Origin of the sequence: Amycolatopsis echigonensis (assembly GCF_002846615.1) — a bacterium.
Lineage (GTDB): Bacteria > Actinomycetota > Actinomycetes > Mycobacteriales > Pseudonocardiaceae > Amycolatopsis > Amycolatopsis echigonensis.
Genome location: NZ_PJMY01000003.1, coordinates 1,306,039 through 1,361,630 on the forward strand (window position 1 = coordinate 1,306,039; position 55,592 = coordinate 1,361,630).

Annotated in this window: 58 protein-coding genes, 1 tRNA gene and 2 pseudogenes (2 of these 61 only partly in view); 18 read left to right on the forward strand and 43 right to left on the reverse strand. The window is 67.6% G+C overall.

Annotated elements, in window-relative coordinates; genetic code table 11:
• Positions 1-617, reverse strand: partial view of an IniB N-terminal domain-containing protein gene (locus tag ATK30_RS10595; RefSeq protein ID WP_101435451.1) — the 5' end (the start) only. 724 nt of this gene lie to the left of the window's left edge; only the first 617 of its 1,341 coding nucleotides appear in the window; it begins with the start codon at positions 615-617; its stop codon lies off the left edge, out of view.
• A 304-nt stretch (positions 618-921) separates the two neighbouring features.
• Here ATK30_RS10595 and ATK30_RS10600 point away from each other — a divergent pair, with 304 nt between their 5' ends.
• Entirely contained in the window at positions 922-2,064 is a 1,143-nt protein-coding gene (locus tag ATK30_RS10600; RefSeq protein WP_101435452.1) for an Hsp70 family protein, read from the forward strand.
• Positions 2,061-4,709, forward strand: coding sequence for a helix-turn-helix transcriptional regulator (locus tag ATK30_RS10605; protein WP_208637316.1), 2,649 nt, complete (start codon positions 2,061-2,063; stop codon positions 4,707-4,709). The genes ATK30_RS10600 and ATK30_RS10605 overlap by 4 nt, the downstream gene beginning before the upstream one ends.
• A gap of 13 nt (positions 4,710-4,722) precedes the next feature.
• Here ATK30_RS10605 and ATK30_RS10610 read toward each other — a convergent pair whose 3' ends face one another.
• From ATK30_RS10610 to ATK30_RS10620, 3 genes are read right to left on the reverse strand one after another with little or no spacing between them, the layout of a single operon-like run.
• The gene (locus ATK30_RS10610) at positions 4,723-5,466 is read right to left on the reverse strand and encodes a ferredoxin reductase (RefSeq protein ID WP_101435453.1); all 744 of its coding nucleotides are present in this window, start codon (positions 5,464-5,466) and stop codon (positions 4,723-4,725) included.
• Entirely contained in the window at positions 5,436-6,035 is a 600-nt protein-coding gene (locus ATK30_RS10615) for a sulfite oxidase-like oxidoreductase (RefSeq protein WP_101435454.1), read from the reverse strand. The genes ATK30_RS10610 and ATK30_RS10615 overlap by 31 nt, the downstream gene beginning before the upstream one ends.
• Positions 6,036-6,083: 48 nt before the next feature.
• Positions 6,084-6,707, reverse strand: a complete 624-nt coding sequence (locus ATK30_RS10620) for a pentapeptide repeat-containing protein (protein WP_101435455.1) — start codon at positions 6,705-6,707, stop codon at positions 6,084-6,086.
• 224 nt (positions 6,708-6,931) lie between these two features.
• Here ATK30_RS10620 and ATK30_RS46080 point away from each other — a divergent pair, with 224 nt between their 5' ends.
• Positions 6,932-8,251 carry a hypothetical protein gene (locus ATK30_RS46080; RefSeq protein WP_244194576.1) on the forward strand — a complete coding sequence of 440 codons (1,320 nt, stop codon included), beginning with the start codon at positions 6,932-6,934 and terminating at the stop codon, positions 8,249-8,251.
• Between the two features lie 299 nt (positions 8,252-8,550).
• Here the strand turns inward: ATK30_RS46080 and ATK30_RS10635 are convergent, their stop codons facing one another.
• The 3 genes from ATK30_RS10635 to ATK30_RS10645 form a co-directional block, all read right to left on the reverse strand.
• Positions 8,551-9,978 carry an ATP-binding protein gene (locus tag ATK30_RS10635; protein WP_101435456.1) on the reverse strand — a complete coding sequence of 476 codons (1,428 nt, stop codon included), beginning with the start codon at positions 9,976-9,978 and terminating at the stop codon, positions 8,551-8,553.
• Complete coding sequence (locus tag ATK30_RS10640) at positions 9,975-11,627, reverse strand: NAD(P)/FAD-dependent oxidoreductase (protein WP_101435457.1); 1,653 nt, start codon at positions 11,625-11,627, stop codon at positions 9,975-9,977. The genes ATK30_RS10635 and ATK30_RS10640 overlap by 4 nt, the downstream gene beginning before the upstream one ends.
• 108 nt (positions 11,628-11,735) lie before the next feature.
• The gene (locus ATK30_RS10645) at positions 11,736-13,847 is read right to left on the reverse strand and encodes a hypothetical protein (protein WP_416332644.1); all 2,112 of its coding nucleotides are present in this window, start codon (positions 13,845-13,847) and stop codon (positions 11,736-11,738) included.
• A 408-nt stretch (positions 13,848-14,255) separates the two neighbouring features.
• Between ATK30_RS10645 and ATK30_RS10650 the strand changes: the two genes are divergently transcribed.
• Positions 14,256-14,328 (forward strand) — tRNA-Ala (locus tag ATK30_RS10650).
• A gap of 22 nt (positions 14,329-14,350) precedes the next feature.
• On the opposite strand, the gene ATK30_RS47260 is transcribed toward ATK30_RS10650, so the two are convergent.
• The 5 genes and pseudogenes from ATK30_RS47260 to ATK30_RS10670 all read right to left on the reverse strand — a co-directional run bounded on the left by ATK30_RS47260 (position 14,351) and on the right by ATK30_RS10670 (position 17,479).
• Entirely contained in the window at positions 14,351-15,142 is a 792-nt protein-coding gene (locus tag ATK30_RS47260; protein ID WP_101435459.1) for a tyrosine-type recombinase/integrase, read from the reverse strand.
• A gap of 364 nt (positions 15,143-15,506) precedes the next feature.
• Positions 15,507-15,560: pseudogene (locus ATK30_RS47690) on the reverse strand (hypothetical protein); the annotation flags it as partial.
• Positions 15,561-16,027: 467 nt separating this feature from the next.
• Complete coding sequence (locus ATK30_RS10660) at positions 16,028-16,546, reverse strand: hypothetical protein (protein WP_101435460.1); 519 nt, start codon at positions 16,544-16,546, stop codon at positions 16,028-16,030.
• Positions 16,546-17,148, reverse strand: coding sequence for a hypothetical protein (locus ATK30_RS10665; RefSeq protein WP_101435461.1), 603 nt, complete (start codon positions 17,146-17,148; stop codon positions 16,546-16,548). Before ATK30_RS10665 ends, ATK30_RS10660 begins: the two co-directional genes overlap by 1 nt.
• A gap of 4 nt (positions 17,149-17,152) precedes the next feature.
• Positions 17,153-17,479: a hypothetical protein gene (locus tag ATK30_RS10670; protein ID WP_101435462.1), complete on the reverse strand. Its 327-nt coding sequence runs from the start codon at positions 17,477-17,479 to the stop codon at positions 17,153-17,155.
• Between the two features lie 838 nt (positions 17,480-18,317).
• Here ATK30_RS10670 and ATK30_RS10675 point away from each other — a divergent pair.
• Positions 18,318-18,626, forward strand: a complete 309-nt coding sequence (locus ATK30_RS10675; RefSeq protein WP_101435463.1) for a hypothetical protein — start codon at positions 18,318-18,320, stop codon at positions 18,624-18,626.
• Between the two features lie 454 nt (positions 18,627-19,080).
• The gene (locus tag ATK30_RS44660) at positions 19,081-19,515 is read left to right on the forward strand and encodes a hypothetical protein (protein WP_143271366.1); all 435 of its coding nucleotides are present in this window, start codon (positions 19,081-19,083) and stop codon (positions 19,513-19,515) included.
• A 324-nt stretch (positions 19,516-19,839) separates the two neighbouring features.
• Here the strand turns inward: ATK30_RS44660 and ATK30_RS10680 are convergent, their stop codons facing one another.
• The 8 genes from ATK30_RS10680 to ATK30_RS10715 are packed head-to-tail and all read right to left on the reverse strand — an operon-like array spanning position 19,840 to position 24,913.
• Entirely contained in the window at positions 19,840-20,562 is a 723-nt protein-coding gene (locus ATK30_RS10680) for a hypothetical protein (RefSeq protein ID WP_143271367.1), read from the reverse strand.
• A gap of 26 nt (positions 20,563-20,588) precedes the next feature.
• On the reverse strand, positions 20,589-20,957 hold the full coding sequence (locus ATK30_RS10685) for a hypothetical protein (protein ID WP_101435465.1): 369 nt from the start codon (positions 20,955-20,957) through the stop codon (positions 20,589-20,591).
• Positions 20,954-21,280: a YbaB/EbfC family nucleoid-associated protein gene (locus ATK30_RS10690; protein WP_208637317.1), complete on the reverse strand. Its 327-nt coding sequence runs from the start codon at positions 21,278-21,280 to the stop codon at positions 20,954-20,956. Before ATK30_RS10690 ends, ATK30_RS10685 begins: the two co-directional genes overlap by 4 nt.
• Before the next feature lie 5 nt (positions 21,281-21,285).
• Positions 21,286-21,750 (reverse strand): YbaB/EbfC family nucleoid-associated protein, encoded by a 465-nt coding sequence (locus ATK30_RS10695; protein ID WP_167441878.1) that lies wholly within the window; start codon positions 21,748-21,750, stop codon positions 21,286-21,288.
• A 15-nt stretch (positions 21,751-21,765) separates the two neighbouring features.
• The gene (locus ATK30_RS10700) at positions 21,766-22,488 is read right to left on the reverse strand and encodes an ESX secretion-associated protein EspG (protein WP_101435468.1); all 723 of its coding nucleotides are present in this window, start codon (positions 22,486-22,488) and stop codon (positions 21,766-21,768) included.
• 5 nt (positions 22,489-22,493) lie between these two features.
• On the reverse strand, positions 22,494-23,765 hold the full coding sequence (locus ATK30_RS10705) for a hypothetical protein (protein WP_101435469.1): 1,272 nt from the start codon (positions 23,763-23,765) through the stop codon (positions 22,494-22,496).
• 1 nt (position 23,766) lies between these two features.
• Complete coding sequence (locus ATK30_RS10710; protein ID WP_101435470.1) at positions 23,767-24,354, reverse strand: DUF3558 domain-containing protein; 588 nt, start codon at positions 24,352-24,354, stop codon at positions 23,767-23,769.
• Positions 24,355-24,385: 31 nt separating this feature from the next.
• Positions 24,386-24,913: a hypothetical protein gene (locus ATK30_RS10715; protein ID WP_244194577.1), complete on the reverse strand. Its 528-nt coding sequence runs from the start codon at positions 24,911-24,913 to the stop codon at positions 24,386-24,388.
• A gap of 531 nt (positions 24,914-25,444) precedes the next feature.
• Here ATK30_RS10715 and ATK30_RS10720 point away from each other — a divergent pair.
• Both ATK30_RS10720 and ATK30_RS10725 read left to right on the forward strand, forming a co-directional pair.
• Entirely contained in the window at positions 25,445-25,666 is a 222-nt protein-coding gene (locus ATK30_RS10720; protein ID WP_244194578.1) for a Rossmann-fold NAD(P)-binding domain-containing protein, read from the forward strand.
• A complete protein-coding gene (locus ATK30_RS10725; protein WP_101435471.1) occupies positions 25,663-26,286 on the forward strand; it encodes a CPBP family intramembrane glutamic endopeptidase in 624 nt (207 codons plus the stop codon). The genes ATK30_RS10720 and ATK30_RS10725 overlap by 4 nt, the downstream gene beginning before the upstream one ends.
• 147 nt (positions 26,287-26,433) lie before the next feature.
• On the opposite strand, the gene ATK30_RS10730 is transcribed toward ATK30_RS10725, so the two are convergent.
• Positions 26,434-27,102 (reverse strand): VC0807 family protein, encoded by a 669-nt coding sequence (locus ATK30_RS10730; RefSeq protein WP_244194579.1) that lies wholly within the window; start codon positions 27,100-27,102, stop codon positions 26,434-26,436.
• 181 nt (positions 27,103-27,283) lie between these two features.
• Here ATK30_RS10730 and ATK30_RS10735 point away from each other — a divergent pair, with 181 nt between their 5' ends.
• The 4 genes from ATK30_RS10735 to ATK30_RS10760 all read left to right on the forward strand — a co-directional run bounded on the left by ATK30_RS10735 (position 27,284) and on the right by ATK30_RS10760 (position 31,126).
• Positions 27,284-27,892: a DUF1453 family protein gene (locus tag ATK30_RS10735; protein ID WP_101435473.1), complete on the forward strand. Its 609-nt coding sequence runs from the start codon at positions 27,284-27,286 to the stop codon at positions 27,890-27,892.
• Complete coding sequence (locus tag ATK30_RS10740; protein ID WP_101435474.1) at positions 27,889-29,040, forward strand: sensor histidine kinase; 1,152 nt, start codon at positions 27,889-27,891, stop codon at positions 29,038-29,040. The genes ATK30_RS10735 and ATK30_RS10740 overlap by 4 nt, the downstream gene beginning before the upstream one ends.
• Positions 29,037-29,693, forward strand: a complete 657-nt coding sequence (locus ATK30_RS10745) for a response regulator (RefSeq protein ID WP_101435475.1) — start codon at positions 29,037-29,039, stop codon at positions 29,691-29,693. Before ATK30_RS10740 ends, ATK30_RS10745 begins: the two co-directional genes overlap by 4 nt.
• A gap of 290 nt (positions 29,694-29,983) precedes the next feature.
• Positions 29,984-31,126, forward strand: a complete 1,143-nt coding sequence (locus ATK30_RS10760) for a GyrI-like domain-containing protein (protein WP_101435476.1) — start codon at positions 29,984-29,986, stop codon at positions 31,124-31,126.
• Between the two features lie 384 nt (positions 31,127-31,510).
• Here the strand turns inward: ATK30_RS10760 and ATK30_RS10765 are convergent, their stop codons facing one another.
• Positions 31,511-31,945 (reverse strand): cupin domain-containing protein, encoded by a 435-nt coding sequence (locus ATK30_RS10765; protein ID WP_101435477.1) that lies wholly within the window; start codon positions 31,943-31,945, stop codon positions 31,511-31,513.
• Between the two features lie 23 nt (positions 31,946-31,968).
• Between ATK30_RS10765 and ATK30_RS10770 the strand changes: the two genes are divergently transcribed.
• Positions 31,969-32,439, forward strand: coding sequence for a MarR family winged helix-turn-helix transcriptional regulator (locus ATK30_RS10770; protein WP_101435478.1), 471 nt, complete (start codon positions 31,969-31,971; stop codon positions 32,437-32,439).
• Here the strand turns inward: ATK30_RS10770 and ATK30_RS10775 are convergent, their stop codons facing one another.
• The 13 genes and pseudogenes from ATK30_RS10775 to ATK30_RS10830 form a co-directional block, all read right to left on the reverse strand.
• The gene (locus tag ATK30_RS10775) at positions 32,440-33,246 is read right to left on the reverse strand and encodes a nucleoside-diphosphate kinase (protein WP_101435479.1); all 807 of its coding nucleotides are present in this window, start codon (positions 33,244-33,246) and stop codon (positions 32,440-32,442) included.
• A complete protein-coding gene (locus ATK30_RS10780) occupies positions 33,243-34,073 on the reverse strand; it encodes a spermidine synthase (RefSeq protein WP_101435480.1) in 831 nt (276 codons plus the stop codon). The genes ATK30_RS10775 and ATK30_RS10780 overlap by 4 nt, the downstream gene beginning before the upstream one ends.
• A complete protein-coding gene (speD, locus tag ATK30_RS47695) occupies positions 34,070-34,441 on the reverse strand; it encodes an adenosylmethionine decarboxylase (RefSeq protein WP_244194926.1) in 372 nt (123 codons plus the stop codon). Before speD ends, ATK30_RS10780 begins: the two co-directional genes overlap by 4 nt.
• Positions 34,442-34,516: 75 nt before the next feature.
• Positions 34,517-35,503: pseudogene (locus ATK30_RS10785) on the reverse strand (type III PLP-dependent enzyme); the annotation flags it as partial.
• A 105-nt stretch (positions 35,504-35,608) separates the two neighbouring features.
• Positions 35,609-36,010 (reverse strand): AAC(3) family N-acetyltransferase, encoded by a 402-nt coding sequence (locus ATK30_RS45585; protein ID WP_208637318.1) that lies wholly within the window; start codon positions 36,008-36,010, stop codon positions 35,609-35,611.
• 93 nt (positions 36,011-36,103) lie between these two features.
• Positions 36,104-37,294 carry a cytochrome P450 gene (locus tag ATK30_RS10795; RefSeq protein WP_101435482.1) on the reverse strand — a complete coding sequence of 397 codons (1,191 nt, stop codon included), beginning with the start codon at positions 37,292-37,294 and terminating at the stop codon, positions 36,104-36,106.
• Between the two features lie 14 nt (positions 37,295-37,308).
• The gene (locus ATK30_RS10800) at positions 37,309-38,127 is read right to left on the reverse strand and encodes an ABC transporter permease (protein ID WP_101435483.1); all 819 of its coding nucleotides are present in this window, start codon (positions 38,125-38,127) and stop codon (positions 37,309-37,311) included.
• Positions 38,124-39,083: an ATP-binding cassette domain-containing protein gene (locus tag ATK30_RS10805; protein WP_101435484.1), complete on the reverse strand. Its 960-nt coding sequence runs from the start codon at positions 39,081-39,083 to the stop codon at positions 38,124-38,126. Before ATK30_RS10805 ends, ATK30_RS10800 begins: the two co-directional genes overlap by 4 nt.
• 20 nt (positions 39,084-39,103) lie before the next feature.
• Positions 39,104-39,949, reverse strand: coding sequence for a DUF4097 family beta strand repeat-containing protein (locus tag ATK30_RS10810; RefSeq protein WP_101435485.1), 846 nt, complete (start codon positions 39,947-39,949; stop codon positions 39,104-39,106).
• 76 nt (positions 39,950-40,025) lie between these two features.
• On the reverse strand, positions 40,026-40,547 hold the full coding sequence (locus ATK30_RS10815) for a YlcI/YnfO family protein (RefSeq protein ID WP_101435486.1): 522 nt from the start codon (positions 40,545-40,547) through the stop codon (positions 40,026-40,028).
• Between the two features lie 230 nt (positions 40,548-40,777).
• Complete coding sequence (gene efeB / locus ATK30_RS10820; RefSeq protein ID WP_167441879.1) at positions 40,778-42,010, reverse strand: iron uptake transporter deferrochelatase/peroxidase subunit; 1,233 nt, start codon at positions 42,008-42,010, stop codon at positions 40,778-40,780.
• Between the two features lie 19 nt (positions 42,011-42,029).
• Positions 42,030-44,051 (reverse strand): iron uptake transporter permease EfeU, encoded by a 2,022-nt coding sequence (efeU, locus tag ATK30_RS10825; RefSeq protein WP_167441880.1) that lies wholly within the window; start codon positions 44,049-44,051, stop codon positions 42,030-42,032.
• Positions 44,052-44,127: 76 nt separating this feature from the next.
• Positions 44,128-44,697, reverse strand: coding sequence for a TetR/AcrR family transcriptional regulator (locus ATK30_RS10830; protein ID WP_101435488.1), 570 nt, complete (start codon positions 44,695-44,697; stop codon positions 44,128-44,130).
• 70 nt (positions 44,698-44,767) lie between these two features.
• Between ATK30_RS10830 and ATK30_RS10835 the strand changes: the two genes are divergently transcribed.
• On the forward strand, positions 44,768-45,352 hold the full coding sequence (locus tag ATK30_RS10835; RefSeq protein ID WP_101435489.1) for a dihydrofolate reductase family protein: 585 nt from the start codon (positions 44,768-44,770) through the stop codon (positions 45,350-45,352).
• Between the two features lie 208 nt (positions 45,353-45,560).
• Here the strand turns inward: ATK30_RS10835 and ATK30_RS10840 are convergent, their stop codons facing one another.
• The 4 genes from ATK30_RS10840 to ATK30_RS10850 all read right to left on the reverse strand — a co-directional run bounded on the left by ATK30_RS10840 (position 45,561) and on the right by ATK30_RS10850 (position 49,885).
• Positions 45,561-46,382: an aldo/keto reductase gene (locus ATK30_RS10840; RefSeq protein ID WP_101435490.1), complete on the reverse strand. Its 822-nt coding sequence runs from the start codon at positions 46,380-46,382 to the stop codon at positions 45,561-45,563.
• 14 nt (positions 46,383-46,396) lie between these two features.
• A complete protein-coding gene (locus tag ATK30_RS10845) occupies positions 46,397-47,575 on the reverse strand; it encodes an MFS transporter (RefSeq protein ID WP_101435491.1) in 1,179 nt (392 codons plus the stop codon).
• 976 nt (positions 47,576-48,551) lie between these two features.
• The gene (locus tag ATK30_RS46090; protein WP_244194580.1) at positions 48,552-48,785 is read right to left on the reverse strand and encodes a hypothetical protein; all 234 of its coding nucleotides are present in this window, start codon (positions 48,783-48,785) and stop codon (positions 48,552-48,554) included.
• The gene (locus ATK30_RS10850) at positions 48,782-49,885 is read right to left on the reverse strand and encodes a pyridoxal phosphate-dependent decarboxylase family protein (RefSeq protein WP_244194581.1); all 1,104 of its coding nucleotides are present in this window, start codon (positions 49,883-49,885) and stop codon (positions 48,782-48,784) included. Before ATK30_RS10850 ends, ATK30_RS46090 begins: the two co-directional genes overlap by 4 nt.
• A 397-nt stretch (positions 49,886-50,282) precedes the next feature.
• Here ATK30_RS10850 and ATK30_RS10855 point away from each other — a divergent pair, with 397 nt between their 5' ends.
• Both ATK30_RS10855 and ATK30_RS10860 read left to right on the forward strand, forming a co-directional pair.
• Positions 50,283-50,525: a hypothetical protein gene (locus tag ATK30_RS10855; RefSeq protein WP_101435492.1), complete on the forward strand. Its 243-nt coding sequence runs from the start codon at positions 50,283-50,285 to the stop codon at positions 50,523-50,525.
• A gap of 47 nt (positions 50,526-50,572) precedes the next feature.
• Positions 50,573-50,920, forward strand: a complete 348-nt coding sequence (locus ATK30_RS10860; protein WP_101435493.1) for a helix-turn-helix domain-containing protein — start codon at positions 50,573-50,575, stop codon at positions 50,918-50,920.
• A 15-nt stretch (positions 50,921-50,935) separates the two neighbouring features.
• Here ATK30_RS10860 and ATK30_RS10865 read toward each other — a convergent pair whose 3' ends face one another.
• Positions 50,936-51,526, reverse strand: coding sequence for a ClpP family protease (locus ATK30_RS10865; protein WP_101440745.1), 591 nt, complete (start codon positions 51,524-51,526; stop codon positions 50,936-50,938).
• 209 nt (positions 51,527-51,735) lie between these two features.
• Here ATK30_RS10865 and ATK30_RS10870 point away from each other — a divergent pair, with 209 nt between their 5' ends.
• Complete coding sequence (locus tag ATK30_RS10870) at positions 51,736-53,010, forward strand: IS110 family transposase (RefSeq protein WP_101434032.1); 1,275 nt, start codon at positions 51,736-51,738, stop codon at positions 53,008-53,010.
• A gap of 17 nt (positions 53,011-53,027) precedes the next feature.
• On the opposite strand, the gene ATK30_RS10875 is transcribed toward ATK30_RS10870, so the two are convergent.
• The 3 genes from ATK30_RS10875 to ATK30_RS10885 form a co-directional block, all read right to left on the reverse strand.
• Entirely contained in the window at positions 53,028-53,642 is a 615-nt protein-coding gene (locus ATK30_RS10875) for a ClpP family protease (protein ID WP_009073576.1), read from the reverse strand.
• Positions 53,643-53,795: 153 nt separating this feature from the next.
• Positions 53,796-54,473, reverse strand: coding sequence for a haloacid dehalogenase type II (locus tag ATK30_RS10880; protein ID WP_101435494.1), 678 nt, complete (start codon positions 54,471-54,473; stop codon positions 53,796-53,798).
• A 9-nt stretch (positions 54,474-54,482) separates the two neighbouring features.
• On the reverse strand, positions 54,483-55,127 hold the full coding sequence (locus ATK30_RS10885; protein ID WP_208637319.1) for a TetR/AcrR family transcriptional regulator: 645 nt from the start codon (positions 55,125-55,127) through the stop codon (positions 54,483-54,485).
• Between the two features lie 51 nt (positions 55,128-55,178).
• Here ATK30_RS10885 and ATK30_RS10890 point away from each other — a divergent pair, with 51 nt between their 5' ends.
• Positions 55,179-55,592 carry the 5' portion of a VOC family protein gene (locus tag ATK30_RS10890; RefSeq protein WP_101435495.1) on the forward strand. The gene runs 66 nt beyond the window's last position, so the window shows 414 of its 480 coding nt (coding positions 1-414); the start codon lies at positions 55,179-55,181; its stop codon lies off the right edge, out of view.

Consider the following 55,592-nt stretch of genomic DNA (forward strand, 5'->3'; position numbering starts at 1 on the left):
CCAAGGCCCGGCAGGTGGCCGGCACCCGGCAGCTCGCCGAGGCCCGGCACCGCCGGAAGCTCGCCGAGACCCGGTGCCGCCGGCAGCTCGCCAAGGCCCGGCAGCTCGCCGGCCGCGGGCAGCGGCGAAGTGCCAGCCACGTCGCTGACGACGGGCAGGTCGCCGATGCCCGGCACCGCACCCGCACCCGGCAGCTCGCCGAGACCGGGCAGCTCGCCCACGCCCGGCACCGCCGGCAGCTCGCCGAGACCCGGCAGCGCCGGGCCACCCGCGGACGCCTCCGCACCGCCAGCGGCCTCGCCGCTCGCCGACGCGCTGCCACCCGAGGCGCCGAGCGAAGCAGTGAGCGCCTGCAGCTGCTCGATCGCGCCCTGCGGGCCCTCGCCGAGCGCAGTGGTCAGGTTGCCCGCATGGGGCAGGTGGCCGAGCGAGGCCAGGTGGTCCACCGGGACGTAGTCGAGCACCAGCGGCGCGACCTCGTTCACGTCGGCGGCGCTGATGTCGCCCAGCCCAGCAGCGGCCAGCGCGGCCTGCGGGTCCTGGCCGAAAGCGGCGAGCGCGGACGGGTCTTGGAGCAAGGTGAGCGTGAAGTCGTGCAGAGTCTGCACCGAATCCATGGGGGGATCTCCACTTGTAGTGATTACGGGGAAAGCCCGGCCCTCCCGGGCCAGGCGTGGCGCTCAACGTAGGGACGGGGCGCCCCCGCTCACATCGGGGTTTACACCCAGTCGCGCCTCGCTCAGCCGTTAGGGGGTCGATATGAGATCGTTAGGGAGTTAGGGGATCGGACACGCGGAACCCGGTTGGGTTAAATCCCACCCCACTCTTGCCCGTCTGACCCGAACGGGTGAGGATGCGTATCCGTTCAGTGAGTTACGCCCCTTGGCCGAACCCGGACTGCGACGAAGGGAGGAAGCGGCGGTGCCCTACGTGCTCGGCATCGACCTCGGAACTGTCCGGACCCACGCCGCGCTCCGCCGCAGGCAAGGTGACCGGTGGGACGATCCCGAGCCGCTGTGGCTGGGCGAGACCTCGCCCGCGACGGCGACCGCACTCTTCCTCGACGACGAGGGCTACCTGCTCACCGGCGATGCGGCCACGCAAGCCGGTGCTGCCGTGCCGTCCCGGCTGGTCACCGGTTTCCACCGCCGCATCGGCGACGACGTGCCGGTGTTCATCGGCAGCGAACCCTTCACCCCGGAATCCCTGACGACCGTCTTCATCGAGGGCATCGCCGACGTCGCGGCCAGCCAGGCCGGCGGACCGCCGCGCCAGCTCGTCATCACCCACCCCGGTGACTGGGGCGGTTACCGACGCGAACTCCTGCGCCAGTCGCTCGCGGAGTCCGGGTTCTCCGCGGTCACTCTCGTTCCCAGCGCGGTCGCCGCCCTGTACGCCCACCTCCCGGAACCCGGTGCGGGCGACCGGACGGCCGCGGTGTGCGAGTTCGGTCCGGATGGCGTCACGGTCACCTTGGCGACCGCCTCGGGAGCCAGCGGCTGGATCGCCCGGAACAGCAGCGAAGGCGTGGCGCCGGGTTCCGCGGTCAGCACCGCGTTCAGTCTCGCGCAGGCAGCCAACGTCGCCCCCGAGTCGCTGGCCGGCATCGTGTTCTGCGGCGAACCCGGCCACGGCGCCCTCCCCGGACGTCTGCCCTGCCCGTTTTTCCTCGGCCCGCAACCCGCGGATACGGCCGCCATCGGCGCCGGGGTCCTCGCCAGCCAACGGACGAGGCCTCTCGCGCGGAGGGAAGCCCCCGCCCCCGAGACCACCTTGCTGCCGCGCGTCGACCGCGAACCCGAGCTTCCGGAAAGACCCGAGCGGCCGCCGGTGGAGATCACTCCATTCACGCTGCCGGAGCCGGAGGGTGCTGCCAAACTGTTGCGTCGATGGCGACCGCTTGCCGCTGCGGCAGCAGTGCTGGCGATCAGCTCCTCGATCTTGATCGCGGTCCTCACGTCACACGAAGCGACCGCCGACAAGGAACCAGTTTCTCCCCGTCCCCCTGTCCTGAGCTCGTGCGCCCACCCAGCCACAGCTCCCTCCGGTGAAGGTCACTGTTGAACGCATTGCTGGCGAAAACCGGCAACGACGCCGTCCACCCCGCAGCCCGCCGCCTCCTCGAAGAACTCGCCGACACCCCCGCGGTCCCAGTTCGGCTCGTGGTCGTCGCACCTGGCGGCTACGGCAAGACTGCCTTGTTGGATGCCCTCGACCGCAGCTACCGCGAAGCGGGCGTCGAGGCCACTGTCATCGACGACGCCGACCAGCTCGACGACGAAGACCTGACCAGACTCACCATGCTCGCGGCCGCCAAGGAGGGGCCGCTCGTGGTGGCACACCGTCCAAACCCTCGCGCGCAAGCATTGCGAGCTCTCGGCGAAACGCTGCTGCTGCCGCCGCTGACTGTCGACGAAGTCGGCAAGCTGGCGAAACAACTCACCGGCCGCACTGCCGACGCCTCCGTCCTGCACGCCAGCACCGGCGGTGTCCCTCGTCTCGTGGAACGGGTCGTAACCGCCCGCCTCGCCGACTTCCGCGCTGAGCTGGCCGCGCTCGACGACGACGTTCTCCGCTACCTCATCGCCGCCGAAGCCGGCGCGGCCCGCAATCTCGACCTGCTCTGCTCGCTGCTGGAGCGCACACCAGACGAACTGCCCGAAGTCGTCGACGGAGCCCGCGCCACCGGCCTCCTCGACGCCGAAGACGTCCTCCTACCTGCCGCCGCCGAAGCAGTCCGCGCATACGGACCGCCCGCCCGCCGCCTAGCGGTGCTGCAGCAACTCGTGGAAGCGCAGCTGACTCGCGGCCTGCCCGTCCTTGACCTCGCGACCTCCCTGCTCGACGCCGGCAGCTCCGGTGCCTCCGCGGCAACCGCATTCGCAACCGCAGCAAACGAAGCCCTCCCCACGGACCCAAAGCACGCCGCGCGCCTCTTCGAAGCCGCAGCCGAGGCCGGTGCCCGCGATGCCGCGACCACCACCGGCTGGGCCCGCGCCGCCGCATTGTCCGGCGATCTGGACACCGCTCTCCGCCTGGGCGACGGCATGTTGTCCGGCGAAGACCCCGAAGCCCGCGCCGCTGGTGCCGAGATCGCCGCGACTGTCCTGGCCCACCGCGGCGAACTGGCCCGAACCGCGGAGCTGTACCGCTGGGCCGCAGCCACGGACAACTGGTCTCGTCAACACACAGCTACTCCGGCCTCCAACTCCGGTGGCCATGACTCCACCGGTCCCGGCAACGAGAGCCTCGCTGCGGCAACGAACCCCCAAGCCACAGACCACTTGACGCCAGCCGACTCGACAAACTCTCAAGGTTCCGCGCTCCCCCACCAGGCGAACGCTGCGGGAGTGCCTACAGATCCCTCTTCCCCACCCCCGTTCCCCACCTCGCCTCAACCAAACGGCGAGAGCTATCGCTGGGTAGGCCCTGGCGCGGTGGACGCGTTCGCCACGATCGCCCTCGTCGGAACTGGCCAGGCCACCGACGGCCAAACTGTCTCCAACGTCCCGATGCCGGGAGTCGCGCCGACGTTGTTCACCGGGGCCGCAGCGCGAACAGCGAGCGGGATCGTCGAATCGGTGTTCGGTTGCGGAACAGAGGCGTTGCCGACGCTCGTAGGCGCCGCAGCAATGCTCGAACCAGCGGTCGGCGGCGCACCCCTTCCGGACAGTCCCGCCGCGCTCGCCGCACTCGCCGGTCTGCACGCGGGCGAGCTGGCGCTCGCAGAATCAGTGCTGGAACGAGCATTAGCCAGCAGTGTCGGCGGCGATCTGCTCGCGACCCGGCACCGGCTGCTGCTGGGCTGGGTCGCGATGACCGGCGGCCATCTCGCCGCCGCGACTGAACACCGAGACGCCGTCGCCGGCACCAAACTCGAAGCCCGCGACGAGTTGTTCTTCGCGACCCTGGAACTCGGCCTCGCCCGGCGAGCGAGTGACCTGGTCGGACTGCAACAGTCGTGGGAGCGGGCATATCAGGCGTCCATGCGACAGCAAGTGGACTTGTTCACGCTGTTGCCGTTGGGCGAACTGGCAATCGCAGCCGCTCGGACCGGCGCGCACGCCAAGCTGTCCCGTCGGCTGGAGCGCGCGCACGCCATGCTCGACCGCCTCGGCAATCCTCCTTTGTGGACGGTCTCGCTGTGCTGGCACGAACTGCACGCCGCGATCACCACGGAAGACCGCGCCACCGCCGAACGGCAACTGGCAGCACTGAACCACTTCGCAGACTGCGGCCGCTACCCAGCCGCGCTCGCCCGCGCCGCCGGGTGCTGGCTCGCGGTGCTCAGCGGCACGTTCGATCCAGGAGAAATCTCCGCAGCAGCCGCGGAACTTCACGAACTGGACCTGCGCTGGGACGCGGCCCGGCTGGCCGGACAAGCCGCGATCCGCACCTCTGACCGCAAGGCGATGGTCCAGCTACTCGAGGCGGCTCGGCAGTTCCAGGGCACGACGGGGCGTCTTGAGTCCACTACCCCGACGCCAGGCGCGGCGACCGGCTTGAGTGCACTCAGCGAACGCGAACTGGAGGTCGCCCGCTTGGTCGTCGACGGTCTGACTTACAAACAAGCGGGCAGCAAACTCTTCATCTCCGGCAAGACTGTCGAACATCACATGGCGCGCATCCGCGGCAAACTCGGTGCCGCAGACCGTCGCGAACTTCTCGCGACCCTGCGCGAACTGCTCGCCAAACCGACCGTGCACTGAGTCGTGGACGGCCTCAGTCCCGGCTGGGGCCGAAACGCTCAGTCCGGATCGACTGCGGCGAGTGTCCCAACGCGAGCATGATGTCCGCGGCGGTCTCTACGAACCCGGTCGGCCCGCAAATGTACGTCGTGGCACCGAAGTCAGCTGGCCACGCGGCGGTGTTCAACGTCGCAACGTCGATGCGCCGCGGAATGCCGGACTGTCCTTCCGGAAGTTCCCGCGTGTAGACGTAAGTGATGTCCAAGCCCGCGTATGGTCGGCGAAGTTCCTCGGCGTAGTACAGCTCCGCTGGGGTACGCAGCGAGTAGACCAGCCGGAACAGTGCTTTGCTGCCAGCTTCGCGCCGAGCCCGGATCATCGCCATCAGCGGGACGATGCCCGCGCCGCCGGCGACGAGCAGGACAGGGGGCGAATCGGTGGGACGCCACACGAACCAGCCGCCGATCGGACCGCGGATTTCGACCGGGTCGCCGACCGCGTACGGGCCGGTGAGATGTTCGGACACTTCGCCGTCGGCTACCCGTTGCACGGTCAGTTCGATTCGATCCCCGTTCGCGGGCGCGGCGAGCGAATAACTGCGTTGTGCCGTGTAGCCGTCAGCTGCGGTGAGGCGAACGTCGACGTGTTGTCCCGCGAGGTGCCCCGGCCATCCTGGGATGTCGAAGACCAGCGTGCGCGCGGTCGGTGTCTCCTGCCGGATCTCGGCGAGCCTGGCGACACGCCACGCTAGTCGCCCTGATACCGCTGTTCCCGCCATGGATCTCCGTAGTCGTGGTAACCGGCCGCTTCCCAGAAGCCCGGGTCGTCCTTCGTCGCGAGTCGCAGCTCACGCACCCATTTCGCGGACTTCCAGAAGTAGAGGTGCGGCACCAGCAGCCGGGCGGGACCGCCGTGTTCCGGGGTGAGCGGCTTGCCGCCGTACTCGTAGGCGATCCAGGCTTGCCCGCCGAGGAGGTCCGCGAGCGGAAGGTTTGTGGTGTAGCCGCCGTAGGAATGCGCCATAACGTAATCAGCGGCCGTATCGAGATCCCCGACGAGCGCGTCCACTGGCACGCCCCGCCAATGAGTGTCCAGTTTGGACCATTGGGTGACACAATGGATGTCGACCGTGATCTTCTCGCTCGGCAGCGCCATCAGTTCCGGCCACGACCATGAGCGACGTTCGCCGCACTCGGTCACGACCGCGAACTCCCATCGCTCTGTGCTCACCCGAGGGGTGGGGCCTGCTGAGAGCACCGGGAAGTCTTCGGCGAGATACTGCCCTGGTGGCAGCCGCGGATTGGCACCGCGGGCGCGTCCAGTGAAGCCTGGTGTGACGACGCCCATCGCGCTCCCTCCGGACATATCCGACAGCTCAGTCCTCCAGACGCGAGACTACCCGCGGACCTGCAGCCCTAGCGACGTGACGAGCACCGCCGCCTGTTCCGGGGACACGATCGCGCCAGTCAACAGCGCACGAGTCAGGTCGAGCGACGACAAATCGCTTCCCCGAAGCTCAGCGCGCGTGAGCTCGATGTCCTGCAGCTCCGCCCCGGACAGATCCACGTCGGTGAACACTGCGCCCGAACATTTCGCCTTGGTCAGGTCCGCTTCCCGCATCCGGACCCCTTGGAACGTGACTCCACGCAGGTCCGCGCCGTTCAAGCCGACGAAAGACCAGTCTCCGCCGGTCACGCGCAGAGGACGCAAGTCGCAGTCCTGGAATCGGCTGCCGACCAGCTTGCACCCGGTGAACTCGGCATCGAACAGGTTGCATCCTTTGAAGACGCAACCGGTGAACGCCGAGTCGGTGTGCCGGGAAGCGTTGAACTGGACGTTTCCGAACACACAGTCCAGGAAGGTGACACCGCGCGTGATCGCCTCGGTGAGGTCGACCTGGTGGAACTCACAGTGCGCGAACCGACGCGCCGCGAACTCCTCCGCGTACCAGTCTTCCCGCCGATAGACGCGGTCCTCGACCGTCTCGACGCCAGACGACTCCTGGTCGTGTTCAGACATTCGCCAAGCCTAGTTCGCCGCCCTGTCGTTGAGGTGCCGGATGCGGAGTCAAGCATCTCGTCGCCACGGGATTCTGGCCGGTGGTGGCCAGAATCACCAGGACCGCAACACTTACCGTGTCGCCTGTAGCTCGGCCGGCTTGCGTGGTCGGTTCCTTTCCCTCCGTTACGCGGCTCATGCCACAGCGAGGAGCGGTCTCCTCAGGACCGCCATACGATGGCCAAATGAGCGAAGGCCGATGGTTCGATGCCTGGGTGCCCTGGCCCGAACTGTCGGGCCTGGCCGCCGCGGGCCGAGCACTGCTGCCCGCAGTGCCCGCGACCCCGGCCGCACTCGCCCGGACCGTCACCGAGCAACTGGTGGGCCGTCGGCTTACGACCACGGTGCAAGGCCACGAAGTAGGCCTGACCCTCACCGAGCTCGATTACCCGGCGGACTCGCTTCGTCTGGCCACCGGTCGGGTGGGGGACGTCCGCGTTGTCGCGGAAGATGTCGACTGGCCCGTTCCGAACAACTCGGCGAGCCCCGTCGAGCCCGGCGCGGGCAGCCTTGCCGGCACTGCTCGCTCGTCTCGAACAGGAGCGGCCGCAGCAACGTCGAACGCGCGTGGCGAAATGACGGACCCGACCACCGCGGACGCGTCCGGTGCGCCTGCTGCACCGGACACTCAGTCCCTCGCCGACGAAACGAGCAAGCAGGACGGCCCGCCGGATGCGGATAGTCTTGCACCTGACCGCGTCGCAAAGTCCACCGACGACCGAACTGCCGCATGCCTGTCCGGTCCACAAGAGAACACGGCATGGTCGGATTCTGTTCAGTCGCACCATGATCGCCGGATCGCGGAAGCCATACCAGGTGCTGTAGCAGGGAACCCCACCGCAGGACCTGACGCACCAAGCGCGGGACGGTCCGAAGTTGAACGACCGACTTCTCGACGCGACTCCGGACGGGCGTCCACCGGTCGCGAAGCCGACCCGGCAACCCGGCCAACTGCTGATACGCCAGAACAGCCAGACGTCGACCGCATTCCGCTGCGTCGGGTAACCGTGCTAGCCAAGGACGTACGGCTTCGAGGATTGCCTTCGCCTGCGGTGATTCCCAGATCTGTCGAGCTCGAGATAGAAGTGAGCGGAACCGTGGTGCGGGATCGGGTCGCCGCGGCACGTCCGGATCTGGTCGCGACGCCGCATGCGGAAGGGTTCCGGGTGCGCTGGCGGAAGCGTCCGCACTGGGGGTTTCTGACTCTCGTCGCAGACATCGAAGACGAAGCGATAGTGCTGACGCCGACCGCGCTCCATGTCGGACGGTGGACGAGGCGTCCGCCGAAGCGGATCCGGCCGATCGTGCTTTCCCTCCCGGATCTGCCGAAAGGGTTGCGCCTGACCGGAATCCGGCCGGACGAAGACGAGCTCGCGCTGACGATCGCAGCCGACGAATGGCCCGGGCGGCTCGCCCGGATTCCGTTGCCGGACCTGCTGACCTGGCTGACGACAGCGGCAATGACACTGACACTTCCCGGATTCGGATCACGGTCCCTCCCCTGAACCGGCGGCGGCACCCACCGGACCCCCTCTGGGCCCGATTACGGATGCAGCACTGCCGCGATCCAGAGTGCTCGAACAACAGTTCTAAATCATCACCCGATCAGGGATAGATCGAAAACCGTTGGCGCACAAGGGAAACTGGAAAACGAGCCGAAATCCTGTCGGTGCGGTCGGTTAACCTCGGAAGCGAGCCGTCAGTTCGCTCCGAGGGGACACCACCGATGACAGCCGCCGCAGAACTGCTCCGAAGAAACCGAAGATCCCGGCCTCGCGCCGGATCTCCACAGACCAGCACGCGTTCAGAGCGACGCTTGTTCCTCGACCGGAAGGCAGACCTCGAATCGCGTGTCGCCCGGTTCCGACGTCACTTTGATGTCGCCCGAGTGCCGTTCCACGACGATCCGCCACGAAATGTCCAACCCGAGGCCGGTGCCTTCGCCGACGTCCTTGGTCGTGAAGAACGGCTCGAAGATGCGCTGGCGCACCTCCTCCGGGATTCCCGGCCCGGTGTCTCCGATCTCGACCCGCACTTGCTTGCCGACCTGCCAGGTGCGCAAGGTCAGCGTTCCCTCGCCGCCCATTGCGCTGACGGCATTGTCGATGATGTTCGTCCACACCTGGTTCAGCTCAGCGGCGTAGGCCGGAATCCGGTCGATCGAGCAGTCGTAGTCCTTGACCACGCGGATTCCCTCACCGAGCTTGCCCGACATCATCACGAGCGTGGAGTTGAGTCCTTCGTGGACGTCGATGAACTGGTGCGGCGCGCGATCCATTTGCGAGTACTGTTTCGCCGCGCCCACGAGCGTGGAAACCCGGCTGGTCGAGTCTTCGATCTCGCCCATGAGCATCTCGGTTTCGAGCGCGTACGCGAGCCAGCGGATCGCACCGTCGAGCAGTCCTTCGCCCACCGACTCGAGAACGCGGTCGAGGTTCTCCGGAGTGAGCCCGGCCGCGACGAAGATGCTGGCGAGGTCCCAGCCCTGATCGATGCCGTGGTCGTCGAACCAATCGCCGATCTCGTCCTCGCGATCGGCCTGCTGCATCGCGGAGAGCTTGGGCGCGTCGCCGACCTGCTTCACCAAGCGTTCCTGCACGTCGAGCAGCAGCTCGAGCAGATCCGGGTCGATGTCTTTCTTCGCCAGGATCGCCAGCTTGTGCCGCATGCCGGCGACGCGCTCGCGCAGTGCGGCAGTCGCCCGCACCGCGGCCGCGGCCGGGTTGTTGAGTTCGTGCATGAGCCCGGCGGACAACTCACCGAGGGCGACGAGCCTGCGGCGCGACGACACCAGCGCATCGGTGTTGCGCCAGCCGAGGTACATCCCCTCCAGCAGGTGCGCCGCCATCGGGAACCACTGCCGGAATTCGACGGCGAACTCGGCGGCGGGAAGCGTGAGGAAAGTCAGGTCGCTGACGGCGTAGATCGTCGCACCGTAGGTGGCTTCGCTGTCCTGGTAGGCCAGAAATTGCGTTGCACCGCAGTAGGAACCGCGCTGGTCGGACCGCTTCATCTCGACCTCGGCTCCGGCCACCACGCGGGTCATCCGCAGCGCGCCGTTGAGCAGGACGTAGAAGCACGTCGCCGGGTCGCCCTCGCGGATCACCACGGAGTCGGCCTTGAACTCCTCGCGCACCGCGTTCTGCTCGATCCAATCGAGCTGCGCGTCGGAGAGATGTTCGAACAAGAACAGGCTGCGCAGTTCCTCGCGCGGCAAGGCGGGCTGAGTCACTGTTCCTCCAAGTAACGGTGGACCAGGGTCACGGCCATGGCGCCCTCGCCGACGGCGGACGCCACGCGTTTCACCGACTGCGAGCGCACGTCTCCGGCCACGAACACGCCGGGCACTGACGATTCCAGGTAATGCGGATCGCGGTCCAGAGTCCATCCCGGCGGCCTGCGCCCGTCTTCCACGAGGTCTGGGCCGGTCCGGACGAATCCGTGGGCGTCCCGGAGGACGCCTTTCCCCAGCCACTCCGTGCGCGGAGCGGCTCCGATGAAGATGAAGAGGTGTTCGGTGTCCAGTTTCTCGGTCACGCCGTCTTTGCAGACCGTGATGGCTTCGAGGTGATCGTCGCCATGAGCTTTGACGACCGTGGTGTGCGTGCGGACGTGGACGTTCTCGATGGCAGCGATCTGCTCGATGAGGTAGTGCGACATCGACGATTCCAGCGACGCGCCGCGCACCAGCAGCGTCACGTCGGTGGCGTGCTGGGCGAAGAACACCGCTGCCTGGCCCGCGGAGTTCGCGCCGCCGACGATGTACACGTGGTCGTTCGAGCACTCAGGTGCTTCCGTCGCGGCAGAGCCGTAGTACACGCCGCGGCCGGTCAGCTCCGCGATTCCCTCGGCTTCCAGCGCTCGGTAATTGACGCCGCTGGAAAGGATCACGGAGTGCGCCGCGATCTCGGATCCGTCTCCGAAGATCACGACCCGGCTCGACCCCCGCGCTTCCAGACCCACGACATCGCGTGCCGTGAGCACTTCGGCGCCAAACTTCTGCGCTTGGCGGCGGGCTCGGTCCGTGAGCTGCGCGCCGGACACTCCGTCCGGGAAGCCCAGGTAGTTCTCGATCCGGGAGCTGGTCCCGGCCTGGCCGCCGGTGGCCTTGCGCTCGACCAGAACGGTTCGCAGTCCCTCGGAAGCGCCGTACACCGCGGCGCCGAGTCCGGCCGGTCCGCCGCCGATCACCACCAGATCGTAAAAGTCCTGCGCGGGCTGGGTAGAAAGGCCCACCGCGTTGGCGATCTCGCTTCCCGATGGTTGTTTCAGCACCGTGCCGTCCGGCGTCACCACGACCGGGATGTCGGTCTCGCACGCCCCAGCGGCTTGGAGGATGCGGCTGCCTTCTTCGTCGTCGACCGAGTACCAGCGGTACGGGACGGCGTTGCGGGCGAGGAAGTCGCGCATCCGGAACGACGGCGCCGAGTACCGGTGCCCGATCAGCTTCGTCTCTTCCACCGGACGATCGCCGACCGCGAGCCAGGTCTCGACGAGAGAGTCGATGACCGGGTACAGCTTCTCCTCGGGCGGGTCCCAGGGCTTGAGCAGGTAGTGGTCGACGTCGACCACGTTGATCGCCTGGATCGCGGCGTCGGTGTCGGCGTAGGCCGTCAGCAGCGCGCGCCGGGCGTTGGGGAACAGATCCATCGCCTTCTCCAGGAAGACGATGCCGTCCATGTGCGGCATACGGTAGTCGGCGAGGATCGCCGCGACGGCGTCGCCGCGGAGCTTGATCTCGCGAAGGGCGTCGAGGGCGTCGGCCCCCGAATCGGCACGGATGACGCGGTAGTCCTTGCCGTAGCGGCGACGCAGGTCGCGCGCCACCGACCGCGAAACGGCGGGGTCGTCGTCGACGGTCATCAGGATCGGCTGGCTCACACGGCACAGCCTACGGTGTCCCGCCGGCTGTCGTGGCAAACAACAGGACCAGGGACCGGTGCCCGTCGCGGCCGCCACCGCGACGGGCACCGGTTGTCCAGGAGGAGGCTACGGGTAGCGCACCAAGTTCACCGGTTTCGTACCCGCCGGGGTGGTTTCGCCGACGTCGTTGATCACGCGAGTGATCGTTCCCTGGTGGTTGAGCGAAACCGTCACCATGTCGTGGAACCGCACATTCGGTGCCGTCGGTGCCTCGAAGGCGTGCGAGCAGGCCACCGACGGGTTCGTGCTGAAGAAGCAGTAACTGCCCAGACCCCAGGCTTGGTGGCTGGTCACTTCCGGGGCGACCTGGTACGCGGCGTAGCCCGCAATCTCGCCGTTCATCCAGGCTGCCTGGTCGGGGACGTCATAGGGCATCTCGTTCTGGAAGAAGTAGGTGCGCCCGCCATTTCCGTTCCAGGCCACCTGCGCCTTCTGGAAGTGTTCGACAAACAACCCGTAGACGGTCACGTCGTTGCCGTTTACCACCAGTCCGGTATCGGCGGTATTAGAGCTCCAGCCGACGTGGCTGTCGTCGGCTGCGTGGTCGGCTCGCCAGAGCCACAGGTGGTCGCCGATCACGTCGTTACTGTTGACGACGAGGCTGGTGCGCGCTTTGCCAGCAGCGGCACCGCCGACACGGAAGAACACGTCGTGCAGCGAGGTCGGGTTCGCCGAATGGTCCGCGCTCGATCCGGGAGCGCCGACCTGCATGAGCATGGCCGACGAGGTCGTTCCGGCGTCGATCAGCAGGCCGGCGACCTTCACCCCGTCCACGTCGTCGACATCGATCGCGGTGATGCCGCCGTCCGGCACCAAGGTCGCGATGCCAAGCCCCACGACAACGGTGTCCGGGCGGGTCACGTGTAGCGGCTGATCAAGGTGGTACACGCCCGGGGTGATCAGCAAGTTCTTGCCCGCCGTCAGCGCCGCGTTCATCTGGTCCGCGGTAGCGCCAGGCTTCGCGATGAAGAACTGGTCGATGGGCAGCGCTGCACCCGGTGCGCTGTCGTGTTCCCAGGTAACCCCGGATGTGTTGCTTCGCAGTGCCGGCACGAACACCCGGTAGTCACCGGACTCATCGACCTGGAGGCACGGCTTCTCGCGGACGACCGGGGTTTGGCCGATCGTCGTGTACGGCGGGTCCGGGAAGGTTCCGGCGGGGGCACCTTCCACTCCGACGAAAACCATGTTCCAGGTGGAACCAGTCCAACTGCCGAACTGCGAATCACGCGAGATCCATTGCTGTTGCGACCCTGAGCGGACCTGGCCGTCGATTTTCGTGTCCGAGATCCAACCGCCGCTCGACCAGCCGCCGCCGTCGTCGAGGCGAAGGTCGCCTCGGACGTGCATGCGCCGGTACGGGCTCGCCTGCGAAACAGCCCACTGATCCGCGCCCCCGACGGGGTTCACTGACAAGTTTTCCGCGCCGCGCCAGAAGTTCTGGGTCGCGTTGTTCGGGGGAAACCAGTCTGCTTCTACGTGAACTGCGCCGTTGATCGTCACGGCGTCGGGCGTGCTCCCCAGTCCTAGGATTTGGGTATAGAAGCCGACGTTCACGTCGTTGAAGTACGTGCCCGGCTTGAACAGCACCGCATAGCGTTGACCGCCGAACTGGTTCTTCTCCTGCTCCGCGAAGATCGCGTCGAGCTTGCGTTGGATGCTCGCGCTCGGCATCGACGGATCGAAAACAACGACGTTCGGCCCCAGGTCCACTTGTCCCGGCGGCGGAGAAGTAGTGCCACCCACAGAGGCCAGTGTGAACGACCGGCCGGTGAGGTCAGGACGGCCGTGCTCCTGCGGCTCCGCACGGTCGGCAGCCAGTCCGGCCAGGCGCGGTTCGCGGCCGCAGCCGGAGCCAAGATCCACAACCTGCGCAGTCGGATGTGCTGGCCATTGCGGGTCAGGCGCGGTGGACGGCGCTCGCTGCGGGACTGCGGTCCAGCGGTTTCCCGAGATGTCCTTGTCCTCTGCCGGGGCAAAGCGGGAGGGCCGGGTGGTCGCCTCGTCGTCGCCCTCAAGGGTGAGGTGGAAGTGCCAATCGTGCGCGTTTGTTCCGGTGCCGGTGTATGAGCGGGCGAGCGAGACTGGTGTGGCGAGCCGACGAGCAGCGGCTTGCTGAGCGTCCGCCGTCGCGGTTTGGCCGGACGATGCGTTCGCACCGATGGGCTGAACGGCCAACGCTCCATCGTTCCGGGCGGGAAAGTAGCCAGCCGAGTTCGGAGGCGTCAGCACTAGAGCGGCCACTCTCCGTGATTCGGGATTCATCGCCACCTCCTCGCTGAGACCGGACCACCAGGCGACCCCGGCCGGAGATGCGGTCCGCCACACGGCTGGGGTTGGCTCGACGTCACGACTGCGGAGGAATGTAACCGCGGACACACTGACACTCAACGGAAACCTGAAGAAAAGTCAGGAAGGGCAGCCGACCTGCACTAATATCCCCGGAGCCGTCGACAGGAAAGTCGATTCGACCAGGTCGGCACACCTCTCCCACGCGCCTGCGGCACGTAACCGACCCCCTGGCGAAGGCGCTGAAGACGGGGTGTACTGTATGTCCATACGAGATGCGGAGTTCACCTCTGCTTCGGGGCTATGGCGCAGCTGGTAGCGCACCTCACTGGCAGTGAGGGGGTCAGGGGTTCGAGTCCCCTTAGCTCCACAAGTTCGATAAACCCCTTTGATCACGCGGTTGGCGCTGGTCGGAGGGGTTTTCTCGTGCCCGCTCGATGATCTCGGGTGATCGTTTCCAGGCTGAACTGAGCGTCCCTGGTGGGGTGTTTCTGGGGTGCTTTGCTCCAGGGACCGACCCTGCCGACGGCGCGGTTCCTTGTCCCCTCACGGATGTCACGCGAGGTGTCCCTCGTTCCAACGGGAATAGGGACAGCCGGTTTCGCCGATTGCCGGCGTGCCCGGGACGGCGGAATAGGTGGCCGCAGCGACGCCGCTGCCCTTTCCTGCCGCGCGGGCCGAGCAGGCCGCTGGCTGCGAGTGGCTTTATGCCAGCGGCGCTGCAAGTCCGCCAGCAGCCGGGTCTCGACCTCCCGCGCCACATGCGAATAGGTCTCCACGACCCGGACCGGCAGATGGTGGCCCAGCCGCCGCGCCTGCACGATCTCCGGAGCCCCGCCCGCGACCAGCCACGTCTTGTGGCTGTGCCGCAGCCCGTGGAACGTCAACCCGGGACACACCGCATACGCCCGAACACCCGGCCTGCGGCGGCCGTCGATCGCCGGCCGCAGAACCCTGCGATCGAACGTGGACCGCCACAACCAGGTCCCGTTCGATGTCGTGAACACGAACTCGAACGGATGGACCTCCAGGTGCCGGCGCAGCAAACCGACCAAAAACGGCGGCAACGCGACCCGCCGCGCCGACGACGGCGTCTTCGGCCGCCCCAGCCACCGCCGACCCCGGCACTCGTGCAACGAACCCCGCTCCGCATCCACGACCAGACGCCCCTTCGAGGTCCACATTGTCGCGATGCAGCGCAACCAGCTCGCCCCACCGGCACCCCGTCCACGCCACCGTGATCACCAGCAGCCGCGCCACGTCGCCGCCCAGGGCCGCGGCCTGATCCGCGATCCGGAGCACCTGCTCCGGCGTCGCCCACACCCGCTCCCGCACCAGAGTCCGACAGCGCCGGCCGCGGCGGCACCGCTGCCGCACCGGATTCACTGCGATCAACCGCTCGTCCACCGCATCAGCCAAGATCATCGACAACAGCTTCGCCCAGCTCGACACCGTCTCCGGCGCATACCCCGCCTCGGCCGCCGCCCTCCGCCACGCATCCACCTCCAGCGCGGTGATCTCCCCGATCGCCGTCGACCCGAACCGCGCCAACACATGACACCGCAGATAACTCTCGTAATTGTCCCGAGTCCGCGGATCCATGTCCTGCGCCGGTAACCACCTACCCACCCAATCCTTCAGCAGAACCCGGCCGTCCGCAGGATCGATTCATACCTTGTGACGCTGATCAGACTCCATGTCCCCGGCATAACCGGCGGCCGCCCTGCGCGTCGCGAACCCCGACACCGAACCAAGACCACCACCCGCCCGGCGATAACGAACCCGCCACGAACACCGCCCCGACTGCTCCACCCACGCCACGACAACCTCCCGACACACGACCCCTACCCGTCATGCGCCCGAACGCACAGCAAGTTAACCCCCTACCGCACGAGAACCGTGAAACACCATGCCAGCCCGACGGCCAGGATCAGTCTCGCGCGGCTCGAACGGCTGCTTGCTCTCCTGCTCCGGTGCCCTGGCCCGGGTACCGTGGAGCACCGCCTCGAACCAGCCCAGCAGGCTCCAGGGAGTGCACTCCGCTCGATACTGGCAAGTACGAGCGAACGTTATGTGGCGGGAAGCATCAGCATCGAACCGTCTTCCCAGTACAAGCTCGCCGGGGCGGGACTCCATTGCGGTCGCTCGGCTCCACGGCCGCTCCACACGACGGTCGGCTGCGCGCCGGGACCGGTGAGTTCGACGATCGCGAGTTGGGTTTTGCCGCGGACGACAGCGACCTCGCCGGGACGCTGCTTGAGGGCTTCGGCGACGCGGTATGCCTCGCCGGTTGCGGGTCCGCTCGGGATGGCGGCATGACGTTTCGGCCCGTCGCGTTTGAAGAGCCGGAACAGGGCCCAGACCGTGACGAACGGCCAGGTGATGGTGGAAGCCACGTCCACCAGGAACTCACCGATCTCCACCAGGCACCCACGCGGACCGTTCTCGCTCGCGGCGCTGCGTTCGCGTTTCCCGCGGCGGTCCCGTCGCGAGCCGACCGTGACCCGGCCCATCCCGGTGACCTGGACCGGTTCGCGCCAGGCCGCTTCGAAGTACTGCTGCGCTTGCGTGATCAGGTGTTCGTCCATCAGCCCACCCAGGAGACGGTGTCGAAAATGTCGAGCGCCAGCACGACGACGTGTTCCCAATCCTGCCAGTTGTTCGAGCACACCCCGACCATCGCGACCGACGTGCCCCGGGGATCCGGTATCCATGCCGCCACTTGCCGTTGCAGGACAGGTATCTCGATGCCGTCCGCGCCGTTGCGCAGGATCGTCTTCTCCTCCTGAACGGTGACGACCGCTTTCCCGGCAGGAAGGTCGAGCAGACGCGCCGTCCGGCCCTCGACCGAGGCATGCACCTCGAGCAGGCCCTCGACGGCGACGTCGACCGAGTCATGGGCGGAGGGAATGCACGAGCTGGCCAGGACCGGCATGATCGGCCGATCGGGGACGTCGGGCGAACGGTAGACCGCGATCGCCGCGTAGCCGATGCCCTGCGAGCCCATGGTTTCGCCGTACAAGGCGTAGGTGTTGGCGAGCATCGCCGCGTTGGGGTCGTCTGCGACCAGCCCGAACGCGCCCGCCACCCGGGCGTCGAGTTCGTGCTTCTCGGCACCGTCTACCTCGATCTCCTCGACCGGCAGTTCGACGAACCCGTCCGGGACGGTGAAGGTGAACTCACGGGTCATCCGGTCACCGTCCCTTCACGACCCGGTCGAAGATCTGGCCGGCGGATTGCGGCGGCCGGCCGGTGACCGTGTCCTTGACGAAGTCTTTCGCGGAGTCCTCGGCCCGTTCCAAGTAAGGCTCGGCGACCCACTTGGCGGCCATGCCACCCGCCTTGGTCGCCGCACCCCAGGCCGCCGCTCCCGCAGCGCCGGCGCTGTGCTCCATCTTGAGGATCGGGCCGCCGACCCACTTGTCGAAGCTCGCTCCCCAGCCGAACGCGGTCTGGACAAGTCCCTCGTCGTGCAGGATGTTGCGCGCCGCACCGGCGCCTTTGGCGACGGCTTGCACCACGCCCTTGGCTTCTTTGGCCGCTCCGACCGCGCCCTTACCGGGATGCCGACGCCTCGTCGAGCGAGCGTGCCGATCGTATGCGCGCCGGTACGGAGTGAACCGTTTGTTGGTGCTGGGTTCGGGCATTCCAATCGGGCAGCCACTGCACCGCCGGGTCTGGCAGTCCTCCGGCATCGGCTACGACGAGGGCCCGGCCGTCTCCGTGGAATCTCATCCGGTGCTGCTGGCGAAGGCTCGCGCGGGGATACACGCTGTCGGCACCTGTGCGCCCAGCACGTCTGTGGTACCCGCTCGGCCCGGAGATCGGCGAGGTCAGCTCTGCCCGCAGCCTGATCGCGGGGATTGCGGCCAGCGCATGATCCAGAATCCGGAGAACGCGATCCTGTCCGGCGACGCCGGAGCGTCGCTCCTCTCGGACGACAGCAAACGAAAACCGACCGATTGTCCAGTGAGTTACCGGGCCAAGAAGTGATCTCTCCGCGCGAGCCTGGGGTCAGTCCCAGGCGCGTTCGGCGTGCAGGCCCTGCCGCGCCAATCGGACCATTCACTGGGCGGACCGACGTGGACGCGGAGTTTTCCTGCCGATTCAGGCGAAGCTCGCGCAACCGCAGCGCTTGAAAACGCCCATTTCCGCACCCTGGAGACCACCGCCTACACACAGGCGAACTGGCACCCCGTCCTCCTCCGATCCTCCCCGCCAGGCGGTGAAGCCGCAGGTCAGGAATTCATTGGGGCATCAGCTACGCGGAAATCGAGGGCGCACTCGCGGTGGACGATACGGGCTGTTGTCGACGAGGAGCTTGGCTCCTCGTCCTAGGCCCGCGAACCAGGGCTTTGCGTGCTGGTAAAAGTTTCCGCCGAGGCGAGTGTCAGCGAAGTCAGGGTCGTCGGCATGTGCGCCGTCGCCGAGGTTCTTCTGCGCTACGTGGGCGTCGGGTTCCAGCTCGCCGTGGTCACGGCTGCCTTGCGCGAGAGCTGGCTGGCACCCATCGTCCCTACGCCGACCAGCACTTCGCCGGCGACTTCCTCAAGCGCGGTCACCGCGGCCGTCGGCCCAGACCATCGTCCGCTCGAACGCACCCGGCCTCCGAAATACGGTGCAAATGCGGCGCAAACGCTGTGGTCGTTCGGATTGGTACCCGGTTGACTGGTTTTACGGCCACAGCGAACAGCCCGGGCCGTCCAGTTATCTCCGGAACCGTACCGACGGAGCACATTCATGAACCGCTGGCGCCCAGCTGAGTACCCGAGCGCCTGTCGACCTTGCCGCGGGCTCACCCGGCGCACGGCTCGGTCAGGGGTTGTTCGCGCGGAGCCGAGTCCGACGCCTTCGCGACGCTCGCGCGCGGGTTGCAAGACGCGGCGGTGGAAGGCGTCCGCAAGCACTCGCCGCAACCGAGAGCGCGCAGGCACCGCCGACCTGCTCGCGACCGCCGTACTACTGAACTTCTGCAGCCAACTTGGCTGAGGAAGCGCCGGACGTCGTCCGCCAAGCCTTCGCGGGGCTGCGTGGATCATTCCGAGATCACGTCCGATCGAAGTATCTCTGCCGAACCCGCAGCACCTTGAAACGACAGTGACCACAAAGGAAGGCCGCAAAGTTGGGAACTGATAACGACAGGGTATTCGATATTGAATTCATGGTGCGCGATCTAGAAGGGAAAATTTCCGAATATCCCGAGGAGCACCTCAATTCGCTTCCAACCTGGAAGACATTTGAACTGTCCGAAACACTTGCCGAACTTGGCGACAAACTGAAAATGCTTACACGGCGTGCCAGCATCCCGCACAGCGGATGGATGCCAGAGATAGGGCAATCCAATCAAAGCGGGTGCCGAGTGGCGCATCGAGCAGAAGAGAAGGCTGTTCGCCGCGGACTGGCTCTTGTTTCACTTTGCGGCGCGGACTGCTATCCATTCTATGGACGTGACAGTGAGAAAAAGATCCTGACCCACCCGAAGTGCGGCACCTGCGAACGGCTGCTCGACGATCAGCTAACAGGCACGACCCACGCCCCGACCAGCGCAGCGGGATAACCCGATTGCCCACTCTGCATGCTTGCCCGAATCTCGTCAGCAGGAGCCGGCAATCTCATGCAACCCAGGACCGAACCCGGGAAGCTCTCACTGCGGCCCGGGCCCCGGCGAGCGCCGCCGTGGATGCGACGGCTGTTGCGGACCGGGCATCGGATGCCAGTTGCCAGCAGGATCGACGTAGTACCCGCTGCGCCCTTGACGTCTGCGCAACGCGTTCCTCAAGGGGATGACAACGGCCAGACCGATACCCAGCATCGCTACAGAAATAACGGCGATGATGAGGACCGCCCACCAGAATATATCCATTTTCCCGCTTCCTCCGGCCTAGCCAGCAGGGTTGACGTGCCAGCTGCCGGGGTTTCCGATCTGATCAGGCAACGGCGGCAGCTGCTTGAATCCGGCGGCGCTGGCCCTGAATCCGACCGCGGCATCCTTGTACTGGCCAAATTGTTCGACAGCACTGGAAAGCAACTCCGTGCAGTTCCTGATGAAGTTGGTCAAGAGGTCAGTGATCGCCTGGATAGCATTTGAAAGCTCGAATTCACCGATCCCTGGAATCAGAGATACTCCGATGCTGACTCCAGCGTTGGCGATGTCCGCAGCCGTGTTTCCTATTAACCTGATTGCCGCCGCGTACGTATTGTATACGATGGATACGCAGCCGCCTAGCGCTGTTCCCATGCTCGCCATGGCGGACTGGTCGGACCCCAGCGCCCCGGTCACGTCGGTGGAGTACGCCGAGAACTGACTGAACGCAGGCCCGGACCAGTAGCCGGCCAGGTTCTCGGTCGCGGTCTGAATGGCGAGCTGAGAGTCGCCTACCGAAGGGTTCGACGCCCAGCCCTGGGCCAGAGCATTGACTCTCTCAGCGTTCCCGAATAGCTCGTTCTTCATCTTGTCGAGCGTCTGGATCACGTCGGGATGGTTGTACTTGTTCGCAGCTTCCCGGATTTTCCGGTCGGCGTCCTCGGGATACGGGATGCTGGGCACGCTCGGGATCGGATTCGGCTTTCGCGGTGCCGGATCAGTGCCGACGGACGGGTCCATGAACGACTTCTGGGACGGATTCGCCATCAGTTGCCGCCTTTGTTGTCCGGCTGATAGACGCCGCCTTCGTCGACTTTTCCTGCCAGCCAGCCGAATTTCTTGTAGTACTCCTCGTCTTGCGCCTCGTAGGCCTTCGCGGCGGTGTCGAGGCTGTGGGCCGCGGCGTCGAGGCTGTCGCAGCTCGCAGCGGCTTTGTGGACGATTTGGTCGACCGCTGCGTTGTATTCGGGGACGATCCCTGCCAGGTGCCCGAGGAGGCCGAGGTCCTGCTCGTTCATCTTGAAACCCGGAAGATCCTCCCCGCACAGCTCAAGGTGGCGTCTCGCGGAATCCACAAACGCAGCCTGGGTTCTGCGGAGCGCTTGCGGGACGACTTCGAATCCCTTGCCGGTCATGCGCTTCCCCTCCTGGCGGCCGGGCCGGCCGTCGATGCGTTCTGCAGGACTTGGTTCACATGCGCACGCGCCTGAGCCTCGGCGTCGCGAATGGTCTGGGCGATCTGAGCGCCGAGCACGCGACCATTTGCGGAGGTCAGGCCACGCGGATCGATCGTCACCGACACGAGCGCCCCCTGTCCTGACACCGTGACCTCCCCCGCTCCGCCGGGGATCTGGCGGTTGATCGCCGAACCTGCGGCCGCCGCAGCCGCCGCCTCTGTCCGGTGCAGGTTCGCTTCGATTTCCTGGGTCAGGGCGTAGAGTTCGTTGTACATCGACATGGTCGTCACTCCCCGAGTGCCAGGAAATCGTAATCGCCGAAATCGTCATCGTCGTCTTCAGCACGCGCGCTCCGCGGTGAGGTTGTCGGCTGGCTTGCGGCCGTCAACGTAGGCGCGGACCCGACGCCGACCGGGTCAGGCACAGCCGCCGACGCGGTCGAGTCGGCGTGAAGTATCGCCGACACCGCAGAACGCGCGTGCAACCCCGCCTCGGTACGAGCGCGGTTGACAGCCTCGACAACGGCCGGGCCGACCAGCTCCGGATGTGGCGAACGCAGCGCTTCGTCGCGAATCACGATGTCGACGACCTCCCCGCGGCCGTTGACAGTGGCAGTCGCGGTGCGGTCCTCGGATGCGCCACGGAATCGTTCCGCGGCGAGTTCGAGATCGACTTCGGAGAGACGTCGCTGGCGGGCGACGATGTCCTGGCCGTTGCCGATGCCCAGTGCCTTCAGGATGTCCACAGTCATCAATACGTCCTGTCGTCAGCGAAACGCGTCAAGAAGATCGGCGACTCGCGAGGCGGTAGCGGGTGCAAGGTCCCACCGCTCGTCGTTGTAATGCTTGCTGATCTGCAACACCCAACGCCCTGCGTCGGTGTCATAGACCCGCAGCGGGAACTCGCAGCGCCGACGGCCGCTGCGGTCGCGTACCTCGGCGTAGAGTTCCGCGCTGACCAACGGCGGCATGGCAACGACCCGTTCGGCCTGCCGCACGGCGCTGTCGCGGGCGACGCCGGTTTCGCGGGCTTCGACCAGCTCGCTGCGCAGCACCGTGATCGGCTGCGCGTTCGACCGCGCGTGCTCGTGCGGCAGCACGTCCACCAGTACCGCGCTCAACCGCTGACGCCGGAACATCCGCACCCAGACCTCATTGCCGTCGCGGACCGCGATCAACCCGAACCACGACGACCCGGCGGCCAAGGCCGACAAGTGCTGCTTGCCGTCGCTGAACCAGCCGTAACAGGCGTGCGGCGGCCGACTCAACAACTCGACCACGTCGGCCAGCTCCGGATCGTCCGCACTGCGCGCCCGACCTTCGTAGCGGGCTTTCAACTCCGCCAGCCGCTTGTCCTCGTCCGCCTGAGCCTCGCTGTCATGCCACTCCGCCTGCGGTGCCAGCGCGACATGCAGATCAGCGCCGGTCATCCCGGTCACCAACGACGCGAGATCCGACACGGCGAAGCCGACCGGTTCGGCAAACCACATCGGCGCTACACCCGCCTCTTGGGTGCCTCGCCGATCACTGCCGGACTGGCGGCCATCCCGGTCTGCGGATCCACCAGCCGCTCTCCGTCATCGGCGGCGAGGAACGCCTCGTCATCGGACAACACATACTTCCGCTCGTGTTCCTCGTCCTCCTCGGCTTTACGTCCCGCACCGGTTCCCACGCCGCCGACGCCTGCGCCGCCCGCCCGGCCCGACGACGAACCCGACGCACCGCCGGCACCACCACGTGTCGGTGCCTCCTCCGATGCTCCGATGCCGCTTCCGCGGCCGCCGCCCGGCATGTTCGCCCCGCCGGCACGACCGCCGGGACCAGTGCCGGAACCGGACGAACCGCTGCCACCCGCGCCGCCGACCGGGAACCCACCCGGACTCCAGGCACCCCCGCCCGTCGCTCCGGACGCATTCGAGTCCAGCACGCCGCTGCGGTACAGGCCAGGATTGCCTGACGCGCCGCCCGGCTCGAAACCGGTCTGCGCGCGCGGCGCGACATAACTGCTCGGCGATGTCGACGAGCCCCCGCCTGAACCCGCCGCGCGCGGCGGCACGGCTCCAACAGGCGACGACGGTGCCCCGGAAGCCACGACTGGACTAGGAGTCGCGGAGTTCGCGCCGCCGTAAGGACCGGCCGCCGGGGCAGGCCCCGCAGCATGACCGGACTGAACCGGACCGCTCTGCCCTCCGTGTCCCGCCGGACCGTGGACAACGGGAGCCGGCGGCTGCGCCGTGCTGATGTTCATCGCGTTCGCATCGATCTGGCCGTAGCTGGTGGGCATCGCGCGACCGGTCTCGTCCGACGCCGTGGACCAAGACTTCATCGCCGCCACGTTCGCCGCCGCGACGTCGTTGCTCTGCCGGGTCCGGCTTTCGATATCGGCGTCGATCACACTCTGCACGCCGAGAAGCTCCGTCATCGGCGGAGGAGCCTGCGGTAGCGGAGGCACCGGCTGAACCTTGGCCTGGACGTCATGCCACGCAGACGACTGAGCCGTCAGGCCAGCCTGCGCCATGCCCATCGCCTCCGCGGCCTGCGCGTGCTCGGCCGCCAACGGCCCCGCGCCCCGCGACGCCGCGCCCGCAGCGTCGCCGGTCCATCCTTCCTCCATCGCCGCGGCCAGCGACCGGATGTCCGCCGCCCGGCGGTCGTACCGGGCCTGGAACGAGTTGATGTGGTCGGCCGCCTGCATCAGCCCGCCCGGCCCCACGCCATTGGCGAAGTTCTCATAGATCTGCTGACCGGACATGGACTGCCCCGCCATCTCACTGCCCGCCTTGCACGGTCGACAGGACAGCCTTCGCGACGTTCGTGGCCGCGGTCGTGGCATTGCTGCCAGGCACACCCTGGATCAGCACCAACATTTCGTCTTGATCCGACAAGCCGACGATCAGACTCGCCTGTCCTTCTTTTCTGCGATCGGCCGTATTGGCCATAACCGCCGGAAAACCGTTCACCACGGTCGGTTCGAAGTATCCGTCGCGATAATATCCGGTCGCATGCTGTCGATAGGTATTGGTAAGACCGTCCTTGACGGTTGTGAGAAACGTGGCACTGACAGCGGTGTATCCGTCACTGAACCGCCAGGAACAGCGGATTCCAGTCGATTCCGAGTGCGCTTCCGCCTTGCTGAGCTGCAGCGATGACAGCTGGGCCGACGTCAACATGCTGCACGGATCAGAAAGGAACTTGTCGATCTTCAGCGGGGTCGCAACCTTGGGCGCAGTGACTTGTTGACTTCCGGCCGAAGCAGGCGGACCGGCCTCACCGGAAGCAGGGCTCGCCGTCCCCGGATTCGAATTTCCGCAACCCCCAATGAAAGCGACTCCGAAACTTGCCACAGCAGCCGCCATAAGGCGAAATTGATAGCGATTCACAATAGTCCTATTGATACATTCCACTGGAAGGGGAGTTGCTCGGATTCGCTTTGCCGAGGGCTTCCGCCACGTCGGCATCGTGCTGCGTATAAGTACCGTTGGCTTTTTTCAGCGCATTGATATAGACGCAAGCACTGCGCTGCATCGACACATTGTGGGCAATCATTTTTCGAATTGACGCCTGCGCGAGTTGCGCCTGCTGGACGGCAGGCTGGTCAGGCGACGGGGGTTGGGCGGCAGTCAACGCGCTTTCCTGAGTTTGCTGGTCGTCCTGCAGATCGTGGAGCACGTTCTCCCATCGGGAGATCAGTGCGGCGACAGTGCCGGGATCGAACCGATACCCGCCTGAGCGCGCGGAGTTCATCGTGGCGAACGCCGAATCGCCGGCGTCCGCGGCCCCTGCGTCCCACGGGGCGATGAACTGGTCGGATGCCCGCTGCACCGATGTTCGGCCAGTGTCGGTCGACGAGTGCCCGGCCCCATCGGCTGCCGTCGAGTGCCTGCCTGGCGGCGCGCCGCCATCCGCTCTCCCCACGTCATGCTCCCCTCACAACCCGTCATCACTTGCCATCAGAGTATCGCACGAGGCTTCATCGCGGGTGTCGATTGGCGAACCGGGACGCACTCGGAGCGCGACCGCTCGCAAGGGCCCCTGACCTGCGGCAGACACCTACTCTCGACGGCAAGGCTCGAACCCCGGGCGAGCCGTCTTTTTCGCGATCTGGGCCTCGTGGGCGCGCCGGCTCGATCCAGGACACGAAATTCGTCCACCGCTCCGTACCGCTCCCAGGGGAACCCCGCTCCGGGGCCCCATGCCTCCCGACGGCGCACCGCAACGGACGACGTCCGCTCGCACGCCATGCTCGATCTCGCCTCAGCCTGCCGCCGACGCTGGCCTGCACCTATGAGATTGTGCAGCGCGCATTCTCACGAATTTTCCTGGAGCAAACCTGGAGCAGACCCATGGTTCATCTGACACCAAACAGCGCCGACCTGCATTCAAGTGCAGTCAACTGCGACGCGCACCCTGCAGGTTCTCGATAACCGCAGGTCAGGGACGTGTCCCGTGCCGGTTCCGTTTCTCTCGCCCCGGCTGTCGTCCTATTGGCTCTCGCTGGTCACCGACATCGACGCGACGACTGGGCGAGCGCTGATCGATTCGATGGGCAACGAGGTTGTCGTCCGGGACGACGCGATCCGCCGGATTGTCGAGTTCGATCCGATGAGCTATGACGACGCCGTGCTGCAAGCGCTGGGCGAACGAGCGAAACAACGGCGGACCAGGTGAAGGCGTTCCTGACGGCGGTGACCGCGGCGGGCTCCGGGCTGCTGGGCGCGTCGCTGGCCAGCAAGCCGGGGTCACGGCGGTTTCACGCGCTGACCGCGTCGGTCGCGGCGACTTGGTTCGCTGGTGCGCGAGCGGCCGGGCCGGTACCCCGAGGCCGGCCGGACGTTGTGCAGCCGGCGCTGGTGGGTGCGGGCGCGTTCGGCGTGTTTTACGGCTGTGCTCTGGTCGCTCGCCGGATTCCGTTGCTGCGCCGCGCGATCACCGGGGTCCTCGGTCACGCCCATCACGGTTCGACGCCGACCGTCGTGACGACAGCGCTCGTAACCGGCGCGGCTGAGGAGTTCTACTTCCGTGGCGCGCTCTACGACGCGTTCGGCGCACGTGAGTCGACCGCCCTGTACGTGCTCTCGACAACGGCGACACGGAATCCGGCATTAGTGCTGGCGTCAGCGGCCATGGGAACGCTCTTCACGTTGCAACGCCGTTGGGGCGGCGGAGTACAGGCGCCGTTGCTGACGCACGTGACCTGGTCTGCCCTGATGATCGGCTTCCTGCCTCGGCTCTTCCCGCCTCCGGATTCCAGCATCGCCGAGTCCAGCCGGGGCGGAGTGGGTCCGTAGGCATCGGTGCGGGGATCGCGGGCTCGCGCCACGCCCGCGTGGACGTCCGGGCAGCGCTGGATTCGTTGCTCGCCGAGAACGGCTGGAATCCGAACACGTCCCGGTCGCCCTGTCCTTCCTCGACCTTGTCGCGGCAGCGAGGCGCGCCTACGACCGCTGAGCCTGGGCAGGCTGTTCGGCCCGCCGCTTGGTCAGCAGCGTCCACGCGATGAGGCCCGCGAACGCGACGATCATCAGAGCCTGCGAGCAGTCCGCCGCAATGTCGAACGGCAGCGTGTACACGCCCACGATGCGAAGCACGGAATCGACGAGCAACCCGATCCCCCAGACCAGCGAGATCTGGTACCAGCGACGCCGCAACGACGCGTCGTTCGCGGTGGCGTCGAATTCACGCTGCTGCTCACCGCCCGCCGAGCGCGCGAAGCGTCGTGCCGCGTAGTACGCCAGTGGACGGTTGAGGACGCAACTGCCGACTAGGGCCGCGCTGGCGCAGAAGGTGGTCACCGATTCCTTCGCCAGCAACAGACGCGGGTCGCCGGTGAGGAAGCTCAGCCCGAGCCCCAGGCCGAAAAGCAGCATGAGGAACGACGAGAACAGGTCGATCCGGCGCTGTGCCACCGCGACCCACACGGTCCGCAGCCCCGCGACGATGGTGCCGATCAGCAGTGAGACGTAGGCGCTCGCGCCGAGCAGGCTGGCAGCGTAGTAGGCGACGACGGACAGGCCGACGTCCAGGAACATCGTAGTGATCATCGTGCGGGCGGGCTTCATCATGCCGTACTCCCCGGTTTTGGCTTGGCTGCTGGGATTCGCCACCAAACGCTACGGTCGCCGCGAGCCGCCGTCTTGCCTCCGCGGACGTATCCCGGGTGGAGAAATCCAGGCTCGGGTGGAGGGATTTCTCCACCCGCGGATACCCCTCGCACCGCACGACTTCGAGGCCGTTCCTCCGTAGTTTTCTCGGCATCGGAACGACTTCGAAAGGCAGGAACAACCCATGAGCGGACCCGTGGAGATCATCCTGATCGTGGCGGCGGTCGGCTACCTGATGGTGCGCCGGTTGATCGGCGAACCCGCGCAGGCCAAGCAGATGCTGATCCTGCCCGCGGTGCTGACTGTCGTCGGCCTCAGCACTCTGTCCGGCGAGGTGAAGACGCCCGCTTCAGTGGTTTTCCTCGTCGGGACCGCGGCGATCAGCGTCGTCCTCGGCCTCCTGCGCGGGGCGAGTGTCCGGATTTCCCAGCGCGACGGCGTCGCCTTCGTCCGCTACACCGCGGTGACCATCGGGCTCTGGGTGGCGAACATCGTGGTCAAGGTCGGCGTGAACCTCGCGGTCAACGCGTTCGACCCGCAGGCCGCCGGCGGCACCGGCAAAAGCATGTTGCTCACCATCGGCGTCGGCGTCCTCGCGGAAGGGCTGGTCGTGCTCTACCGCGCGCTGCGCGCCGGGCACCAGGTGATGTGGGCCCAGGGCAAGGACGGCGCGCCCGCTCAGAGCTCGCCGCTGCTGGACAATCTCCAGCGCAATCTCCGCGGCGGCACGGCGGAGTGGAACACTCGGTCCGCTCACGACGACAGCCCGACGAGGAGGAACCTGATCCCATGAGGACGCTGGAGCGGGCACCCGCTCTCATCGGGCAGTACCGGGACGAGCTGATCCAGCCCGCTCTCGTCCTCACCTCGGTCGCCTGCACCGCGGTTCAATGGCCGGACGCGCAGATCGCGTACCGGCCATTGGCCTTGCCGCTGTTCGTTCTCACCTCGATCGCCGCGCTCGCCTCGCTGCTGCCCTGGTCCCGGCTGGCCGGGAACCGGCAGATCGCGGTGATGAGCGCCTACATGCTCTTCGGCGCGGTGCTCATGCCGCTGGCGCACGCGACGTTCGCGGCGATGTTCCCGTTCGTCGCCGCGTCCGCCGCGGGGATCAAGCTGGCGTCCCGCCGCGCCGCGGTGACCATCGCGACCGCCGGGGCCGTCGTCGCGTCCAGTGCGACCTGGGTGGTCGGCGAGCTGTCCCCGCAGCTTCTGGAATGGCCGGTGTGGCTGACGCTGACCGTGGCGCTGCCGGTCGCTTTCGGCATCGGGCACCGGGACCGCCGCGACGCCATCCGCAACGCGCAACTCGCCGCCGAATCGGCCCAGCGCGCCCGCGAGTCCGAAGCCCGCGAGGCAGCACTCGTCGAACGAGGCCGGATCGCGCGCGAGATTCACGACGTACTCGGGCATTCGCTCTCCGGGATCGCGCTCCAGCTGGACCTGGCCGACGCCCTGCGCGACAGCGGCCGAGACGACGAGGCAGCCGCTGCGGTCCGCAAGGCACGCGCCATCGCCGTCGACTCGATCAACGAAACCCGCCGCGCGGTGCACGCGCTGCGCGAAGACACCTTGCCGCTGCCCGAGACGTTGTACCAGCTCGCCGAACACGCCTCGGCTGAGTTCGCGATCGAAGGCGAGGCGGGAGCGGTCGGCCCGGAGACCACGCACACGATGGTCCGGGCGGCGCAGGAGGCGATGACCAACGCGGCCAAGTACGCGCCGGGCGCGCCCCGGAGCCTCCGGCTCGCCTTCACCGCTGATCATGTCAAGCTGACCGTGCACAACGGGCCCGCGACCGAACCTCGCCGCGCCGAGCTGGCCGGCGGTTCCGGGGTCGGGCTCGTCGGGATGCGCGAACGAGCCGCCCTGCTCGGCGGCACCCTGCGAGCAGGCCCGGCCGACGACGGATGGACCGTGGAACTGGAGCTGCCACGATGACGGAACGCCCGATCAGCCTCGTTGTCGTCGACGACCAGGCGACTGTCCGCGAGGCGCTCGCGGTCATGCTCGACCTCGCCGAGGACGTCGACGTCGTCGCGACCGCGACCAACGGCGCCGAAGCCGTCGAGGCGGCGCGGCAGCACCGGCCGGACGTGGTGCTGATGGACCTCAACATGCCGGTGCTGGACGGGGTCGGCGCGACCGGGAAAATCCGCGAAACCCAGCCGGACACCACAGTTCTCGTGCTCACCACGTTCGACGACGACGAATCGATCCTGGCCGCGTTGCAGGCGGGCGCGAGCGGCTACCTGACCAAAGAGGCCGACCGCACCACGATCCTGCACGCCGTGCGCACCGCGGCACAGGGCCAGACCGTGCTCTCGCCCGAGGTGCAGCGGCGGTTGCTCGCACTTGCCGCCAAACCCGCCCCGCCCGCGGAGCCGGACCTCGCGCTGACGGCACGCGAACGAGAAATCCTCGGCCTGATCGGTGACGGCCTACGCAATCCGGAAATCGCCGCCAAGCTGGTCATCAGCGAGGCCACGGTGAAAACCCACATCAACAACCTGTTCGCCAAAGCCGGTTTCCACTCGCGCGCGGACGCGGTCCGCTACGCACTCAAGTACCAGAACGGTCAGCGCCAGCACTAGCTCAAGCGGGCACAGCCTATGGCTGCGGACCCGGACGAAGCCGCCTTGGTTCGGGAGGCGGTGGCTCGTCTGGGCGTGACCCCGACTGTCACCGCCGCAGCGCTGTCTGAAGCCACTGTCGAACTCGCCGGACCGGAGCGTCCACGGCCTGCTTGCCGAGGAGCAACGGCAATACGAAACGGCCCGGCTGGACGTCGTGCTGCCGGTGCTGCACGGCGGACTCGGCGAGGACCCCGCTCCGGAGGTCGCGGTCTTGGAAGCCCAGCTATTCTAGCGCTAGAATAGCTGGCGTGCCCGCTCTCACCGACGCCGAACTGACCGTCCTCGGCCTGCTCGTCGAGCAACCCCGGCACGGCTACGAACTGGAGCGGGTGATCGAGGAACGCGGCATCCGCGCCTGGACCGCGCTCGGCTTCTCGTCGATCTATTACGTCCTCGACAAACTGGCCAAGCGCGGCCTGATCGAAGCCGCCGGCGGTCCTCGCTCGGGGAAATCGCGCGCGACCTTCCGAGCCACGCGATCCGGCGTCGACCTGTGCGCGGAGGCCACCCGCGAAGCGCTCACCGCCCTCACTCCGGTCCACGCGCGCGTCCTCATCGGCATGGCCAACAGCCCGGGCCTGCCGGACGCGGAAGTGCGTTCCGGACTGACCGCACGACTCGCCGCGTTACGCGAACAACTCGCCGAAGTCGAAGCGACGCGCGCCAGCCAAGAACCCCTCCCAGACGCCGCGGCAGCGATCTTCGACTACAGCGAAGCGATGCTCACAGCCGACCTCACCTGGACCAAGAGCGTCCTCGACAAGGAGACCGCGATGGAGAAGTACGACGTCAAGAAGGCTCATCGCGCGCTGTATTCGCCGCCGTCGAAAGACTTCACCGTCGTGGACGTGCCCGCGCTTCAGTACCTCGCCGCCGACGGCCACGGCGACCCGAACACCGCGTCGGAGTACACGAACGCCGTCGAAGCGCTGTACGGAATCGCGTACGCGGTGAAGTTCGCCAGCAAGAAAACCCTCGGCCGGGACTTCGTCGTCGGACCGCTCGAGGGACTGTGGCGCGCCGACGATCCCGCCGTCTTTCTCACGCGGGATAAGGGGAAGTGGGACTGGACGATGATGATCCATCAGCCGGATTGGGTCACCGAGGAGATGGTGCGGGAGGCTGCCGAAAGCGTCGCGAAGAAGAAGGACAACCCCGCGCTCGCCGGAGTCCGGCTACGCACGTTGACCGAAGGAACGAGCGTCCAGATCCTGCACCTCGGCTCGTACGACGACGAAACGCCTACGCTGAACCGGCTCCACCACGAATACCTGCCCGAGCACGGCCTGACCTTCAACGGCGACCATCACGAGATCTACCTGAGCGACCCGCGCCGCACCGCGCCCGACAAGCTCAAAACGGTTCTGCGGCAGCCGGTCAAGCCTCTTTGAACACGATCTGCTCCGGCGGCGTCGTAAGCTTCAGCGGCTGCCGCCGGACGGACCGGAGCGTGCGGAGTTCCGTCCGGCGTGGGGAAAAGCCGGTCGTCGCGGGTGTCGACGCAGTCCGCGAATCCGGCGAGCGAGACGCCGCCGGATTCGCGGTCTGGGGAACGCGGCCGCACGGATTCCTCCGTGCGTGCGGGGTTACTGGCAGGCTTCGCAGTCCGGGTCGTCGATGCGGCAGGCGGCGCCGTCGACGAGCGGAAAGTCGAAGTCGTCCAGAACGGGAACGACCGAGGCGGTTTCTTCTGGCGTCGCGGAAGGCGTGGCGGGAGCAGACATATCCGTTGTAGCGCTCAAGATCGCCGAACATTCCGTGACGCCCGCCACAGCTCAGGCCACCCAGTCCGGAAGAATCTTGTCCCCGTCCGCGGTCGCACAGGCCGGCACCGCGCCCGTCCGATACACCCGCGTGCCGCCCGGCGCGCACACGATCGCCACGATGCCGCTCCGCGCGTCGGCCCGCACCTGCCTCTGCGCGTCGGCAGGCAGCACCACCGTCTCCCCCTTCCCCGCGGACTCGACGACGCCGTCCAGCGTGATCTCCGCCCCGCCGTCGAGAATCGTCCACACCTGTTCCGTATCGAACGCATGCACCGGCCCGACCGCGCCGGGCACCATCTCCACTCTCCAGACCGCCTGCTGGCTGCCGCCTTGCGTCGGTGAAGCCAACGTCGTCATCACCGCGTTGGGCGTCTCCGTCCGACGGCTCTCCCGGATGACTGTCATGTGCCACTCCCCGTTAAGATAGACAATCAGGTTGTCCATATAGTCAATGAGGTTGTCTACTCATGTCAAGCGATCCGCCCGGATACGAGCTGCCGCTGCGCCTGCTGTTCGGCTTCCGCAGCCTGATCGACGACCTGCACGCCGAGCTGGCGAAGCAGGGCCATCCCGACGTGCGGCCGATGCACGGGTTCGTCTTCCAGGCGATCGGCCCCTCGGGCACGACCGCCGTGGAGCTGGGCCGGACGCTCGGGGTGAGCAAGCAAGCGGCGGGCAAGACGATCGACAGCCTGGAACGGCTCGGGTACGTCCACCGAGAACGCGACCCGGAGGACGGCCGCCGGATGCTGGTGCGGCTCACTGACCGGGGCTTCGACTGCCTAGCCAAATCGGCGCGGATCTTCGACCGGCTGCGCTCGGAGTGGTCTGAAGTCTTGGGTGCCGGGCGGCTTCGCGCGCTGGAGGAGGACCTGCGGAAGGTCGCCTCGCCGGAGTCCGCGCGGCTGGACCTGCCGGGATGGTTCTCCGGCCATTGATCACCCGTCGTGCGTGTCGAGCACCAGCTTCTCCAGTGCCGAGACGAAGATGCCGTGCTCGGCGAGGGCAGTCTGGTCCGGCGGTGCCCCGGCCAGCTTTCCGACGCCGAGACTGGTCAGCATCCGCTGGATCGACGGGTTCGCCTGCTCCGCGACTAAGCGTCGTTCACCGCTGGTCCGACACGCGGCGATCCGGTCGCGCTCCTCGTCCAGCGCGGCTTGGAGGCCCTCATCGCCCGGCGCGAACTGCTGCCCGATCCGCCGTCGGATGCGGTTCACCGCGACTGGATAGGAAATCGCCTCCCAGCCGTGCGTGGCCGGGAGACTGGCGCGCAACGCCGCAGCTCCGCGGAGAACACCGGACACCGCCGCGGCCCGGTACTGCTCCGCCGCTTCCGGGCCGACCAAAATGGACAGTTCTCGTGTCGCATTGGCCGGGTCGTCCGGGCAATGCAGGAGATTCAAAATGACGTTCTCCCCGAGGTACCGCACGGTCCCAGGCTCCGCTTCGTCCGGACGGGTCGCGCCCTTGCAGCGCGTCAAGGTCGCACAGGCGTCCCCGTCGGCGCGATGCAGGAGGAGCAAGCACGCCGGTCCCGAACTGTAAAGCCGCGCGAACGGATCATTCTGTGGAGCAACAGCTTCCGACGCGCGATAAACCCGCATCATCGTCGGCAGATCCAGCTGAAGCACCCGGCCCGTGACCACGACAAATCCATTGCGCTGCAGCAGGTCCACAATGGAGTCGAACGCGTCGCTGACCACGCCGTCCGGAGTGATCAGCGCGAACGTCCACACCTCCGTCATCGACGAAGGCTGATCGGCGGAACCGTCGCCCCACGCAACGTCAGAGCGTCCACCGACGCCGGCCGGTACCGCAGTGTTTCCAACCGCTTCACCATCGTCTCCAGCGGCGCTTCCACGTCTGTACCGAAGAAAAACGCCCACTCATGTTCCGGCGACCCAAAGTAGACCGGCGTCGGGAAGACCTCCTCGAAGCGACGCCAGCACTTCACCAACGTCGAGTTCCTCCACAACGTCGGGCAGCCGCCCTGGTACGCGACCACTCCGCCCGGCGTCAGCAACGACCGGCACTGCGCCAGGAATTCCTTCCCGTACAACCGATTATGCTGAGCCTCAGTGTCATCCTGCTCATCCGGGAGATCCACCAGCACCACGTCGTACTTCTCCGCGCACGCGTGGACGTACTCCCAGCCATCGACGTAACGCACCCGGATCGGCCCCTCACCGCGCTCCGCCCGAGCCAGCTCAGCCGGCGAGTACCCGTACGGAAGATGCTCCGCGCAAAGCCGAACCGCCTCGGCGTCGATGTCCACGTGATCGACCGAAGCCCCCGCCTCAGCCGCGATCTGGCACACGACGCCTTCGCTGGACCCAACCACCAGCACGCGGTCCACAGTGGACGCCAGCAGCAACGCCGGAACGAGCAACGCCTCGTGGTACACCAGCTGGCTGAACTCGGTGCTCTGCCGCTCGTCGTCGCAGAACAGCGAAATCCCCTGCGCCGTTTTGCCGATCACCAGATGCTGGTAGGCAGTTTTCGTGTCGACTAGCACGTCCGATACGTGCCACCGCCGGGTCAGCCCCGCGCCGACTGGTTCCTCGATGTTCACCTGTCTCCTCTGTGGATAGTGGTGACCCGCGAAACGCTCGCACCGAGCAAGTCCCGCAATAACTGGACCGCCAGCTCCGGCTCCGCCTTGTGCCCGCACGTGAACACGTCCACGAACGCCGACCCGCGCTCCGGATACGTGTGAATCGAGGCATGCGATTCCGACAGGAGCGCCATCGCCGTCACGCCGTGCGGCTCGAACTGCTTGTACGTCAGTTCGCACACGGTCGCACCAGCCTTGTCCAGCGCGCGTTCCAAGCTCTCGCACAGAAACGCCGGGTCGTCGAGCAGCTCCGCGGACACCCCGGAAAACTCAGCCAGCACGTGCCGTCCGGCGAATTCCCCGACCCCACCGGAATCCCCACCGATAAAGTACGACCGCAGCGGCGGAAACCCGTTGAACGACACCGAAGAGTAACTTTGCGTGTACGCCCCAGTGTCCGGAATATCGACGTAGTCCCCAGCACGCAACGCCAACGGCAGCCGATACGACGTGCGCTGGTAAAGCACATCGTCCCCGTCGCAAGTCGGTCCCGCGAGGACGACCGGTCCGTCCGGACCACCGTCATGCTCGGTGAGCAACCGGTACGCGATGGCCTCGTTCTCCGTCTCGGCCAGCCCGCCGTACCGTCCGATGTCGAGGTACACCCAACGCTTCTCATCCGCCGCCGACCTGCGCGACACCAGCACGACCTCGCTGCGGATCACCCCAGCCGACGCCACGACCGCTCGCCCCGGCTCAAACGACAACTCAGGGGCCACCGCGAAATGCCGTCTCACCGACTCGCGAATAACCGCCGCGTACTCCTCCAACGGCGGCGGCTCGGTCAGATAACCAACCGGAAATCCGCCACCGATATTCAACCCGCGCAAGGAAATCCCGCGCTCCGCGACCGCGCGAGTCACCTCAGCCGCGGCGGCGATCCCGACTTCCCAAGCCCGCGGATCGACGTGCTGCGACCCAACGTGAAACGCGACCCCCTCCGGATCAAGCCCCAGCTCCGCCGCCCGAACCAGCAGGTCGACCGCCATCTCGGTGCCGCATCCGAACTTCCGCCCGAACGGCGTTTGCGATCCAGGACTGTCCACCAGAATCCGACACGAGACAGTCACCCCCGGCGCGAACTCCGCGATGTTTTCCAGATCCTCGATGCTGTCAAAGGTAAACCGCCGCACACCTACGCGATGTGCGAACGCGATGTCCCGGGCTTTCTTCACGGTGTTGCCGTAGGACAGCAACTCGGGCCGCACCCCTTGCGCGAGACACAATTCGATCTCCTCGCGCCCCGCGACATCAAACCCCGCCCCAGCTTGCCGCATAACCCGCACGACCTCCGGTGCCGGGTTAGCCTTTACCGCGTAGTACATCCGCGCTTCCGGCAGCACCTCTTGGAGCCGCTGGCAGTTCCAGCGCACCACGTCGAGGTCCATCACAAGACACGGCGTCGGCGGCTGCCGTTCGTCCAGGAACGCCTGGCAGCGCTCCAGCACCTGCGAGAACCCTTCAGTCACAACGCCCGAGTATAGGTGCCAGCTTCACCGCAGCAGCTGTCCCAGCCTCCGCTGCGCGAATCCTACGAACGGTACACAGTCCATCACTTGACAGTCCGCGGCGCCGATCTTCCCCCGCCGCACGCCGCCCGTCTCCCCGAATTCCGCCTCGGCCTGAGGAAAGAAGCGCCCGTTGTCGTCCCCGACGTCGTCGGTCCGCACCCACACCCGCTCGCCGTCCACCAGATACGAAATCGTCCGCCCCCGAGCCGCTACCGACGCCTGCGGATGCCGATTACGACACCGATCGCCCGCACAAGATCCGCGTCGATCACACCCGGCACACTCCCTCCCACCGCACCAAGACGACCACTCCGCCCCGCCCCCTCGCCCCGCCGCAGTCAACACCGGCTCGGTGCGGTCAAGGGTGGTCGCGCCAGCGGCCATCGCGCAGCGACGCCGAAGGCGCCCTTGATAGCGCCGAGCCGGTGTTAAACAATCAAAAGCGAGGGAGTCCAAAACGGCCGTAAACCGAGCCGGTCACCAAGCGACCGGCAACTTCCGCACTCCGTAAATATTCTGCACCTCAGGCCGCAGAGAAACCTCCCCCGCTACCCGCAACGTCGGAAACCGCCGCACCAACGCGGGCAACGCAACGGTCATCTCGATCCGAGCCAATTGCTGCCCCAGGCACTGATGAATCCCATGCCCGAACCCCACATGCCCCACCGCGGACCGCCGCACGTCCAACTCATCGGGCCGTTCGAACTTCCGGGGGTCCCGGTTAGCCGCCTGCACCGACAGCACCACAGACTCCCCGGCCCGGATCACCTGCCCGCCGATCTCGACGTCCTCCAACGCAGCCCGTACCCCGGTATGCGCGATGGACAGATACCGCATCAATTCCTCGACAGCCCCGCCAGCAGCCTCCGGCTCGTCCCGGACCACCGCCCACTGCTCCGGATTGTCCAGCAGCGCATACGTCCCCAACGCCAGCATGTTCGCCGTGGTGTCCAGCCCGGCCGCCAGCAGGAACGTCCCCAGTCCCGCCAGTTCCTCGTCCGTCAGGTCACTGCTGGTCAGATCGCTGAACAAGTCGTCCGTGGGCGCGGCACGCTTAGCCGGCACCAGCGAGGCCACGTATTCCTGCAACTGGCCGTAAGCGGTCATCCTCTCCTCTTCGGAAAGATCGACATCGCTGATCGCCGCGGCATCGCCCAGAAAAGAGCGCCGGTCCGAATAAGGCACACCGAGCAATTCGCAAATCATCACCGCCGGCACCGGATGCGCATAAGCCTCGAGCAGATCGACCCCCGGCCCGGCCTTTTCCATCGCATCCAGGTACTCGTCCGCGACCTCGGCCACGCGATCGCTGAGCAACCGCATCCGCCGGACCGTGAACTTGCCCGTCAGCAGCTTCCGGAACCGCGTGTGCTCCGGAGCGTCGAGCCCCGTCAGGTCGCCGACCGGAGCCGGCGGCAATTCGGGGAACTGCTCCATCCCGGGAAACGGGTAGTGCCACAATTCGTACCGGTTGCTGAACCGCTGGTCCCCCAGAATCGCCCGGACCTCCGCGTGCCCGGTCGCCAGCCAGCCGACGTGCCCGTCCGGGAACGCCATCCGCGTCAGCGGGGCCCGGTCCCGCACCGCGGTCAGCGACGGCGGAGGGTCGAACGGGCACCCCGGGGCCCGCCCCATCGGAACCCCTTGCACGATCTCCTCGCCAGTCATCCCCCATGCCCCTTTCAGTGTGCGTATTCGCGATTGAAAAGCTTCTTGGACCAGAGATAGCCGCCGAGGCCCATCACGGCGCACCAGCCGAGCGCGAACCACAGGTGGTTGCCGAGCGGCTTGTCGAGCAGCAGCGCGCGCAGGGTCTCGATGATCGGCGTGAACGGCTGGTACTCGGCGAACCACCGCAGTGCGCCTGGCATCGAATCGGTCGGCACGAACCCGCTGCCGAGGAAAGGCAGCAGCAGCAACGGCATCGGCGTGTTGCTGGCCGATTCGACGCTCTTGCTCACCTGCCCGAGCGCGACGCACAGCCACACCAGCGCGAGCGCCACTACCACGAGGAACCCGACCGCGGCGAACCACGAGCCGACCCCGGCGGCGGGCCGGAACCCGACCAGCAGCGCGACCCCGGTCACCACCACGAGCCCGAACAACGCCTGCAGCACACTGCCGAGCACGTGCCCGGTCAGCACCGAAACCCGCGCGATGTGCATGGTCCGGAACCGGGCGATGACGCCTTCGGTCAGGTCCATCGCGACCGAGATCGCCGTTCCCTGCACGGTGGCGGTGATGGTCATCAGCAGGATCGTCGGCGCGACGAAGTTGGCGTATTCGGCCCGGCCGCCGCCGGAAGGCCCGCCGAGCCCGGCACCGAGCGTGCCGCCGAAGACGTAGACGAAGAGCAGCAGGAACACGACCGGCATGCCGACCAGCATGATCGTCATCGACGGATACCGGAGCATGTGCTTGAGGTTCCGGCGCAGCATGGTCATCGAATCGCGCACCGGATAGAACCGCAGATCCGGTCCGGCGAGAGCGGGAGCAGTCATCGGGAAGTCACCTTTTCGTCAGTGGGATTGCCGGTGAGGGCAAGGAAAACGTCGTCGAGATCAGGGGTGTGCACGGACAGCTCGCCGACCTTCGCCGACATCGCGTCGAGCCGGTCGATCAGCGCCTTGAGCGACTGCAGGCTGCCGTCGCTGGGCACGCGCAGCACCAGCGAGTCGTTCTGTCGCGTCGCTTCGCTCAGCACACGCTGGGCGTGTCCGAGGTCGGCCTCGTCTTCGAAACGCAACTGGACGTGTCCGCCGGGAATCTGGCGCTTCAGCTCCTCCGCCGTGCCCTCGGCGACGATCCGCCCGTGGTCGAGCACCGCGATCCGGTCGGCCAGTTCGTCGGCCTCTTCGAGGTACTGCGTGGTAAGGAAAATCGTGACCCCGTCGGCCACGAGCTTGCGCACGATCTCCCACATCGCCCGGCGGCTGCGCGGGTCGAGCCCGGTGGTCGGCTCGTCGAGGAAGATCACTTGCGGGCTGCCGACGAGCGTCAGCGCCAGGTCGAGCCGCCGCCGCATGCCGCCGGAGTAGGTCGACACCGGTTTCTTGGCCGCTTCGACGAGATCGAACTGTTCGAGCAGCTCCGCCGTGCGGTGGCGCCGCGCGGCCCGGTCGAGGTGGTGCAGATCCGCCATCAGCAGCAGGTTTTCCTCACCGGTCAGCAGATTGTCGACGGCGGAAAACTGCCCGGTGACCCCGATCGACGCCCGCACGCCGTCCGCTTCCGCGGTGAGGTCGTACCCGGCGACGTGCGCCGCGCCGGCATCGGCATTGATCAAAGTGGACAGAATCTTCACCGTGGTGGTCTTGCCCGCGCCGTTCGCGCCGAGCAGCGAGAAGACCGTGCCGCGCGCGACAGTGAGGTCGATGCCGTCGAGCACGACGTGGTCGCCGAAGGACTTGCGCAGTCCGGTGGCGGCGATCGCCGGTCCGGAATGGTTGCTGGACATAGGGTTCTCCAAGCCTGTGATCAAGAGCGGTGGATGACGATTTCGCCGAACGCGGTGTGCCCGCGGACCTCGACGGTCTCCTTGGACTCGCCCGGGCTGGCCGAGGTCTCCAGCTGGTTGCGCACGTGGCCGAAGTTGGTCTTGACGTCGAGCCAGGCCGCGGTGCCCTTCGCGATGCCGATCCGCAGGTCGCCGATCGCGCTCTCGAGCAGGACCGAACCGCGGACGATCTCGCCGAGCCGGATGGCGCCGTTGGACGTCTTCACGTCGACCCCCGCGTCCGCGTGCTCGACCGTGATGTCGCCGTTGGCCGCGCGCACCCGGACCTCGCCGCCGGCCGACTCGATCGTGGTGTCACCGTTGGAGTTCTTGACCACCACGGTGCCGTCGACCGGACCGAGCTGGACCTTGCCGGACGAGGTGGAGACCTCGGCGTCGCCCGCGATCCCCTCGACCGTGACGTGGCCGACCGAGGTGTCGACGCGCAGCGGGCCGGTGCGGTCGAGGCTGACGTTCCCGGCGGCGGTCTTGAACCGTGCCTGCCCGAGCTGCCCGGTGCTGTGGAAGGCACCCGCCTGCACCTCGGCGGAAATCCGCGAACCGGTGGGCAGTTCGACCGTCACGTCGACCGAGCGGGTCTTGCGGGAGAAGTCGAACGCCCGCATCTTCGGGCCGGTGATGTGCAGCGTGCCGTTGCTGTAGTCGACGCGGACCTGCTGCGCGGTCTTCACGTCGGACGCGTCCATGTCGTCGGACGGACGGACGTCGACGACGGTGTCGGCGCGGTCGCTCGCGGCGAATCGCACCTGGCCGACGCCGAGGTCGAGGGTGACGGAAATCGGGTCGGGCGTGTCGAATTTAGGCATGGTTGTCCCCACGTTTCGGATAGGTGTGCCGTCTCCGCAGGTCAGAGACGGGTGAAAGAATCAGCGAAGAACGGAGCTACCGGACCCAGCCGGTGAAGCTCTGCTTGGAAAACGTGCCGCCGGGCGGCTCGAACCGCTGTTCGCGTTCGGGTCGCTGCTGCAGCGCCGCGGTGGCCGCCCGGACGAGCCAGGCGTTGACCGAACGGCCCTCCTTGGCGGCGGCCTCCTCGACCGCGGCCTTGAGCTGTTCGGGCAGCCGCACGTTGATCCGCGCGGACGGGCCGTCCTCGGAGAACAGCGGTTCGGCCTCCGGAACCGGATCGGCCGCCGGCGCGGCGGGCTGAGCGGGTTCGGCGGGCGGCGCGGTCACGACAAAGTTCGGGTCGCGGCCGCGCAGGCGCAGTTCGACCGAGCCGGGCGCGAGGTCCCGGGTGATCTCGTCGACGGCGCCGGACAGAGTGTCCAGGAGAGTCATCCGGATCGCCGATTCGAGCGATCCGGTCAGCCGCTCGACCAGCGCGCGTCCCTCTTCGCCGCCGGCCTCGGCCAGCGTCGCGAATTCCCGCCCGAGGTTGCTTACGTACGTGGTCAAGTCCATGGCACCACTATGGCACACGCTTGGCACCACCACAAGCCATGGTGGCTCAGATTGGCACCACTACGGCACCACTAACGGCAAATTCCCAGGTCAGAGCGTGGTGCCACCGGGAAAGATCTGGCACCCGGCTGCGCACTCGCCCCCGGGAAGCTCCGCCCCAAGGAGGGTTGCTCTCGGCGGCGGGTGCGGAATCGGTCTCGCTCCTGCCGACAGGCCCGGCGCGCGCTCGATCAGCCAAACAGCGCGCTGGCGTACCAGTCGTTGCGGTCGCGGACGCCCGGCAGCGTGAAGAAGTACCCGCCGCCGAACGGCTGGACGTAGTCCACCAGCGGCTCGCCGGCCAGCCGCTGCTGCACCGTCTCGAACTGCCGCCGCACGTCCTGCTGATAGCAGACGAACACGTGCCCGGCCTGGAGTTCCCCGTTCGCGTCGACGCCGAGGTCGTAGTTGTAGGAGCGGCGGACCAGGCGCTGGTTGTCGGTCGCGGGCGTGCGCGGGTTGGCCTTCCGGATGTGCGCGGTCAACGGGATCACCGCGCCGTTCGGGTCGGCGGCGTAGTTCGGGTTGTCGGTCTCGGAGTTGCCGTCCAGCGGGGCGCCCGAATCGCGGCGGCGGCCGAACATCTTCTCCTGCTCGTTGATCGACACCCGGTCCCAGAACTCGACCAGCATCCGGATCAGCCGCACCACCTGGTAGCTGCCGCCGCGCGCCCACGCGGGCTCGGCCGGATCGTCGACCCACACCAGCCCGCTCGCCTCGCCGCCGACCGGATTCGCCGTGCCGTCCTTGAACCCCAGCAGGTTCCGGCCCGCGCCGGACGGCCGCGGCGGCGGGTTGTAACCGTGCATCTTCCACCGCAGCTGCATCGCGCCGCGGGTGTGCCGGGTGAGGTCGCGCAGCGCGTGGTGCACCGTGTCCGGGTTGTTGGCGCACAGTTGGATCAGCAGGTCCCCGTGCATCCAGGCGGCTTCCGGCGCGTCGTCCGGGAAGATCTTCATCGGAGTGAGCTTCTTCGGTTTCCGCGCGGCGAGGCCGACGCGGTCGAAGAGGCTCGCACCGAACGAAACCGTGACGGTGAGGCCGTCGGCCTGGACGGACGGGCCGAGCACCTCGCTGTCCGACGGCGGCCTTCCGACCCCCAGATTCGGCGGCGTACCGCCGGTGGTGAGGAACCGCGCGCGGTCGGTCAGCGTGTGCAGGAGCGCGACGAGGTCTGTCTTCGAGTTGCTGAGCAGGTCGAACGCCACAAAGGCCGCGGAAGCCTGTTTCTCCGCCGGAGCCGGGGTGAGCACGCCGGACTGGTTGGCGCCGTGGAACGGGTACTCGGTCGCCGGGGCCGGTGCCGCGCCGGCGGAGCGTTCGTCGGCCTGGGCGCCGCCGATCAGCACGCCTCCGGTGAGCGCAGTGCCTGCCGCGCCGGCGGCCGCGCCTTTCAGGAAGTTGCGGCGATTGACGTTGGTCACTTCGGGATTCACCAGCCGATCAGTGGCTCGGGGGGACTTCGAGCAGAGTGGGCACCGCGGACAGCGTCTCGACGACAGCTCCCGCCGCACCGTTCACCGCCTGCCGTTGGGCGAGGGTCGTGGGCGCGTGGCCGGCCAGCGCTTCGTGCAGCGTGGTGAGCTGCTTTTCCGCCGTCTGGACCAGGCCGGGGGCGCGTTCGTCGAGGAGCGGGGTCAGCTCGGCCAAGACGGTGCGGGTGACGTCGATGTCGGCATCCGTTGCGGGGTAAGCGGTCCCGCTGCCTTGATCGTCCATTCCGGACAGATGGTCGCGGATCGCGTCCTCGAGGATTTCGTGTGCGCGGATCGGCAGCTTCGTGGGATCGCCCGCGACGTCGTCGGTGGCGAGTTTTCCGCGCAGGGTCGCGAGATCCTGGGTGAGCTGGTCGGCGACCGGGACCAGCGACGCCCCAGCCTGGCCGTGCCACAAGCCGTATTCCAGCCGGTGCAATCCGGTGAAGCCAGGATCGGCCGTGTTCGCGGGCAATCCGTTGGGCAGGCCGTCGACCGCGGTGCCCGCGTCGCCGAAGCTGTTGTAGGATGCGCCGACACGCTCCCACGCGAGCTGCGCGGTCAGCCAGTCTTTCTTCGCCGCGTCAGTGTTGTTCGCGGCCAGATCCGCGCGGACCGTGCCCACCGCGGTCGACACCGTGCCGAGTTGCTGGGCGGCGTACGCGAGATATTTCTGATTCGGGCCGGCGAGATCTTCGGTGGTGACCGGTTTGACCGGGGCCGGGCCGTTGCCAGCCGCGCCACCGCTGACCTGCACCGGAGCCGACGCGGTGGTGGCCTGCCCGGACATCAGGCAGTGGAAGGTGTAGGAACCGTCGCCGAGCGTCGCGGACATCGTGGCGCTCGTGGCGGGACCGATCGTCTCGATCTCCGCGACGATCCCGCCGTTGCTGTCGTCGAGCCGGATCTCGCCCGCCTTCGCGGTCTTGTTGGTGACGGTGATGCTTTGAGTCCCGGCCGAGGCGGACTTCCATTCCGGCGCGCAGTCGTGGTCGGTCACCGTGATCGCGGAACCCGTCGCGGCTTCGGGAAGGGCCGCGACCACCAAAGCCGCCACCGCGACCGGCACGAGCACCAGCGCGCCGGCGACGATCCCGGTGTGCGTGCCCGCGAGCCGTTCCCACTTCCCGGCTGGTGCCGGTTCGCTCTCGGGCTTTCGCTCGACCGGCTGCCGACCGGCCTTGACGAACAGCGGAATCACGACGGCGAGGTAGGCGAGCCAGGCCGTCACCTGCAGCACGGTCATCCGGGGCGTCAGCTCGGTGACGCCGCTGATCAGCGAAACCCACCACGAGTTCGGGTCCAGCGTGCCGGTGAGGTCGAAGGCGACCCAGCTCTGGCCGGGCAGCACTCCCCCGTCCTGCAGGTCGCCGAGGCCGTAGGACAGCACCCCGGCCGCGATGACGATCAGCACGAAAGCGGTGCGGCTGAAGAAAACGCCGAGGTTGAGCCGTACCGCGCGGCGGTAGAGCAGCCAGCACAGCAGGATCGCGAGGCCGAGCCCGAGCGCCGCTCCGGTCAGCGGCGCGACCGTGGTGCCGGACGCTTTCACCGCCGTCCAGAGGAACAGCGTGGTCTCCAGGCCCTCGCGGCCGACAGCGAGGAACGCGGTGAGCGTCAGCGCGCCCGCGCCGATCGCCACCGCGCGTTCGACTTCGCCGCGCAATTGCGCCGAAAGCCCCATCGCGGTCCGGCGCATCCAAAACACCATGCCGGTGACGAGGAATACCGCGAGCACGCTCAACGAGCCGCCGACGATCTGCTGCGCCCGGGAAGAAAGGACATCCGTGGAAAAGGTGAGAATCGTGGCGAAACTGCCCGCTACGGTCACCGCGCCCAGGACGCCCAGCCACACCGGAGCCGTCGACACCGTGCCGCTTTCCGGCCGGATCTTGCGCAGCGCGGCCAGCAGGATGCTCACCACGAGGCCCGCTTCCAGTCCCTCGCGCAAGCCGATCATCAGGTTCGGAACCGCGTCTGCCCACTGCACGGAGATTACGATAGGCAAACCTAAATTTCCGGTCGAGGGCGGGCCGGGAAACGGTTCTTTTCCTCCCGGATAGTCCTTATTCGGGGGCGACGATCCGTTCGACCGCTTCGGTGATCAATTGTTCCCGCTCCGCCTCGTCGAATACGTCCGGCAGGGTCAGCTGTTCGACGATCAGCCAGTTCAGCGCGAGAATCAGCAGCTTGACCGCCGTGGCGTCGCCAGGCAGCCCGGACGCTTCGTGGTACGCGACGTTCGCGTCGACGTCGGCCCGGACCCGCTCCGTCAGCACCTTGCGCAGTTCCGGCCGTCGAGTGGCCTCGAGCCGGAGCTCCAGCAACGCGAGATACCCGGTCCGAAACGCCGCGACCCGGCTGACCAGCTCACGCATCAACTGGGCATACGACTCCCGGTCCCCGCGCCCGGGCGGGATCGAGTCGTCGTCGGGCTGCAGCCGCTCGTACACCCGAGCCCCGGCCTGCGTGAAAAGCTCGTCCCGATTGGCGAAGTAGTTCGACGCGGTGCCCGCGGGCACGCCGGCCTCCCCGTCGACCGCCCGGAACGTCAGTCCTCGCGCACCCTCGCGCGCCAGCACCTCGATCGCCGCGTCGACGAGCGCAGCCCGCCGCTGGTCGTTCCTCCGGACCATTTGACACCACTCCAGCTGTAGTTGTACGTTCAAACCACTTCAAACATAGTACTATAGATGGAGTCTTTAGATGCGAAAGCTCGTGTACTACGTCGCGGTCACCCTCGACGGCCGCATCGCCGGCCCCGCGGGCGAGTTCGACTTCTTCCCGCAGGGCGACGCCCAGCAGACTCCCGCCTACCTGGGATTCCTGAACTCGCTGTACCCGGAAACCATCCCGACCGCCTTCCGCGCCGGCGCCGGTGTCGCGGACGTCCCGAACCGCCGGTTCGACACCGTGGTGATGGGCCGCGCGACCCACCAGCTCGATCCGACCGTGCCCAGTCCCTATGCGCACCTGCGGCAGTACGTCGTGTCGAGCATGCTGAAACCGGACCTCGACCCGGCGGTGACCGTCGTCCCCGGCGACCCGGTCGGCCTGGTGAGAGACCTGAAGAAGGAGGAAACCGGGAAAGACATCTGGCTGTGCGGCGGCGGCAAACTGGCCGGGGCGCTGCTGCCGGAGATCGACGAGATCGTGCTGAAGAGCTACCCGGTGGTGGCGGGCGCGGGCATCCCGATGGTGGAGGGCGGGTTCGATCCGACGGTGTTTTCGGTGGCGGAGCGGACGGCTTTCCCGAACGGGGTCACGGCTACCCGGCTTGTGCGGAACTAGCCCGGAGTCGCAGTGTCCCAGACACGGACCGGTCAGCCGCCGGGTCCCAGCCACGGCCCAGGCCGCGCCGCACCGATCCGCGACAGCTCTGTGTCGCCCACCGAAGCATTGGGTGCGGCAGACGCATCGAACGCCGCATCGAGTGCATGCCGAGCACTCAATGCGGCGTCGAGGAGCGGGGGCGCGGTTTTCCGTTGCGCCGCAATGATCAGTTGAGCTGATCCGGGTCCGGCCCAGTACGCAGGCCGCGGTCGGTGGCGGCGATCGCGGCGAGGTCGCTCTCGGTCAGCTCGAAGTCGAATACGTCGAAGTTCTGCCGGATCCGGGCGGGCGTCACGGACTTCGGGATCACGATGGTGCCCAGCTGCAGGTGCCAGCGCAGCACCACCTGCGCGGGGGATTTCCCAGTGCGCGCGGCGATTTCGGTGATCGCCGGGTCGGCCAGGACCGCACCCTGGGCAAGCGGGCTCCACGCTTCGGTCGCGATGCCGTGCTCGGCGTGGAAATCGCGCAGTTCGGTCTGCTGCAGACCGGGGTGCAGTTCGATCTGGTTGACCGCGGGCACGAGGTCGCTGTTGTCGAGCAGGCGACGCAGGTGCGCGGGCTGGAAGTTGGACACGCCGGCGGCTCGGATGCGACCGTCCTTGACGAGGTGCTCCAGGGCACGCCAGGTGTCGAGGTAGCGGTCGCGGGCAGGCGTCGGCCAGTGGATCAGGTACAGGTCTACGTAGTCGAGACCGAGTTTCGCGAGACTGGCGTCGAAGGCGCGCAGGGTGGAGTCGTAGCCTTGGTCGTCGTTCCACAGCTTGGTGGTGACGAAGACGTCCTCGCGGGAGATCCCGGATTCGGCGATGGCGCGTCCGACGCCAGCTTCGTTGCCGTAGATCGCGGCGGTGTCGATGCTGCGGTAACCGGATTCGAGAGCGCTGGCCACCGCGGCGGTGGTCTGGTCGTCCGGGACTTGGAAGACGCCGAAGCCGAGCTGCGGGATGTCGACGCCGTTGTTGAGGCGGACGTGGGGGACAGTCATGCGAGTTGCCTTTCTCAGTGCTGGACAAGGGGTTCCGCCGCCGCGACGCGCGGACGGCGTTCGAGCGCGGCCGACAAGAGCGCGAGGCCGAGCGCGGAACCGGCGAGCGCGACCCCGACCCAGTTCGGTGCGGTGTAGCCGAATCCGGCGGAAATCACGACGCCGCCGAGCCACGCGGACAGCGCGTTGCCGAGGTTGAACGCGCCGATGTTGACGACGGAAGCGAGCGTCGGCGCGCCGTGTGCCTGGTCGAGCACGCGCTTCTGCAATGGCGGCACGGTGGCGAAGCCGAGCGCGCCGATCAGCAGAATCGTTGCCGCGGCGAGGATTTTGCTGTGCGCGGTGGCGGTGAACAACGCCAGGACGATCGCGAGCCCGCCGAGGCTGACGTACAACATGGGCATGAGCTTGCGGTCCGCGAACCGGCCGCCGGTCAGGTTGCCGAGGAACATGCCGATGCCGAACAGCACCAGCAGCCAAGTCACCGCGCCCGCCGAATACCCGGCGATCTCGGTCATCATCGGGGCGATGTAGGTGATCGCGGCGAAGACGCCGCCGAAGCCGAGCACCGTCATCGCCATCGCGAGAACCACCTGGATGTTCCGGAACGCGGCCAGCTCCTTGCGCAGGTGCGCTCCTTCGGGCCGGGGCAGATCCGGCACCAGCTTCGCGACTCCGGCGAGCCCGACGACGCCCAGCGCCGCGACGATCCCGAAGGTGACCCGCCAGCCGACCGCCTGCCCGACGAACGTCCCGAGCGGCACGCCGACGATGTTGGCGACCGTGAGCCCGGTGAACATGATCGCGATCGCCCCGGCCCGCTTGTCCGGCGCGACGAGCTCCGCCGCGACGACCGAGCCGATCCCGAAGAACGCCCCGTGCGCGAGCGACGCGACGATCCGCCCGGCGAGCATCACCCCGAAGGCAGGCGCGACCGCCGACAGCAGGTTCCCGGCGATGAACAGGCCCATGAGCAGCATGAGCATCGTCTTGCGGTTGATCTTCGTGCCGAGAATGGTCATCACCGGGGCGCCGGCGACGACCCCGAGGGCGTACCCGGTCACCAGGAGTCCCGCGGACGGGATGGAGACCCCGAAGTCGGTGGCGATCTCCGGGAGGAGACCCATGATCACGAACTCGGTGGTGCCGATTCCGAACGCCCCGATGGCCAGCGCTACCAGTGCTAATGGCATGAGCCCGCGTCTCCTTGGTCTGCGTGTTGGTGCCGCTTGTCGGCTTCAGCAATAGTTGCATACGCGGTATGTTGTTGGCGCTTGTTGTTGACGAGGGTCACAGTTGGCGCCGATTGAGGGAGTGGTTTTTGGCTCCCGTGGGGCAGCGCACAGGTGTGTCGTGCCAGGAACCCGATGCGGCTCTACAGGCGCGGCTGAGGCGCGGCTGCCCCAGGCCGAAGGACCTCGCGGACCCTGCTGACTGTTGGCGGGTCAGGGCGGTTGACAGGGAGCGGGCTGTGGCGGGTGAGCGATCCGCAGGGCGGTAATAGCCGCGGGCTAGTCGGCTGCTCTCAGATGGCATGTCGACGGTATGCAATCGACGGGATACCTGCAGCAGGTCGATCGGAGACGGGATTCAGTCGAGGGTCTCCAGAACACGGCAGCGCCAGGAGTCCGTCGACATGACCCGGGCGGCGGTATCCCAGCGGCGGGGTCCGGGCGGCGGTATCCCAGGAGTGGCCCGATCCCGGCAGCGGATCCTGGCTTGCCGGACCCCGGCAGCGCGATCCCTCGGCGGGATTCGTGCGAACAGCGTCGGCTCCACCGCGCCCGGCCTCTGCGGCCCTGCGCATCCAGCCCGAGGCTCCTCGGTCGGCGGAATGTCGTTGTTTGTATACAGTCTGCTGGATGTTGTGGGCTGGATGTCGTGGGCTGGATGTCGTGGGCTGGATTCAGTCAGCGGGATGTGGTCGGCGGAATCCAGTCGCCCCCATTCAGTTCACCGTCTCCGCGGCGGCCGGGTTGCGAGGTGTGGGAGCGGTCGACCGGGCTGCGGGGCGCGGTTCCTTTGCCACGCGCGCCGCAGGCAACCAGCGGTCCGTCCGGGTTGGGTGGGTCGGTCCCGCTGGCCGGGTGGGTGGGCCGGTCCTGCAGTCCGGGTTTGGACGGGTTGAGCCTGCCGTCCGGTGGGCGGGTCGGTCCCGCCGTCCGGGAGTCAGTCCGCCAACCGGTTCAGTGCTTGGTTGAGCTGCGGAACCCAGGCCTCGTGCTCCGGCTTCATCAAGACCGACCGGAGGATGGTGACGGTCTCGGCGTCGCGTTCGATGTCAGGGTGCAGTGCGGCGAAAGCGCCCGCGTCGACGCGCAGAGTGGACAGATAGAGCGGATTTTCCTTGTCTCCCATACCGTTCTGGAGAACAGTATTGGCTGCTTCGGTGATCTCGCTCATCCGGGCCCGCCGGGCCAGTAAGTAACGATGTCCAAAGTGGGCTCTAGGTGGAGTGCGAAACGATCGGATTCCTTGAGGAGTCGGGCAAAGTCGTTCGCCGCTCGACGACAGGCCGCGAGCAACCGGCCGAGGCCACGGTCTCTTTCCAGCGGGAATGCTTGCAGCGTAAGCCAAAGCGCTCCGGCCGCGGCACCCGCACGGGAGCATTCCAGGGAGATCTCTCCGAGGTGCAATTCGTCAGAAGTGAAGTAGGTATAGGGAGAATCGTGTTTGTAGAACCGGCCGACTGCCGGGTCGGCGAACAGCACCGCTCCGCATCCGTAGGGCTGAAGTCCGTGTTTGTGCGGGTCGACCACGACCGAATCGCACGAGCCGATCGCGCGGTAGGCCTCGTACTCGTCCAGCAGGGTGTAGAACCCGCCGTACGCACCGTCGACGTGCAGGCGGACTCCGTATCTTTCCTTCAGCGCAAGGGCTTGCTGGATGTCGTCAACCGCGCCGAGTCCGGTCGTTCCGGGAGTCAGCACCACCGTGCCTACCCCGCCGCCGCGGACTTCAGCTTCGACAGCTGACATATCAACGCGCCCGTCGGGAAGTGCCCGCACCGCGCGGGATTCCACGCCGAGCACCTGGCACATGCGGCCGTGCGTGTAGTGCGCGTCCCGCGAATGGACGATTGCCTTGCCCGGGGCCAGTTCGCGGGCGACCCAGAGGGCTTCGAGGTTCGCGATCGTCCCGCTGGAGGTGAGGTGGCCGAGCGACGGCTGCGCGAATCCGAACATCCGCGCCAGGTCCGCGATGACCTCGACCTCCATCGGCGAGGTGGCCTGCGACGCGTCGAGCGCGTGGTTGTTCGGATTGACCACCATCGCGGCGAGATAGGCGGCGACCGCGACCGGATGCGGCGGTTTGAGCATCTGGCCCGCGTAACGGGGATGGAAGAAGGGAAAGGACGCGTCCATCCGGGCGGCGTAGGTGTCGAGCAGCGCGGGGAGATCGACGTCTGGCTGGCTTGCCGGGGACGGGGTGAACGGACCCCATTTGCGTTCCCACGCCTCGACGCCGCGGAGAGCCTGGTCGATCAGTTCGCGTCGGTCCATGCGTCACCTCGTCGGTCGCTGGTTGCTGCTCGGGGCACCCTACCGACCGGCGGGAAGCGGAGTGGGGTTCTCGCGCTGGCGCTCTAACGTGTGCGACGGTTCTTTCGCGCGGTGGGGAGCTTTCCGGCGACTGACGGCCCCGCACACCAGCCCGCGCCACCGGCGAGGTCCTCGCAACAACCATTGCCGCACGCCGATCCCGCACCTCACCCGATGCCGCAGCCCTGGCTCCCACCGATACCCGGCCCAGCGCAACCGGGACCGGCAGCCGGGCAAGGGACGGGGCAGTCGGCAGGCCAGACGACCCCGCCGCCCCAGCGCCCGTTCCCCCGAACGCCCAGCACTGCCCGAGCTACTCCCCTACCCGCCAGCCCATCCCGGCGAGCGGCGTCTCGGTGTGGCGGCGCTGGTCCTCCGCATCCTCGGCTGCGTCGTCCCGCTCCAGCCGATCGACCTGCCCGGCATCCGGGCGTACCGCGCTCCCCCTCGGCCCTGCCGGACTGGCCTGCGGACTCATCGCCGGGCGCACCGGAACCCGCTGTCCGCAGTCGGCATCGCGGTGTCGGCGATCGCGCAGGTGCTCGGCGCGATCATGCTCCGCAAAACAGGTCGCCGGGTGAGCACCGGCGTTCTGCCCTGAGCGGAACCGCTGTCGTCGCGGGCCCGGCTGATGCCAGGCTGGGGCCTATGGCGGACATCCTTCCTTTCCACCAGCGCCGCGCCCCCGCCCGGGACGACGAGGCCGAGCCTCTGTGGCGCGAGGTGCTCGGCCGCAGTCTCCGCTCCGCGCGGGAGAACCAGGGCGAGCGGCTCGTCGACGTCGCCGAGCGGGCCGGGATCTCGCCGCAGTACCTGTCCGAGATCGAGCGCGGCCGGAAGGAACCGTCGAGCGAGATGATCGCCGCGGTGACCGGGGCGCTCGGGGTGAACCTGGCCGGACTGCTGAGCGAGATCGCCGGGGACATGCGGCGGATCAGCGTCGTGGGGCCGCGGCCGACGCGCCGTCCGGCCGGACCGGTGCTGATGGCGGCCTGAACGGCGCGGGCCGGCTCACGGACGCTCCGCGATCACCTGATCCGCCAGTCCGTATTCCACCGCACCGGCTGCGTCGAACACCCGGTCGCGGTCGGTGTCGTGCCGCAGCTCCTCGACGTCATGCCCGGTGTGCCGGGACGTGATCTCCTCCAGTTGCGTCCGCACCCGGATCACCTCGTCCGCCTGCAGGATCAGGTCCGGGATCGTCCCGCGCCCCTGCGCGGCGGGCTGATGCAGCACGACGCGCGCGTGCGGCAGCACCGACCGACGGCCCGCCTCGCCGGCGGCCAGCAGTACCGCACCCGTCGCCACCGCTTGGCCGACGCAGGTCGTCGCCACCGGGGCCTTGATGAACCGCATCGTGTCGTACAGCGCCAGCATCGCGGCCGGGTCGCCGCCCTCGGAATTGATGTACAGGTTGATTTCCTGTTCCGGGTTGTCCGACTCCAGGAACAGCAGCTGCGCGATCAGCGCGTTCGCGACGCCCGCGTCGATCGCCGTGCCCAGGTACACGATCCGTTCGGACAACAGGTGCGAGTAGACGTCCATGATCCGCTCGCCGCCCGGACTGCGAGTCACGACGTTCGGGATGGTGTAGGTGCTGATAGCGGTACCTTCTTTCATGGCTGGGACCTCCGGGGAACGCTTCTGGTGCTTGTCCTGCGAGGACTGAAATGAGACAGCGTCCTCGGGGGTTGTAGCCGGAGGCTTGTCGTCTTGGAGGGTGTTGTCCCGATGAGGACTGGTTTATCAGCACGACGCGCGGCCTCCGGTTCCAGTTTTTTCGTTGCTGGACGCGAAGGGAGTCGGAGCATTTGCTTGGAGCAGGCATCGACTGGGCGGAATCGTTTCACGACGTGGCCTTGGGTCGCCCCGGAGAAGGGGTGATCGAACAATTCCGTATCGACCACACCGCAGCGGGAGTCAACCGGCTTGTGGCCCGTTGCCTGGAGCTGGAAACCGACCCGGCCGACGTGCGGGTCGTGCTGGAAACCCGACACGGCCTGTTGGTGGAAACGCTGGCCGACGCCGGTTTCACTGTTCTTCCGGTCAATCCGGACGTGGTGGCCCGCCGCCGCGGGCCGGCTAAAAAGAAAGACGACGCCGAAGACGCCAGGATCTGCTGCCTGCTGGCATTGGACCAGTTTCTGGAATTGCGGAAACTGATCCCGCACGGCGAGCTGGCGGGAGAATTGCGCACGATCGCCCGGGACGACGAACGCGCCGCCCGCGACGAGCGCCGGCTGCTCAACCGGCTGCGCGCGGACCTGCTGGCAACCTTCCCTGCCGCGCTGGCCATCGCCGGCGGCAACCTCGGTTCGCCGGTCATGCTCAAGCTGCTGAGCCGCTGGCCCGGCCACGACGAGCTCGCTGCGGCCGACCCGCACGACATCGCCGCGTTCGCCCGCGCCGCCAGCCACGGCTGGCCCGACCGGTTCGCCGCCCGCGTCGCCGACGCCCTCGCCGCCGACCGGCTGCCGGTGAAAGACTACCTGGCGCGCGCGAAAACCGGCACGATCGCGCTGACCGCGACCCAGCTGCTGGCCATCCGCGACCAACGACGGGCCTGGGAACGCCGCATGGCCGAACTGCTGCTCGGAACGGCCCGCCGCGGCCACGCAACACAGGCGAAGGAACCCGATCCGGGAAAAGCGGTCCCGGGCGGTGACATCTACCTGAGTTTCCCCGGACTCGGGGACCGGCTCGCCGCCCGGATAGCCGGAGAAATCGGAGACGACATCACCCAGTTCGCCACACCGAACGGGCTGCAATGCTACGGCGGAACCGCCCCGGTCACCCGCCGCTCCGGCCGGAGCGAGTTCGTCGTCGCCCGTCGTCTGGCGCACAACCACTACCTGGGCGCAGCCGTGCATCAGTGGGCCTTTTGCAGCCTCTCCCGCAGCGCATGGGCGCGGGAGTTCTACGACGGGAAAATCGCCGCCGGGAAGAGCCATCACTCGGCCCTGCGCGCTTTGGCGAACCGATGGCTGGAAATCTTGTGGCACTGCCTGGTCAAACGCATCCGCTACGACGAGACCATTCACATTCGCAACCGGCAGCAAGCCCACCAGCATCCCTCGGCGGCCTGAGGTTGACAGAGGGTGTCTCATGCGCGTACCCCCAGGCCCATCGCGTGCGTGCGCACCGGCACGACCTGCTCCAGGCGGTCGACGATCTGGTCGATGAAGCCGTAGTCCTTCGCCTCCGCGGCGGTGTACCACCGGTCGTGCAGGGAATCGGCGAAAATGCGGTCGAACGGCTGCCCGGTGTCCTGCGCGGTGAGGCCGAGCACGGTGTCCCGCGTGTAGCGCAGGTCGTCGGCCTGCACCTCGACCTCCACCGCCGAGCCGCCGATGCCCGCCGAACCCTGGTGCATCAGGATCCGCGCGTGCGGCAGGGCGAATCGCTTCCCGGGCGTGCCCGCGGACAGCAGGAACTGCCCGGCGCTGCAAGCCAGCCCGAGCGCGAGCGTCGACACGTCGCACGGCACCAGCCGCATCACGTCGCGGATCGCGAGCATCGACGGGACCGAACCGCCGGGCGAGTGGATCCACAGCGCGATGTCCTTGACCGGGTCTTCGCCGGCCAGGGACAGCATCTGGGTCGCGAGGACCGTCCCGTTGTCGTCGTCGAGCACGCCGTCCAGTACGAGGACCCGCTGGCTCAGGAACCGTTCCCGGAGCCGCTGGTCGAACATCGGCGGAGTCGATTCGTTGGTCATGCCCCGACTGTGCCGCCGCGGACCCGGCCGCGTCCGCCTTCTCTGCCCACGGCAGATCTGCTGTGAGCAGCGCGGAAGTCAGCCGATTTCGCGCACCAGGTTCGGTACGCGGTGCCGTCGTGGCCTGCGGTCCGTTCGACGGCCGCCCTGGGCTCAGCCGCGACCGTGCTCGAGCTGGTCGGCGAGGTCCGCGAGTCCGTCTGCCCGCAGGTCGAAGCGATCGGCGGGACCGGGCGGGTCGCCGACCGGGCGGCCGACGTACGCGGTGCGGAACCCGGCTTCCTGTGCCCCGCGCAGGTCCCAGGCGTGCGCGGCGACCATCAGCAGCCGGTCCGGCGCGCGTCCGGCGACGTCGATGGCCAGCCGGTAGACGTCCGTGGCCGGTTTGTAGGTGCGGGCGTCTTCCGCGGAAAGCACGGTGTGCCAGCGCAGTCCGGCGTTCGCGCACAGGTCGAGCAGCACGGTCCGGCTTGCGTTGGACAGGCCGACCAGCGGGAACCGTTCGGCGAGGCGGGCGAGCCCATCGACCGTGTCCGGCCACGGCGGCAGTTTCCTCGCCGCGAGCGCCAACTCAGCCGCGTCGCCGATACCGACGGCATCCGCGACTGCCTGCGCGGCCTCCCGATCGAGGACGTCGCTCGCGACGTACGGCCGCTCCCCCGCGACGATGCGGCCTTGTTCCTGCTCGACATGCTTCTGCCACACCGAAAGCAGCTCGTCGACCTCTGTTTCAGCGAGCGACGGCGCGAATTTCCGGATTCCCGCGCGGATTCCGGCCGGTTCGTCGACGAGCGTGCCGAGTACGTCGAACACGAGCACCTCGATGTCCATGATCGCAACCTATCCGGCCGCAACCAGCGTGCGCAACGCCTCACGCAACCAGCGTCCGTATTCCGCGTGAGACCAGCCGTGCACCCGGCGCAGATGCACCATCGTGTCCGCACACAGCAACGCATCCGTGGTGTTCGCGAGCTGCCCGGTGTCCATAATGGACTGAATCAGACCGTCGAGGGAAGCACGAGACCAGAATTCCCTGCACAACCGCGCCGTCTCCCGCCGACCAGATTGCGCTGCCTCGGCGATCTCCGGCTCCGCGCCCTCGGCTTGCGCCGCCACCTCGAGCAAGGCTCCGGCACGATCCGCGATTCCGGCCGCGACGTCCGCGAGCGCGTCCAGCCGTTCGGCCAGGGTTCCGGCGGTCATCGCGTCCTGCGCCCGCGGCCGGTGCGCGACGTCGATCGGCTCCGCGTCTCCCACCAACGCCTCGTCGATGACCCGCCGGAACAACGCCGCCTTGGTGCCGAAGCGGACGTACACGGTCCTCGGCGCGACCCCGGCCCGGCGCGCGACCTGCGTGAGTGCGGTGGCCGCGTAGCCGTGCTCGAGGAACAACTCCCGCGCAGCCGCGACGACGAGCGCCTCGGTCCGCGCGATCCGGGCGGCCCCGAACTCGGCCCGGGCATCGGCCTTGACCTGGTCTTTCACCAGATGCATCATAACTGCATTGCAGTCTTACTGCATCAGTGGAGGTCACCGATGATTCCCACCCTTGACGGAGTGCACCACCTGAAATTGCCGGTGACCGACCTGGACCGGTCGGCAGCCTGGTACGCCGACCGGCTCGGCTACGCGATCGCCCTCGAATTCCGCCAGCACGGCCGCCGGACCGGCGTCACGATGACGCATCCGCGCGGCGGGCCGGACCTCGGCCTCGTCCTCAATCCGGACCTCGCCCGCGCCGCGGCCGGGTTCGACTACTTCTCCATCGGCGTCCCGGACCGGACCGCCATCACCGAACTCGCCGAAGACCTCACCCGCCGCGGCGAACAGCACGCGGGCGTCCACTTCGCGACCCTCGGCTGGATCCTGCCCGGCCTGCACGACCCGGACGGGCACGAGGTCCGCTTCTACACCACCGAATCGCACACCGCCCTCGACCCGGCGAACCCG

What these genes read in the sequence shown, in the direction of transcription:
- ATK30_RS45585 (WP_208637318.1), bottom strand. Translation starts at nt 36,010, where the DNA reads ATGGCCGCTGGCGCGACCACCCTTGACCGCACCGAGCCGGTGTTGACT.
- ATK30_RS46090 (WP_244194580.1), bottom strand. Translation starts at nt 48,785, where the DNA reads ATGAGCGAGATCACCGAAGCAGCCAATACTGTTCTCCAGAACGGTATG.
- ATK30_RS10685 (WP_101435465.1), bottom strand. Translation starts at nt 20,957, where the DNA reads ATGACCGGCAAGGGATTCGAAGTCGTCCCGCAAGCGCTCCGCAGAACC.
- ATK30_RS10680 (WP_143271367.1), bottom strand. Translation starts at nt 20,562, where the DNA reads ATGGACCCGTCCGTCGGCACTGATCCGGCACCGCGAAAGCCGAATCCG.
- ATK30_RS10850 (WP_244194581.1), bottom strand. Translation starts at nt 49,885, where the DNA reads ATGGACCGACGCGAACTGATCGACCAGGCTCTCCGCGGCGTCGAGGCG.
- ATK30_RS10880 (WP_101435494.1), bottom strand. Translation starts at nt 54,473, where the DNA reads ATGGACATCGAGGTGCTCGTGTTCGACGTACTCGGCACGCTCGTCGAC.
- ATK30_RS10700 (WP_101435468.1), bottom strand. Translation starts at nt 22,488, where the DNA reads ATGTGGTTTGCCGAACCGGTCGGCTTCGCCGTGTCGGATCTCGCGTCG.
- ATK30_RS10860 (WP_101435493.1), top strand. Translation starts at nt 50,573, where the DNA reads ATGGCGGACATCCTTCCTTTCCACCAGCGCCGCGCCCCCGCCCGGGAC.
- ATK30_RS10875 (WP_009073576.1), bottom strand. Translation starts at nt 53,642, where the DNA reads ATGACCAACGAATCGACTCCGCCGATGTTCGACCAGCGGCTCCGGGAA.
- ATK30_RS10795 (WP_101435482.1), bottom strand. Translation starts at nt 37,294, where the DNA reads ATGACTGGCGAGGAGATCGTGCAAGGGGTTCCGATGGGGCGGGCCCCG.
- ATK30_RS10805 (WP_101435484.1), bottom strand. Translation starts at nt 39,083, where the DNA reads ATGTCCAGCAACCATTCCGGACCGGCGATCGCCGCCACCGGACTGCGC.
- ATK30_RS10840 (WP_101435490.1), bottom strand. Translation starts at nt 46,382, where the DNA reads ATGACTGTCCCCCACGTCCGCCTCAACAACGGCGTCGACATCCCGCAG.
- ATK30_RS10845 (WP_101435491.1), bottom strand. Translation starts at nt 47,575, where the DNA reads ATGCCATTAGCACTGGTAGCGCTGGCCATCGGGGCGTTCGGAATCGGC.
- ATK30_RS10610 (WP_101435453.1), bottom strand. Translation starts at nt 5,466, where the DNA reads ATGGCGGGAACAGCGGTATCAGGGCGACTAGCGTGGCGTGTCGCCAGG.
- ATK30_RS10770 (WP_101435478.1), top strand. Translation starts at nt 31,969, where the DNA reads ATGTCAAGCGATCCGCCCGGATACGAGCTGCCGCTGCGCCTGCTGTTC.
- ATK30_RS46080 (WP_244194576.1), top strand. Translation starts at nt 6,932, where the DNA reads ATGAGCGAAGGCCGATGGTTCGATGCCTGGGTGCCCTGGCCCGAACTG.
- ATK30_RS10735 (WP_101435473.1), top strand. Translation starts at nt 27,284, where the DNA reads ATGAGCGGACCCGTGGAGATCATCCTGATCGTGGCGGCGGTCGGCTAC.
- ATK30_RS10710 (WP_101435470.1), bottom strand. Translation starts at nt 24,354, where the DNA reads ATGGCGGCTGCTGTGGCAAGTTTCGGAGTCGCTTTCATTGGGGGTTGC.
- ATK30_RS10695 (WP_167441878.1), bottom strand. Translation starts at nt 21,750, where the DNA reads ATGACTGTGGACATCCTGAAGGCACTGGGCATCGGCAACGGCCAGGAC.
- ATK30_RS10775 (WP_101435479.1), bottom strand. Translation starts at nt 33,246, where the DNA reads ATGACGGAGGTGTGGACGTTCGCGCTGATCACTCCGGACGGCGTGGTC.
- ATK30_RS10660 (WP_101435460.1), bottom strand. Translation starts at nt 16,546, where the DNA reads ATGGACGAACACCTGATCACGCAAGCGCAGCAGTACTTCGAAGCGGCC.
- ATK30_RS10815 (WP_101435486.1), bottom strand. Translation starts at nt 40,547, where the DNA reads ATGGACTTGACCACGTACGTAAGCAACCTCGGGCGGGAATTCGCGACG.
- ATK30_RS10705 (WP_101435469.1), bottom strand. Translation starts at nt 23,765, where the DNA reads ATGGCGGGGCAGTCCATGTCCGGTCAGCAGATCTATGAGAACTTCGCC.
- ATK30_RS10765 (WP_101435477.1), bottom strand. Translation starts at nt 31,945, where the DNA reads ATGGACAACCTGATTGTCTATCTTAACGGGGAGTGGCACATGACAGTC.
- ATK30_RS10690 (WP_208637317.1), bottom strand. Translation starts at nt 21,280, where the DNA reads ATGTCGATGTACAACGAACTCTACGCCCTGACCCAGGAAATCGAAGCG.
- ATK30_RS10810 (WP_101435485.1), bottom strand. Translation starts at nt 39,949, where the DNA reads ATGCCTAAATTCGACACGCCCGACCCGATTTCCGTCACCCTCGACCTC.
- ATK30_RS47260 (WP_101435459.1), bottom strand. Translation starts at nt 15,142, where the DNA reads ATGTGGACCTCGAAGGGGCGTCTGGTCGTGGATGCGGAGCGGGGTTCG.
- ATK30_RS10665 (WP_101435461.1), bottom strand. Translation starts at nt 17,148, where the DNA reads ATGACCCGTGAGTTCACCTTCACCGTCCCGGACGGGTTCGTCGAACTG.
- ATK30_RS10620 (WP_101435455.1), bottom strand. Translation starts at nt 6,707, where the DNA reads ATGTCTGAACACGACCAGGAGTCGTCTGGCGTCGAGACGGTCGAGGAC.
- ATK30_RS10740 (WP_101435474.1), top strand. Translation starts at nt 27,889, where the DNA reads ATGAGGACGCTGGAGCGGGCACCCGCTCTCATCGGGCAGTACCGGGAC.
- ATK30_RS10615 (WP_101435454.1), bottom strand. Translation starts at nt 6,035, where the DNA reads ATGGGCGTCGTCACACCAGGCTTCACTGGACGCGCCCGCGGTGCCAAT.
- ATK30_RS10835 (WP_101435489.1), top strand. Translation starts at nt 44,768, where the DNA reads ATGCGAAAGCTCGTGTACTACGTCGCGGTCACCCTCGACGGCCGCATC.
- ATK30_RS10800 (WP_101435483.1), bottom strand. Translation starts at nt 38,127, where the DNA reads ATGACTGCTCCCGCTCTCGCCGGACCGGATCTGCGGTTCTATCCGGTG.
- ATK30_RS10745 (WP_101435475.1), top strand. Translation starts at nt 29,037, where the DNA reads ATGACGGAACGCCCGATCAGCCTCGTTGTCGTCGACGACCAGGCGACT.
- ATK30_RS10830 (WP_101435488.1), bottom strand. Translation starts at nt 44,697, where the DNA reads ATGGTCCGGAGGAACGACCAGCGGCGGGCTGCGCTCGTCGACGCGGCG.